We start from the raw sequence: 57,671 nt of genomic DNA, 5'->3' as shown, positions 1-57,671 counted from the left end.
TTCGGCGCTCGGCCGGCCGCTGTCGAGCAGCACGGCGCCGGGGGCGTTGCGGATGGCCGCGAAATAGTCGGCGGGATTGGCGCGGTAGGGCAGCGGATGTACGGAACAGGTCAACATGGGCGGGGCAGATCGGCCGTTGAGGCGGGGTGGGGATTGTAGTCCTCTGCGCTGCCAGATCAAAGTCAAAAGCCTCCCCCTCACCCCAGCCCTCTCCCCCAAGGGGGCGAGGGGTAAAGGGAGCCGATCTTCTTGCTTTTCAAGATCCGAATTCCGCTCGTTACTCCGCAAAAGGGAGCAGAACTACATGCTTTTCAAGATCCGAGTTCCGCTCGTTATTCCGCAAAAGGGAGCCGATCTTCACGCTTTTCAAAGCCTGAGTTCGACTCAAGACGTTCAGGTCGGCGTGTCTCGCCTAGACACCCCGGTCAGTCCCCTCTCCCTCTGGGAGAGGGTTAGGGTGAGGGGCTTTTGACTTTTAGCTTTGTCAGCCCTCGACCGCAGGAATATGCCCAAACATCTCCTGAGTAAACGCCACCCGCTCCTCAGCCGATTCCGTCACGCCACGCGCCTTCAGCTCTTCCAGTCGCGCCTCCACCGCATGGGTGCGCAAAGTCAGTCCGCAATCGTTGGCAATCTGGATATTCAGCCCCGGCCGCGCATTCAGCTCCAGAATCAGCGGGCCTTTTTCCTGATCGAGCACCATGTCCACGCCGATGTAACCCAGCCCGCACAGCTCATAGCAGCCGGCGGCGAGTTTCATGAAACCATCCCAGTAGGGCAGTTGCACGCCGTCCACCGCGTTGGTGGTGTCGGGGTGTTTGGTGATGATGTTGTTCAACCAGGTGCCACGCAGCGTAAGGCCGGTCGCCAGATCCACACCGACGCCGATGGCGCCCTGGTGCAGGTTGGCCTTGCCGCCGGACTGGCGGGTCGGCAGGCGCAACATCGCCATCACCGGGTAACCCATCAGCACGATGATGCGGATGTCCGGCACGCCTTCGTAGCTGATGCTTTTGAAGATCTGGTCCGGGGTCACGCGGTATTCGATCAGCGCGCGGTCGCGGTGACCGCCCAGCGAGTACAGGCCGGTGAGGATGCTCGAGATGTGGTGCTCCAGCTCTTCGTGGGCGAGGATCTTGCCCGACACCGTGCGGTAGCGACCTTCGAAACGGTCGGCGATGACGATGATGCCGTCGCCGCCGGCGCCCTGGGCCGGTTTGATCACGAAGTCGCTGCGCCCGCCGATGATCTCGTCGAGCTTGTCGATTTCCTTCTCGGTGGAGATCACCCCATACAGCTCCGGCACATGGATGCCGGCGGCGATGGCGCGTTCCTTGGTGAGGATCTTGTCATCGACGATCGGGTACAGGCTGCGCTTGTTGTACTTGAGCACGTAGTCCGCATTTCTGCGATTGATGCCCATGATGCCGCGCGCCTCGAGGGCCTTCCAGGTCTTCCAGAAACCGAACATCAGGCGTCAGCCTTCTTCAGGAAGGCCTTGAAACGCACCAGTTCGGTCAGGCGGTAGCCGCGATAGCGACCCATCGCCAGCATGAAGCCGACCAGAATCAGCAGGATCGCCGGGAACGTGAAGACGAAGTACACCAGCTCCGGGACGGTCATGATCAGGTGCGCCAGGGAGGCGGCGAACAGCGTACCGATCGCGACTTTCAGTGCATGGTTGGCGCCGCGTTCTTCCCAGGTGATCGACAGGCGTTCGATGGTCATGGTCAGAATCACCATCGGGAACAGCGCCACCGACAAGCCGCGTTCAAGCCCCAGCTTGTGGCTGAACAGACTGATCGCCGCGATCAACACCACCACAAAGGTCAGCACCACCGACAGGCGCGGCAGCATTTGCAACTTCAGATGTTCGAGATACGAGCGCAGCGACAGGCCCAGCGCGGTGATCACCGTGAACAGCAGAATACCGAAGCCCAGCTGCGTTTCGCGGAAGGCGAGGGCGATCAGCACCGGGGTGAACGTGCCCAGGGTCTGCAGGCCGATCAGGTTGCGCAGGATCAGGATCACCAGCACGCCGATCGGGATCATCACCATGATCATGAAGGTTTGCTGGGTCTGCAGGGGCAAGCCGTACAGCGAGTAATCGAGGAAGCTGGCGTCAGTGTTCTCGTCGGTCAGCTTGGCCAGACGGATCGCGTTCATCTCGCTGTTGTTGAGGCTGAAGGTCACGTTGGCTTTCTTGCCGCCGTCGACGGTGATCAGGTTTTCGTCACCGGTCCACCACAGCAGGCGATCGGTCGGCAGGCCTTGCTCGCCGGTTTCCGGGTTGAAGTACAGCCAGTCGTTGCCGTTGAAGCTGCGCAGCCACAGTTCGGGTGTTTGTGGCTGATCGGCGACGAGGCGGATGGTGTGGACTTTCTCTACCGGGACGTGGGCAATGGACAACAGCAATTCAACAATTTTGGCTTTGTGCGAGGTCGACGGATCGCCGGCCAGCAGCAACTTCACATTATCGTCGTTGACGTTGTTGACCCGCTTGATCGCCTCGCCAATAAAGGTTTCGACGTCGGCCGAGTGTTGGCGGATCGGCGCGAGCAGGGCTTCGGCGGCGATTTTTTCCGGGCCTTCAATGACCATGCTGTCGCGGAAGGTCGGGCCTTTGACCTTGGATTTTTCTGCGGTATAGCGCTTGGTCAACACCAGGCGGTAATACAGGGTCTGGTTGCCCTTGGCACGCCGGGCCGACCAGGTCACCTTGCGGTTGCCGTCGACGCGGTTTACCGCGACTCCGTAGTTATTGGAAATGAAGCTTTCGTTGAGGCTGACGTAATCGCGGCTCAACGGCGGCACGAACATCTGGATTTTCACCGGATCCTTGGTGCTGGCAACGAACTCGACCTTGGCGTCGATGTTCCACAGGTCGTCGGTGGCGTCTTCGGTCACCGGGATGCCGAGCACGAAAATCTGATAGGCCGTAACCGAAACGCCCAGCAGCACCAGCACGGCGATCAGGATTTTCAGGTGGAAGGTTAGAGAACGCATGGAAATTACTCGGCGGTATGAGCGGCGATGGTGCAGGCAGGTTTGCCGGCAGCGTATTTAAGACTGGGGTCGACCAGCGCGTCGAAGCGTTTCAACGCCTCGGAGCCGATCAAGAGCGGGTATTGGAACGCACTTCGGTCGGTGAGGTTCACTTCGATGCTGCGTAATGCTGAGCCCATGCAGATATCCAGCTCGATCACCGGACGGGCGGTGTACTGCTTGCCTTCTTCCGGGTCGTAGTCGCCGGCGCGGCGCTTGATCTTGCTGACCCGCGCGAGCGGCCGTTCGATGGGGTGCGAATGCGCGGCATCGATCGCCAGGTAGAAACGTACCCAGGATTCACCGTTGCGTTTGAAGCGTTTGATGTCACGGGCGCTCAGCGAGGCGGTTTTCGCCCCGGTGTCGAGCTTGGCCGCGACTTCGAGATTGATGCCGTCAAGCGAAGCGTATTCGTTGAGGCCGTACACGGTTTTTTCCCCCGCGGCGGCGAGGCCGGGCAGGCAAAACAGAGCAAAAAAGGTGGGGAAAGGCTTGAGTCTCATAAATCCTGGTGCGCAGCGTTCCGTTATCGGTTCAGGTGCCCGCACAACCGTGCGCAAGCCCCCGCGTGTGCCTGGCAGCTTTTTATGGCAAGCCGTAGAAAGACCCGCAAATGCGGGCGGCATTCTAGCACGGTGGTTTTATGGCGCCAGCGCTTGGGGCAGTGTGGAGCAAGATCAAAGGATCGCAGCCTTCGGCAGCTCCTACAAAGGGGTGGCCTGCATTCTGTAGGAGCTGCCGAAGGCTGCGATCTTTTTAGGTTATTAGACGATTGTCGACAATACCTATTTATCCTTTGACTGATCACGCGATATTGGCTAGTTTTTGCCGAATTGGATTTAAAGGTGTCGACAATCATGCTGGATCAACTCGATCCCCCGGTCATCAGCGGCGACGATTCCGAGACGCTCTCGGAAAACGTTTTCCGGCGCATCCAGGCCGCTATCGTCAAAGGCGAAATCGCCCCGGGCAGCAAGATTTCCGAGCCGGAGCTGGCGCGCACCTATGGCATCAGCCGGGGGCCGTTGCGTGAGGCGATCCACCGTCTGGAAGGCCAGCGCCTGCTGGTGCGTGTGCCGCACGTGGGCGCGCGGGTGGTCTCACTCAGCCATGCCGAATTGATCGAACTCTACGAAATCCGCGAATCCCTCGAAGGCATGGCCTGCCGCCTCGCTGCCGAGCGCATGAGCGTCGCGGAAATCGACGAGTTGCGCCGGGTCCTGGAAACCCACGAGCGCGATGCGGCGTTCCAGGCCGGCGTCGGTTATTACCAGCAGGAAGGCGATTTCGACTTTCATTACCGGATCATCCAGGGCAGCGGCAATCGCACGCTGACGCAGATGCTCTGCGGCGAGCTGTATCAACTGGTGCGCATGTACCGCATCCAGTTTTCCACCACGCCGAACCGCCCGCACCAGGCCTTCGCCGAACACCACCGCATTCTCGATGCCATCGCCGACCGTGACGGCGAGCTCGCGGAACTGTTGATGCGCCGCCACATCGGCGCCTCGAAACGCAACATCGCCCGTCACTACGAAGACGGCGCCCACAACCAGACAGCCACTGAACGAGGTGACTCATGAGTTCCAACCTGAACACGCCGGGCCAGCGCTTCCGCGATGCGGTCGCCAGCGAGCATCCTTTGCAAGTGGTCGGCGCGATCAACGCCAACCACGCGCTGCTGGCCAAACGCGCCGGTTTCAAGGCGATCTATCTGTCTGGTGGCGGTGTGGCCGCGGGATCTCTTGGCGTGCCGGACCTGGGCATCACCGGGCTGGATGATGTTCTGACCGACGTACGGCGGATCACCGATGTCTGCGACCTGCCGCTGCTGGTGGATGTTGACACCGGCTTCGGTTCATCGGCGTTCAACGTGGCTCGAACGGTCAAGTCGATGATCAAGTTCGGCGCGGCGGCGATTCACATCGAGGATCAGGTCGGCGCCAAGCGTTGCGGCCATCGCCCCAATAAGGAAATTGTCAGCCAGCAGGAAATGGTCGATCGCATCAAGGCTGCAGTCGATGCGCGCACCGACGACAGCTTCGTGATCATGGCGCGTACCGATGCGCTGGCGGTGGAAGGGCTGGAGTCGGCGCTCGATCGCGCGGCTGCGTGCATCGAGGCCGGCGCAGACATGATTTTCCCGGAAGCCATCACCGAGCTGGACATGTACAAGCTGTTCGCCAACCGCGTGAAAGCGCCGATCCTCGCCAACATCACCGAGTTCGGTGCGACCCCGCTGTACACCACCGAGCAACTGGCCGGCGCCGACGTTTCCCTGGTGCTGTACCCGCTGTCGGCGTTCCGCGCGATGAACAAGGCAGCGGAAAATGTCTACACGGCGATCCGCCGCGATGGCACGCAACAGAATGTCATCGACACCATGCAGACTCGCATGGAGCTCTACGATCGTATCGATTACCACACGTTCGAGCAGAAGCTCGATGCGTTGTTTGCTGCGAAAAAATGATTGAAAGATCAAAAGATCGCAGCCTCGTTTCACTCGACAGCTCCTACAGGAACGCGGTCGATGTAGGAGCTGCCGAAGGCTGCGATCTTTTGCGAACAACACCGTAATTGCAGATTCCCTAACAAATTCAAAAATTGGAGATAGCAATGGCCGAAGCAAAAGTACTCAGTGGCGCCGGGCTCCGTGGCCAGGTCGCCGGGCAAACCGCACTGTCCACCGTGGGCCAGGCCGGTGCCGGGTTGACCTACCGCGGCTACGACGTGCGTGAACTGGCCGCCGACGCGCAATTTGAAGAAGTCGCCTACCTGCTGCTGTACGGCGAACTGCCGACCAAAGCGCAACTGGCCGACTACCAGAGCAAGCTGAGCAAGCTGCGCGATCTGCCGCAGGCGCTGAAAGAAGTGCTTGAACGCATTCCCGCCGACGCGCATCCGATGGATGTGATGCGCACCGGTTGCTCGTTCCTCGGCAACATCGAGCCAGAGAAAGACTTCTCCGAGCAGCGCGACAAGACCGACCGCCTGCTTGCCGCGTTCCCGGCGATCATGTGCTACTGGTATCGCTTCAGCCACGACGGCAAACGCATCGATTGCGTCAGCGACGAGCCGACCATTGGCGGCCACTTCCTGCATTTGCTGCACGACAGGAAACCGAGCGAACTGCACGTCAAAGTCATGAACGTGTCGCTGATCCTCTACGCCGAGCACGAATTCAACGCCTCGACGTTCACCGCGCGCGTTTGCGCCTCGACCCTTTCCGATCTGTATTCCTGCGTAACAGCGGCCATCGGTTCGCTGCGCGGCCCGTTGCACGGCGGCGCCAATGAAGCGGCAATGGAAATGATCGAGCGCTTCTCATCGCCGGAAGAGGCGATCAAGGGCACCCTCGGCATGCTCGAGCGCAAGGACAAGATCATGGGCTTCGGCCACGCGATCTATAAAGACAGCGATCCGCGCAACGAGGTGATCAAGGGCTGGGCGAAAAAACTCGCCGACGAGGTCGGTGACAAGGTGTTGTTCGCGGTATCGGAAGCCATCGACAAGACCATGTGGGAGCAGAAGAAACTGTTCCCCAACGCCGATTTCTACCATGCCTCGGCGTATCACTTCATGGGCATCCCGACCAAGCTGTTCACACCGATCTTCGTCTGCTCGCGCCTGACCGGCTGGGCTGCGCACGTGTTCGAACAGCGTGCCAACAACCGCATCATCCGTCCAAGCGCCGAGTACACCGGCGTCGAACAGCGCAAGTTCGTGCCAATCGAACGTCGCTGAGTGGTGAGCTGACCCGATCCTTGAAACCACCGCAAATCCCTGTAGGAGTGACCCTGCTCGCGATGACGGACTGACATTCAATATTGATGTCGACTGATCTACCGCTATCGCGAGCAGGCTCACTCCTACAGGGTGACGGTGTGGATCTCAAGGTTGATGTCAGACCCCACCCTTTGAAACTACCGTGACCCGAGTCCTGACCCGATGAACACAGAATTCCGCAAAAACCTGCCCGGCACGCCGCTGGATTACTTCGACACCCGCGCGGCGGTCGAGGCGATTGCGCCCGGCAGCTATGACACCCTGCCGTACACCTCACGCGTGCTGGCGGAAAACCTCGTGCGGCGCTGCGACCCGAGCACGCTGGCCGATTCGCTGAAGCAACTGATCGAGCGCAAGCGTGATCTCGATTTCCCGTGGTTTCCGGCGCGGGTGGTCTGCCATGACATCCTCGGCCAGACCGCACTGGTCGATCTTGCCGGCCTGCGTGACGCCATCGCTCTGCAGGGTGGTGATCCGGCGCAGGTCAACCCGGTGGTGCCGACGCAATTGATCGTCGACCACTCGCTGGCCGTCGAGGCGGGCGGTTTCGATGCCCAGGCCTTCGAGAAGAACCGCGCCATCGAAGACCGTCGCAACGAAGACCGTTTCCACTTCATCAACTGGACCAAAAAGGCCTTCAAGAACGTTGATGTGATCCCGCCGGGCAACGGCATCATGCACCAGATCAACCTGGAGAAAATGTCGCCGGTGATTCAGGTGCGCGAAGGCGTGGCGTTCCCCGACACGTGCGTCGGTACTGACAGCCACACCCCGCACGTCGATGCGCTGGGTGTGATCGCCATCGGTGTCGGCGGCCTCGAAGCCGAGAGCGTGATGCTCGGCCGCGCTTCGTGGATGCGTTTGCCGGAAAGTGTCGGCGTCGAACTGACCGGCAAGCTGCAACCGGGCATCACCGCCACCGACATGGTCCTGGCCCTGACCGAGTACCTGCGCAAGCAGAAAGTCGTCGGCGCCTGGCTGGAATTCTTCGGCGAAGGCGCGGCGGCGCTGACCCTCGGCGACCGCGCGACCATCTCCAACATGGCCCCGGAATACGGCGCCACGGCGGCGATGTTCTACATCGACCAGCAGACCATCGATTACCTGAAACTGACCGGTCGTGAAGATCAGCAAGTGCAGCTGGTCGAGCAATACGCCAAATTGACCGGGCTGTGGGCCGACAGTCTGAAAGGCGCGCAATACGAGCGTGGCCTGACCTTCGATTTATCCTCGGTGGTGCGCAACATGGCCGGCCCGAGCAATCCGCACGCCCGTGTTGCGGTCTCGGATCTGGCTGCCAAAGGCATCTCCGGCCAGTGGGATGATGTGCCTGGGCAAATGCCCGACGGCGCGGTGATCATCGCCGCCATCACCAGTTGCACCAACACCAGCAACCCGCGCAACGTCATCGCCGCTGGGCTCTTGGCGCGCAACGCCAACAAGCTCGGGCTGACGCGCAAGCCGTGGGTCAAATCCTCGCTGGCGCCGGGTTCGAAAACCGTGGCGCTGTACCTCGATGAAGCGGGGCTGACCACTGAACTTGAACAGCTCGGTTTCGGCGTTGTCGCGTTTGCCTGCACCACCTGCAATGGCATGTCCGGCGCCCTCGATCCGCTGATCCAGCAAGAGATCATCGACCGCGATCTGTATGCGACCGCCGTGCTGTCCGGCAACCGCAATTTCGACGGGCGCATTCACCCGTACGCCAAACAGGCGTTTCTCGCCTCGCCGCCGCTGGTGGTTGCTTACGCGATTGCCGGGACCATCCGTTTCGATATCGAGAAGGATGTGCTGGGCGTGGTCGATGGTCGGCAAATTCGCCTCAAGGACATCTGGCCGAGCGACGAAGAAATCGATGCGGTGGTGAAGTCGGCGGTCAAGCCTGAGCAGTTCCGTCAGGTCTATATCCCGATGTTCGCCGTGCATGAAGACACCGGGCCGAAAGTCGCGCCGCTGTACGACTGGCGCGAAATGAGCACCTACATCCGCCGTCCGCCTTACTGGGAAGGCGCACTGGCCGGCGCCCGCCCTTTGAAAGGCATGCGCCCGCTGGCGGTGCTGCCGGACAACATCACCACCGATCACCTGTCGCCATCCAACGCGATCATGCTCGACAGCGCTGCCGGCGAATACCTGGCGAAAATGGGCTTGCCGGAAGAGGACTTCAACTCCTACGCCACCCACCGTGGCGACCACCTGACCGCCCAGCGTGCAACGTTCGCCAACCCGAAACTGTTCAACGAAATGGTCGTGGAAAACGGCAAGGTCAAGCAGGGTTCGCTGGCCCGCGTCGAGCCGGAAGGCCAAGTGATGCGCATGTGGGAAGCCATCGAAACCTACATGGAACGCAAGCAGCCACTGATCATCATTGCCGGCGCCGATTACGGTCAGGGTTCGTCCCGCGACTGGGCGGCGAAGGGCGTGCGGCTGGCGGGTGTCGAGGCGATTGCCGCTGAAGGGTTCGAGCGTATCCACCGCACCAACCTGGTGGGCATGGGCGTATTGCCGCTGGAATTCAAACCCGGCACCAACCGTCACACGCTTGGCATCGATGGCAGCGAAACCTATGACGTGATCGGCGAGCGCAAGCCGCGTGCGGATCTGACGCTGGTGATTCATCGCAAGAATGGCGAGCGTGTCGAAGTGCCGGTGACCTGCCGTCTCGATACCGCTGAAGAAGTGTCGATCTACGAGGCGGGCGGCGTGTTGCAGCGCTTCGCTCAGGACTTCCTCGAAGGATCGGCGGTAGCCGTTTAAACAGGTTCAGCGGCCAATGGGTGATCAGTCCCTTGGCCGCTTCAAAGGAGCAATCATGGCTCACGCACCACAGATCAAAATCCCTGCCACCTATATGCGCGGCGGCACCAGCAAAGGCGTGTTTTTCAGCCTCACTGATCTGCCCGAAGCCGCGCAGGTGCCCGGCCCGGCCCGCGATGCGTTGCTGCTGCGGGTGATCGGCAGCCCCGACCCGTACGACAAGCAGATCGACGGCATGGGCGGCGCGACGTCCAGTACCAGCAAAACCGTAATCCTGTCGAAGAGCACCCGCGCCGATCACGACGTCGATTACCTGTTTGGCCAAGTGTCCATCGACAAACCGTTCGTGGACTGGAGCGGCAACTGCGGCAACCTCTCGGCCGCAGTCGGCTCGTTCGCCATCAGCAATGGTCTGGTCGACGCCAGCCGCATTCCGCACAACGGCGTGGCGGTGGTGCGCGTGTGGCAGGCCAACATCGGCAAGACCATCATCGCCCACGTGCCGATCACCAACGGCGAAGTGCAGGAAACCGGTGATTTCGAACTTGACGGCGTGACCTTTCCGGCGGCCGAAGTGCAGGTCGAATTCATGGATCCGGCGGCAGAGGAAGAGGGCGGCGGTGGCTCGATGTTCCCCACCGGCAATCTCGTCGATGAGCTGGAAGTGCCGGGTGTCGGCACGTTCAAGGCGACCATGATCAATGCCGGGATCCCGACAATTTTCGTCAACGCCGAAGACATCGGCTACACCGGCACCGAGCTGCAAGGCGCGATCAACGGCGATCCGAAAGCGCTGCTGATGTTCGAGACGATTCGTGCCTATGGTGCGTTGCGCATGGGCCTGATTTCCAATCTGGAAGAGGCAGCGAAACGGCAGCACACGCCGAAAGTCGCGTTTGTCGCCAAGCCTGCGGATTACGTGGCGTCGAGCGGTAAAGCGATTGTCGCGGGTGATGTGGATCTGCTGGTACGCGCGTTGTCGATGGGCAAACTGCCCCACGCGATGATGGGCACGGCCGCGGTGGCGATCGGCACAGCGGCGGCGATTTCCGGCACGTTGGTCAATCTTGCTGCGGGTGGGATTGAACGCCCTGCCGTGCGTTTCGGCCATCCGTCGGGAACGCTGCGTGTGGGCGCTGAGGCGACGCTGGAAAACGGCGAGTGGGTGGTGAAGAAGGCCATCATGAGCCGCAGTGCACGGGTGCTCATGGAAGGTTACGTCCGCGTGCCTGCTGACTCGTTCTGACTCGACATTTTACCCTCACCCCAGCCCTCTCCCGGAGGGAGAGGGGGCCGACCGAGGTGTCTTGCGTGGTACATCGACCTGAAAGACCGAGGCGATTATGGATTCAGCAGGGAATCGGCGATCTGGGGCGAGGAAGAAGTATCTGCTGTGATTCGTCGACCACGCAGGTTGGCGATTATGGATTCAGCGATGGACTTTCAGGCCGGTGAACCTCCACAGCATCCCCCAATCGGTCCCCTCTCCTTCGGGAGAGGGCTAGGGTGAGGGGCTACCCTCTGACACAACACATAGAAACCAGACATCACCAACCATAAACCAGCCAAGCCCTTGAGGAAGACCCAACCACTCATTTCCCCGAACAGGAGAACCACCATGAGCGCCAACGTCGACCTGAACAATCGTCCCGACTACGACCGTGTCCTGCAGGACATCGCTGATTACGTCCTCACCTTCAAGCCCGAATCCGCCGAAGCGCTGAACACCGCGCGCAACTGCCTGATGGACACGCTGGGCTGCGGTCTGCTGGCCCTGCGTTTTCCCGAATGCACCAAGCATCTTGGACCCATTGTCGAAGGCACGATTGTGCCGTTCGGTGCGCGAGTGCCCGGCACCAGTTATCGTCTCGATCCGGTCAAAGCTGCGTGGGACATCGGCTGCATCGTCCGCTGGCTCGATTACAACGACACTTGGCTCGCCGCCGAATGGGGCCATCCGTCCGACAACCTCGGCGCCATCCTCGCCGTGGCCGATCACCTGTCGCAGCAACGCATCGCCAACGGTGAAGCACCACTGACCCTTCGCGATGTGCTGGAAGCGATGATCATGGCCCACGAGATTCAAGGCGTGATCGCCCTGGAAAACTCTTTCAACCGCGTAGGACTCGATCACGTCATGCTGGTGAAAGTCGCTTCAACTGCCGTCAGCGCCAGACTGATGGGAGCCAATCGCGAGCAGCTGTTGGCGGCGCTGTCCCATGCCTTCGCCGACGGTCAGGCGCTGCGCACCTATCGGCATGCGCCCAACGCCGGCTCGCGGAAATCCTGGGCGGCGGGGGATGCGGCGAGTCGCGGTGTAAGGCTGGCCGACATCGCCATGCGCGGCGAGATGGGCATTCCCGGGGTGCTGAGCGCGAAGCAATGGGGCTTTTATGACGTATCGTTCAGCCACACCAACAACGATCTGGCGCTCAAGTCCGAAGAGAAGCGCGCTTTCAGTTTTTCCCGGCCGTTTGGCAGTTACGTGATGGAAAACGTCCTGTTCAAGATCAGCTTCCCCGCCGAATTCCATGCGCAGACCGCCTGCGAGGCGGCGGTGACCTTGCATCCGCAGGTGCGCAATCGCCTGCACGAGATCGACCGCATCGTCATCACCACCCACGAATCGGCGATCCGCATCATTTCCAAGGTCGGCCCGCTGGCCAACGCTGCCGACCGCGACCATTGTCTGCAATACATGACCGCCGTGCCGCTGGCATTTGGCAACCTGGTGGCCGAGCACTACGAAGACGACTTCCACAAGGCGCACCCGATCATTGATGTGTTGCGCGAGAAAATGGTCATCGTCGAAGAACCACGGTTCACCCGCGAATACCTCGAAGCCGACAAACGCTCGATTGCCAATGCCGTGCAGGTGTTTTTCAAGGACGGCAGCAGCACCGAAAACGTGGTGGTGGAATACCCGATCGGCCATCGCCGCCGTCGCGCCGAAGGCATTCCGTTGCTGGAGGACAAGTTCAAGACCAACCTCGCCACGCGTTTCGCTGGCCAGCGCTGCGCTGAGATTTTTGCGCTGTGCGAGGATCAGGCGCGGCTTGAAGCCACGCCGGTGAATCGATTCATCGACCTGTTTGTGCTCTGACAGACCGCGTTATCGTTCTTCGCGAGCAGGCTCGCTCCCACAGTCGTTACGATGCAGGTCCATTGTGGGAGCGAGCCTGCTCGCGAAGGTGCCAGATCAGGGGACGCCGGACTACTTGAACCGCCGCTCAACCCCTTTCTCCACGAGAATCTTCGCCGAAATCTCTTCCACGGAAAAATGCGTGGAATTGATGTGCGGGATGTTCTCGCGGCGGAACAGGTTTTCCACTTCGCGCACTTCGAATTCGCACTGGGCGTAGCTCGAATAGCGGCTGTTGGGCTTGCGCTCGTTGCGAATCGCAGTGAGGCGGTCCGGGTCGATGGTCAGGCCGAACAGCTTGTGCTGATGGGCGCGCAGCGCCGTCGGCAGGGTCAGGCGCTCCATGTCGTCTTCGGTCAGCGGATAGTTGGCCGCGCGGATGCCGAACTGCATGGCCATGTACAGACACGTCGGGGTTTTGCCGCATCGCGACACGCCCACTAGTATCAGATCGGCTTTGTCGTAATAGTGGGTGCGCGCGCCGTCATCGTTGTCGAGGGCGAAGTTCACCGCCTCGATGCGCTCCATGTAATTGGAGTTGTGCCCGATGGAGTGGGACTTGCCCACGGTGTAGGAAGAGTGCTCGGTGAGCTCCTGTTCGAGCGGCGCGAGGAAGGTCGAGAAAATGTCGATCATGAAACCATTGGACGTTGCGAGAATCTCACGAATGTCCTGATTGACGATGGTGTCGAAGATGATCGGCCGAAAGCCGTCGGTTTCAGCGGCTTTGTTGATTTGTTGTACCATGGCCCGCGCTTTTTCCACGCTGTCGATGTAGGGCCGCGTGAACTTGCTGAAGGTAATGTTTTCGAACTGCGCCAAGAGGCTTTGACCCAGGGTTTCGGCGGTAATGCCGGTGCCATCGGAGATGAAGAAAGCAGATCGTTTCATTTGCACCTTGGGCCTTAGACTAATGAGCATTCTTGGATATGATAGGCGCGATTTGCCGGCCGCCATTGGCCCGCATTCTCACTTATTTTCCAGGTCCAGGCCATACAACCGGCCAAGGCTCCCCCGGGCCGCCGGTTTCTGAGCTTTTCCAACACAGTTAGTGGAGAGATCACCTTGGTAGAGTACGTAGTTTCCCTCGATAAGCTCGGCAAACACGATGTTGAGCATGTGGGGGGCAAGAACGCATCCCTGGGCGAGATGATCAGTAACCTGGCAGGCGCCGGTGTTTCGGTCCCCGGCGGCTTCGCCACGACGGCTCAGGCCTATCGTGACTTCCTCGAACTGAGCGGCCTGAACGAGCAGATCCACAAGGCCCTCGACGCGCTCGACGTCGACGACGTCAATGCCCTGGCCAAGACCGGCGCACAGATCCGCCAATGGATCATGGACGCCGAGTTCCCGGAAAAACTCAACACCGAGATCCGCACCGCGTTCGCCGCGCTGTCGGCCGGCAACCCTGACGTGGCCGTGGCCGTGCGTTCTTCCGCCACCGCAGAAGACCTGCCGGACGCTTCCTTCGCCGGTCAGCAGGAAACCTTCCTGAACATCCGTGGTGTGGAAAACGTTATCCGCGCCGCCAAAGAGGTGTTCGCTTCGCTGTTCAACGACCGTGCGATTTCCTACCGCGTGCACCAGGGCTTCGACCATAAACTGGTCGCCCTGTCCGCTGGCGTGCAGCGCATGGTACGTTCGGAAACCGGCACCGCCGGCGTAATGTTCACCCTCGATACCGAATCGGGTTTCCGTGACGTGGTGTTCATCACCGGCGCCTACGGCCTGGGCGAAACCGTCGTACAAGGCGCGGTCAACCCGGATGAATTCTATGTGCACAAAGGCACGCTGGAGGCCGGTCGTCCGGCCATCCTGCGGCGCAACCTGGGCAGCAAAGCCATCAAGATGATCTACGGCGACGAGGCCAAGGCCGGGCGTTCGGTCAAGACCGTCGACGTCGACAAGGCCGAACGCGCGCGTTTCTGCCTGACCGACGCCGAAGTCAGCGAGCTGGCCAAACAGGCGATGATCATCGAGAAGCACTACGGCTGTCCGATGGACATCGAGTGGGCCAAGGACGGTGACGACGGCAAGCTGTACATCGTCCAGGCGCGTCCGGAAACCGTGAAAAGCCGCACCCAGGCCAACGTCATGGAACGTTACCTGCTCAAGGAAACCGGCACTGTGCTGGTGGAAGGTCGCGCGATCGGCCAGCGCATCGGCGCCGGCAAAGTGCGGATCATCAAAGACGTTTCCGAAATGGACAAGGTCCAGCCGGGCGACGTGCTGGTCTCCGACATGACCGACCCGGACTGGGAACCGGTGATGAAGCGCGCCAGCGCCATCGTGACCAACCGTGGCGGGCGTACCTGCCACGCGGCGATCATCGCTCGCGAGCTGGGCATTCCGGCGGTGGTCGGTTGCGGCAACGCTACCCAACTGCTGAAGGATGGCCAGGGCGTCACCGTGTCCTGCGCCGAAGGCGATACCGGTTACATCTTCGAAGGCGAGTTGGGCTTCGACATCAAGAAGAACTCCGTCGATGCCATGCCGGAGCTGCCGTTCAAGATCATGATGAACGTCGGCAACCCGGATCGCGCTTTCGACTTCGCGCAGTTGCCGAACGCCGGCGTCGGTCTGGCGCGTCTGGAATTCATCATCAACCGCATGATCGGCGTGCACCCGAAAGCGCTGTTGAACTACGACGGCCTGCCGCAGGACATCAAGGACAGCGTCGACAAGCGCATCGCCGGTTACAGCGACCCGGTCGACTTCTACGTCGACAAACTGGTGGAAGGCATCAGCACCCTGGCTGCTGCGTTCACGCCGAAAAAAGTCATCGTGCGCTTGTCGGACTTCAAGTCCAACGAATACGCCAACCTGATCGGCGGCAAGCTCTACGAGCCGGAAGAAGAAAACCCGATGCTCGGCTTCCGTGGCGCTTCGCGTTACATCAGCGAATCGTTCCGCGACTGCTTCGAACTCGAATGCCGCGCGCTGAAGCGTGTGCGCAACGAGATGGGCCTGACCAACGTGGAAATCATGGTGCCGTTCGTCCGGACTCTCGGCGAAGCCAGCCAGGTGGTCGATCTGCTCGCCGAAAATGGCTTGAAGCGCGGCGAAAACGGTCTGCGCGTGATCATGATGTGCGAACTGCCATCCAACGCGATTCTGGCCGAGGAATTCCTCGAATTCTTCGACGGTTTCTCGATTGGCTCCAACGACCTGACCCAACTGACGCTGGGTCTGGATCGCGACTCGGGGATCATCGCTCACTTGTTCGACGAGCGTAATCCGGCGGTGAAGAAGCTGTTGGCCAACGCCATTCAGGCGTGCAACAAGGCCGGCAAGTACATCGGCATCTGCGGTCAGGGTCCTTCCGACCATCCGGATCTGGCCAAGTGGCTGATGGAACAGGGCATCGAAAGCGTGTCGCTGAACCCGGACACCGTGCTGGAAACCTGGTTCTTCCTCGCCGAAGGTCAGGCGCAGGCTTGATCAACATGTGAACGGGCCGCGTCCCCTGTAGGAGTGAGCCTGCTCGCGATAGCGTCATGACAGTCAGCAGTGATTCGAATGACACACCGCCATCGCGAGCAGGCTCACTCCTACAAGGGGCCGGGCCTTGAGATTGAAGTAGGGCGGGCTCCATTGGATGCCGCCCTTTTTTGTGCAAGAGCATTATGCAAAGCAGCAGCAACCTGTTTCCTGTCGCGCTGATCAGCGCCGAGCGGCGCGGCGATCTGAGCGAAGACATCTATCGATTGAAACCCGGCAATAGTCCGGACTGGTCCGTGGAGATCGCTGTCACCCGCCTGGGCATGGCCGATGACTCGGCGCCACGCGGCGTGCCGGTGATCCTGTTGCATGGCAGCTTTTCCAATCGGCGCTTCTGGTTTTCCCCCAAAGGCCTCGGGCTCGGCGCGTATCTGACGCGGCTGGGCTTCGACGTGTGGATCCCGGAAATGCGCGGTCACGGCCTGTCTCAGCGTAACGAAGACTACCGGCGCAACCGCGTTGCCGATTATGCCCGCTACGACCTGCCGGCAATTGCCGCGTTCGTTCGCGAGCAGAGCGGTCAGATCCCCCACTGGATCGGCCATTCTCTGGGTGGCATCACACTGGCGGCCGCACTCGGTGGGGAATACCTTGGCGAACCGGCAGTGGCCTCGGCGGCGTTTTTCGGCACGCAGGTCAGCCGCACCTGTTGGCCACTGAAGATTCCACCGGTGGAGTGGGGCGGGCGCTTTATTCTCAAGCGCTTCGCGCAATTGTCCGGCTCACGCCTCAAACGTGGCCCGGAAGATGAGCCGATCGGTCTGGCCATCGAAAGCATGCGCTGGTACGGCTTGTTCGGCCGCTTTGGCGACAAGGACAAGGATTGGTGGGCCGGGCTCGCCGAGGTTCAGGTGCCGGTGCTGGCCGTGACGGCAGCGGGGGATCATCAGGATCCGGCGTGGGCCTGCCGCAAGCTGTTCGAGCAGATCGGCTCCGAGCACAAGCAGTTCATCAACCTGGGCCGTGAGCAAGGCTTCTCGGATAATTTCGGCCACGTCGAAATGCTGGTAAGCAAAGCAGCGCAGGCTGAGGTGTGGCCGCTGGTGGCGCGCTGGCTGAGCGATCAGCAGACACCGTTGCCGGGGCAGGCAGCGAATCTGGCCGCTGCCGTCTGAGGGGCGTTCCGTTCGGCCTGGCTTGCGGCTAAGATATGACGCATTGTGCGGTTCTGGTCATATTTCGTGACTGTTTAGCGATTACGTTTCAGGGTTTGTTCAGGTTGCGTCAGCGACCATGGCATGGACTAAGGTAAACAGCGACCGCCGGAACTCGTCTCATCAGCATGCGGCATCCTTGATCGTCTTCCTTTTTACAGGAGTTTTTCGATGGAACATTACCTTACGCCTGATCTGTGCGACGCCTACCCGGAGCTGGTGCAGGTGCTGGAACCGATGTTCAGCAATTTCGGCGGCCGTGATTCCTTCGGCGGCGAAATCGTGACCATCAAGTGCTTCGAAGACAACTCGCTGGTCAAGGCGCAGGCAGAACTGAGCGGTAAAGGCAAAGTGCTGGTGGTTGATGGCGGCGGTTCGCTGCGCCGCGCCCTGTTGGGCGACATGATTGCCGCCAAGGCCGCGCAGAACGGTTGGGAAGGGCTGGTCATCTACGGTTGCATCCGTGATGTCGACGTCATTGCGCAGACCGATCTCGGCGTGCAGGCCCTGGCCAGCCACCCGATGAAAACCGACAAGCGCGGCATTGGCGACCTCAACGTCCCGGTGACTTTCGCCGGCGTGACGTTTCACCCGGGCCAGTACATTTATGCGGACAACAACGGCGTGATCGTTTCGCCGAGCCCGCTGAAAATGCCTGAATAAGATTTTCGACAAGGGATGCGGATGTTCGAGGAAGAAAACGCGCAGTGGGGGCTGGTGCATGCCCTGGTGCTGGACGGTAAGGGCGGTGCGCGTTCGATAGCCCGGACTGAACTCGACGATTTGCAACTGCAGGCCCATGAAAGCCTGTGGCTGCACTGGGATCGCAGCCATCCGCAGACCCGGACCTGGCTGCGCAAATCCAGCGGGCTCAATGAATTCACCTGTGATCTGCTGCTGGAAGAGAACACCCGGCCGCGGCTTTTGCCATTGCCGGACTCCGAGCTGCTGCTGTTTCTGCGCGGGGTCAACCTCAACCCCGGGGCCGAACCGGAAGACATGGTCTCGGTGCGGATTTTCGCTGCTGCCCAACGCGTGATTTCCCTGCGTTTGCGCCCGTTGCGCGCAACCGATGAGTTGCTGGCGCTGCTGGGTGAGGGCAAAGGTCCTAAGACGTCCTCCGAATTGATGCTGTATCTGGCGCAGTTCCTCACCAATAAAGTGCAGGATCTGGTCACGTGCCTGTCGGAAGTGGTCGATGAAGAGGAAGAAAAACTCGACGCCGACGAACGGTACACTCCCGAGCATGGCGCCATTTTGCACATCCGTCGCAGAGCGGCCGGGCTGAAGCGTTTTCTCGCGCCGCAGCGGGATATTTTCGGACAGCTGACGCGGATAAAACTGCCGTGGTTCGTCGAAGACGATGCCGACTACTGGAACGAATTGAACAACAGTCTGACCCGCTATCTCGAGGAGCTCGAACTGACCCGAGAGCGCGTGGGGCTTGTGCTGGAGGCCGAAGACCGGCGTTTGAGCGTGCACATGAATCGCACCATGTACCGCTTCGGCATCATTACCTGCATCTTTTTGCCGATGAGTTTCATCACCGGTCTGCTGGGTATCAATGTCGGCGGTATTCCGTTCGCCGAAAGCCCTTATGGTTTCCTGATTGCCTGCCTGACGGTGCTCGCCCTGGCGTTCGGCCAGTGGTGGTTGTTCCGCCGTTTGCGCTGGGTGTGAACATGGCGCATGTGACCCGAGCAAATCTGCCCGCGTCTTTCACAGACATCACGAGAGGTGCGTATGCACGATCCGTTTGAACAGTCTCTACGCGACATGCTCAACGCTTCGCCGTCCAGCCGCGACGACGATGCGTGCCTGGGCCGCGTACTCAAAACCGCCAACCGCCAGGTCGGCGCCGGTGATCTGTTCAGCCTGCTGGGCCGCTGGCTGCCCGCGCTGATGATCGCCCTGAACAATGGCTCGGCGCATGTCTCGCCGGTTTCCCGTCTTCGTAAAACCACTGCTCGCACTGCTGATAAGGCTGATTGAATATGGAACTTGATCTCTGGACTCAGAGCCTCGTCACTGCAATGACTGCGTTGTGGACCAAAGTCGCTAATTTCATTCCGAACCTGTTCGGCGCACTGGTCGTGCTGCTGCTGGGTTTCGTCGTGGCCAAACTGCTCGACACCTTGCTCTCGAAATTGCTCGCCAAACTGGGCCTCGATCGCCTGATGGGCGGCACCGGGTTGACCAAATTGATGTCGCGCGCCGGGCTGCAGGTGCCAATCTCGACATTGATCGGTAAAATCGTCTACTGGTTCGTTCTGCTGATTTTTCTGGTTTCCGCGGCAGAATCCCTTGGCCTTGAGCGAGTTTCAGCTACGCTGGACATGCTGGCGTTGTATCTGCCGAAGGTTTTCGGCGCCGCGCTGGTGTTGCTGGTCGGTGTCCTGCTGGCGCAATTGGCCAACGGACTGGTGCGCGGGGCGGCAGAAGGCGTAGGCCTGGACTACGCTTCCGGGCTGGGACGCATTGCGCAGGGGCTGGTGATCATCATCAGTATCTCGGTTGCGATCAGTCAGCTTGAGGTCAAGACTGACCTGCTGAACCATGTCATTGTCATCGTATTGATTACCGTTGGTCTGGCAGTTGCGCTGGCCATGGGATTGGGAAGCCGGGAAATCGCCGGTCAGATTCTTGCGGGAATCTATGTGCGTGAGCTGTACGAGGTTGGGCAACAAGTGCGTGTTGGCGAGGTCGAAGGCCAGATCGAAGAGATCGGCACGGTTAAAACCACATTGCTGACCGATGAGGGTGAGCTAGTCTCTCTCTCCAATCGGATCCTGCTGGAACAGCATGTGAGTAGCCGCTAAACCGGCAAACCCTGCTAATGTATGCCGCCGCAAAATGCCAGCCGAGGCTGGTTGTGGCGGACATTGACCTGACTGTCGGCACGACTTGTTTTGAATAAAGCCCAACCGCTATCCACGCGCTACGACCCCCGCGAGCTCTCTGATGAGGAGTTGGTCGCGCGCTCGCATACCGAGCTGTTTCACGTAACGCGCGCCTACGAAGAGTTGATGCGGCGTTACCAGCGAACATTATTTAACGTCTGCGCGAGATATCTTGGGAACGATCGCGACGCAGACGATGTCTGTCAGGAAGTGATGCTGAAGGTGCTGTACGGCCTGAAGAACTTCGAGGGGAAATCGAAGTTCAAAACCTGGCTTTACAGCATCACTTACAACGAATGCATCACGCAGTATCGGAAGGAACGGCGTAAGCGTCGCTTGATGGACGCTCTCAGTCTGGACCCTCTTGAAGAAGCGTCTGAAGAAAAGGCGCCGAAGCCGGAGGAGAAGGGTGGGCTTGATCGCTGGCTGGTGTATGTGAATCCGATTGACCGCGAAATTCTGGTGCTACGATTTGTCGCAGAGCTGGAGTTTCAGGAGATCGCAGACATCATGCACATGGGTTTGAGTGCGACAAAAATGCGTTACAAACGCGCTCTAGATAAATTGCGTGAGAAATTTGCAGGCATTGCTGAAACTTAGTTCAGCGCAAATATCTCTTACGTGTAGGCAAGTTCTGATAGACTTGCCGCCGAGTTGTCCCCCGGTTTGCGGGACTGCTTCACAATCACCAGATGGGGATTTAACGGATGAAACTGAAAAACACCTTGGGCTTGGCCATTGGTTCTCTGATTGCCGCCACTTCGTTCGGCGCTCTGGCACAAGGCCAAGGCGCAGTTGAAATCGAAGGCTTCGCTAAGAAAGAACAATTCGACAGCGCTCGTAACTTCAAGAACAACGGCAACCTGTTCGGCGGTTCGATCGGTTACTTCCTGACCGACGACGTTGAACTGCGTCTGGGCTACGACGAAGTGCACAACGTACGTGCCGACGATGGCAAGAACGTCAAAGGCGCTAACACCGCTCTGGACGCTCTGTACCACTTCAACAACCCAGGCGACATGATTCGTCCATACGTTTCGGCCGGTTTCTCTGACCAGAGCATCGACCAGAACGGTTCGAACGGTCGTAACCGTTCCACTTTCGCCAACGTTGGCGGCGGTGCCAAGCTGTACTTCACCGAGAACTTCTACGCCCGTGCCGGCGTTGAAGCTCAGTACAACATCGACCAGGGCGACACCGAGTGGGCTCCTAGCGTCGGTATCGGTGTGAACTTCGGTGGCGGCTCCAAACCAGCTGCTGCTCCAGTTCCAGCACCTGCTGAAGTCTGCTCCGACAGCGACAACGATGGCGTTTGCGACAACGTTGACAAGTGCCCGGACACCCCAGCCAACGTAACCGTTGACGCTGATGGCTGCCCAGCAGTTGCTGAAGTTGTTCGTGTTGAGCTGGACGTGAAATTCGACTTCGACAAGTCGGTAGTCAAGCCTAACAGCTACGGCGACATCAAAAACCTGGCTGACTTCATGAAGCAGTACCCATCCACCACCACTACTGTTGAAGGTCACACTGACTCCGTCGGTCCTGACGCTTACAACCAGAAACTGTCCGAGCGTCGTGCAAACGCCGTTAAGCAGGTTCTGACCAACCAGTACGGTGTTGAATCGTCCCGCGTTCAGTCTGTTGGCTACGGCGAATCCCGCCCAGTTGCTGACAACAAAACTGACGCTGGCCGCGCTGTAAACCGTCGCGTAGAAGCGCAGGTTGAAGCTCAAGCTAAGTAATTAGCTGCCGCTCATGGAAAAGCCCGGCTCAGGCCGGGCTTTTCTTTGTCTGCGATTTGGCCTCTAAGCTTAAAGCGCTTGCACGTCGTACGCCGTGCAGGAGCTGCCGAAGGCTGCGATCTTTTGCTCTTCAACAACTGCCGCAACAGCCGCCACTGCACCAATCACCAGAATCGCCGGGCTCTTCAACTCGAACGCTGAGGCATCCTCAGCCATTGCGCTCAGATCACTGCGACACTCCCGCTGATGCGCCAACGAGGCATTTTCGATCATCGCCACCGGCGTATCCGCCGCCATCCCTCCCGCCAACAGCTGGTCGCGAATCTCGCCCAGTTTGGCCACCCCCATATAGATCACCAGCGTCGTCCCTCCTTGCGCCAATGCCTGCCAGTTCAACTGGCTGTCATCCTGGGTGTGCGCAGTCACCAACGTCACCCCGCGCGCCACGCCCCGCAACGTCAGCGGAATATCACATTGCGTCGCCCCGGCCAGCCCAGCGGTGATGCCGTTGACCAGTTCCACTTCAACACCGCGCTCGCGCAACCACTGCGCTTCTTCACCACCCCGACCGAAAATGCACGGGTCGCCGCCCTTGAGCCGCACCACGCATTTACCCTGACGGGCATAACGCAACATCAACCGATGGATAAATGCCTGCGGTGTCGAGCGGCAGCCGCCGCGTTTGCCGACGGCAATGACCCGTGCATCGGGGCAGTGCTCCAGTACCGCGTCATTGACCAGATCATCGATCATCACCACATCGGCTTCGCGCAGCGCGCGCACTGCCTTGAGCGTCAGCAATTCCGGATCGCCAGGGCCAGCGCCCACCAGCCAGACTTTCGCATTCATGGTGTTGTCCTCATTGAATGACCGCGACCGGCCGCGCTTCGGCAGCCAGCAGACGCTTGATTTCCGGCACGCAGGAACCGCATTGCGTACCGCATCGGAGAGTTTTTTTCAGGCCTTGCAGATCCAGGCCCTGGCGGATGCCGGCGCAGACTGCGTTGAGGCTGACGTTTTCGCAATTGCACAGCGTCTTGTCAGTCGCGATGGCGCCGACAGCGCCCGGCGGTGCGCTCATTGGCGCGAGGAGCCAGCGCCGCAGTTGCTGGTCGGCGCGGCCCTCCAGCCAAAGGCTCTGCAGCCAGTGCTGCGCAAGGGTTTCGCCGGCCAGGCGAATGGCGGTGATACGGCCATTTTCGATGCGCACCCGCTTGCCTATAGCGCGACGCGGATCGTCGTAAGCCAGAACCGGGCCATCCAGCAGCGACAGGCACCGGTCGATCTCGCCCAGCAACAGTGGATCGGGCGCCTCGGCGTGTGCCGCGCGTATCAGCAACGCCGGCCGCTCCCGACCGACAAGGCTGAGGCTGACGTAGGAAAACGCCTCGCACAGCGGTCGTAGCGTCTCGAAATGCCGTTGAACATCACCCTCGATCAGAGCGAACAGTTGCCATGGCAGGTTGACTGCCTCCAGACGCACGCCGCTGTGCTTGAGCTCGGGTTGCTTGGACAGCGGATCGAATGCCGGCTGGGTCAGGTTGTTAACGCCGCCCTTGAGATAACGGTCACCCCAATGCATCGGCAAAAATGCCTGGCCCGGACGCACGCTGTCATCGCTGCCGACCGCGACAACCACGGCACCACGACGGCTTTTCAGATTGATCAGATCGCCGGGCTGCAAACGATGTCGGCGCATCTCGTCCGGGTGCAGGCTCAGCACGGCTTCGCTGACGTGACCGAACAACTGCGCCGCGGTGCCAGTGCGGCTCATGCCGTGCCACTGGTCGCGCAGGCGCCCGGTGATCAGGGTCAGCGGGAAGCGCGCATCGCGTTGTTCCCTGGCGGCGCGATACGGCTCGGCAATGAACTGCGCGCGGCCATTGGCAGTGGGAAAAATGCCGTCGCCGTACAAGCGTGGCGTGCCTTGGCGGGCGCCGGCGGGGAAGGGCCATTGCTGCGGGCCGATCTCGTCGATCAACGCATGACTGATGCCGGAAAGGTCCAGGTCGCGGCCCTGGGTCAGCCATTTGAATTCATCGAACAACTGCGAAGGCTGGTCGAAGGCGAACAGGCTCGGCTGCTGAGGACGCAGACGTTTCTCCAGACGCCGTGCGAAATCCACGGTAATTGCCCAGTCCGGCCGCGCTTCGCCCGGTGCGACAACCGCTTTGCGTACGTGGGAAATGCGCCGCTCGGAGTTGGTCACCGAGCCTTCCTTCTCGCCCCAACTGGCGGCGGGCAATAAAAGGTCGGCGAACGCGGCGGTCTCGGTGGTGCGAAAGGCTTCCTGCAATACCACAAAGGGACAGGCCTCAAGCGCTGCGCGAACTGCGCTCTGATCCGGCATCGATTGCGCCGGGTTGGTACAGGCAATCCACAGCGCCTTGATCTTGCCGCTGCGCAGGTTTTCGAACAGTTCGATGGCGCTCAGCCCCGGCGCCTCAGGCAAGCTTTCCACGCCCCAATATGCCGCCACCTCGGCGCGATGTTCGGGGTTGGCGGCGTCGCGATGGCCCGGTAGCAGGTTGGACAGACTGCCGGTTTCCCGCCCACCCATGGCGTTTGGCTGACCGGTGAGGGAGAAAGGTCCTGCACCGGGACGGCCGATTTGCCCGGTGGCCAGGTGCAGGTTGATCAGCGCGCTGTTTTTCGCGCTGCCGGCGCTGGACTGGTTCAGGCCCATGCACCACAGCGACAGGAAGCTCGGCGCGGTGCCGACCCATTCCGCGCATTGCTGCAACTGCTCGATGCTGATGCCGCACAGCTGCGAAACCATCTGCGGGGTGTAGTCGCGCACCAGCGTTTTAAGTTCGCCGAGGCCTTCGGTGTGCGCCTTGATGAAATCGCGATCGACCCAGTCTTCCCACAGCAGCAGATGCAAAATCCCATGAAACAAAGCGACATCGGTGCCCGGAAGAATCGCCAGATGCAGGTCAGCCAAATCGCATGTGTCGGTGCGACGCGGGTCAATGACGATGACTTTCATCTGCGGACGACGGGATTTGGCTTCTTCCAGTCGACGGAAAAGTACCGGATGGGCGTAGGCCATGTTACTGCCGACGATCATCACGCAGTCGCTCAGTTCCAGATCTTCGTAACTGCATGGCGGTGCGTCAGCGCCGAGGCTGCGTTTGTAGCCGACCACCGCCGAGGACATGCACAGCCGCGAATTGCTGTCGATATTGTTGGTGCCGACCCGCGCCCGCGCGAGTTTGTTGAAGGCGTAGTAGTCCTCGGTGAGCAACTGCCCGGAAATGTAGAACGCTACGCTGTCCGGGCCGTGTGCGGTGATGGTTTCGGCAAACACGTTGGCGGCGTGTTCCAGTGCGCTGTCCCAGTCAGTACGGCTGCGCGCCAGGCCTTTGCCCAGACGCAGTTCCGGGTACAAGGCGCGGGCGGCGAGGTCGCCGGTCAGGTGCAGCGTCGAGCCTTTGCTGCACAGTTTGCCGAAGTTGGCCGGGTGCGCCGGATCGCCGCTGACGCCGAGGATGCGCTCGCCGTCATGCTCGATCAGCACGCCGCAGCCGACCCCGCAGTAACAGCAGGTCGAGGCGGTCGTCTGGCGGTTCATCAGATGGCGTCCCGCAGGGCCAGTTGCACCCGACCATTCTCGACTCGCGCCGGATGGTGGTGGGCACAGCCGATATCCGGTGCCTGGGCTTCGCCGGTTTCGAGGTCGATCTGCCAGTTGTGCAGCGGGCACGCCACACGTTTGCCGTAGATCAGTCCTTGCGACAGCGGCCCGCCCTTGTGCGGGCAACGGTCATCAAGGGCGAAAACCTCATCGTCGCTTGTACGAAAAATCGCGATGTCACCTTTCGGCCCGGCAATGATCCGCGATCCGAGGGCGTTGATCTCTTCCAGCGCGCAGATATCGAGCCAGTTCATGCCGGCACCTCCAGGTTTTTCACAGGGATCACGTCGAATTCTTTCTTCAGTTGCGGCTGCGCCAGGCGTTCTTTCCATGGGTCCTGTTCGAACGACAGGGAGAATTGCAGGCGCTCGTTCAAGGCCTTGCGCCGCTCGGCGTCTTCGAGCACGTTTTTCTTGATGTGCTCCATGCCGACCCGTTGCAGGTAGTGCACGGTGCGCTCGAGGTAGAAGGCTTCTTCGCGGTAGAGCTGCAGGAACGCGCCGTTGTATTCGCGGACTTCTTCGGCGGTTTTCAGTTTGACGAAGAACTCGGCGACTTCGGTCTTGATTCCGCCGTTGCCACCGATGTACATCTCCCAGCCGGAGTCTACGCCGATAATTCCTACGTCCTTGATGCCCGCTTCCGAGCAGTTGCGTGGGCAACCGGACACAGCCAGCTTCACTTTGTGCGGCGACCACATGTTGAACAGATCGTGCTCGAGCTCGATGCCCAGTTGCGTCGAGTTCTGTGTACCGAAGCGGCAGAATTCGCTGCCGACGCAGGTTTTCACCGTGCGGATGGATTTGCCGTAGGCGTGGCCGGACGGCATGTCGAGGTCTTTCCAGACGCCGGGCAGGTCCTGCTTCTTGATCCCCAGCAAGTCAATGCGCTGACCGCCGGTGACCTTGACCATCGGCACGTTGTACTTATCGGCCACATCAGCGATGCGCCGCAGTTCCGACGGGTTGGTCACGCCGCCCCACATCCGTGGCACCACCGAATAGGTGCCGTCCTTCTGGATGTTGGCGTGGGCGCGTTCGTTGATCAGGCGCGATTGCGGATCGTCCTTGGCTTCGCCGGGCCAGGTGGAAATCAGGTAATAGTTGAGCGCCGGGCGGCAGGTCGCGCAGCCGTTCGGCGTGCGCCAGTTGAGGTAGCTCATGGTCTCGGCGATGGTCAGCAGATGTTCCTGGCGGATCGCCTGGCGAATCTGCCCGTGGTTGAGATCGCTGCAACCGCAGATGGCTTTTTCGCTTTTCGGTTTGACGTCCGCCGCGCCACCCACGGTATTGATCAGGATCTGCTCGACCAGCCCGGCGCAGGAACCGCAGGAGCTGGCGGCCTTGGTGTGTTTTTTCACTTCATCGACGCTGAACAGACCGTGTTCCTGAATCGCCTTGACGATGGTGCCCTTGCACACACCATTGCAGCCGCAGACTTCGGCGCTGTCCGCCATGACCATGGCTTTGTCCTGGCCCTGATGTCCTACGTCGCCTAAAGCGTTTTCGCCGAACATCAAGTGATCGCGGATCTCACCGATGGCGTGATTCTCACGAATCTGCCGGAAATACCAACCGCCATCTGCCGTATCGCCGTACAGACAAGCGCCGACCAGCACGTCATCCTTGATCACCAGTTTTTTGTACACGCCGCCGATCGGGTCCGAGAGGGTGATGGTCTCGGTGCCTTCGCCGCCCATGAAGTCGCCGGCGGAAAACAGGTCGATACCGGTGACTTTCAATTTGGTCGAAGTCACCGAACCTTGATAGCGAGCGAAGCCGAGTTGAGCGAGGTGGTTGGCGCAGACCTTGGCCTGTTCGAACAACGGCGCAACCAGGCCGTAGGCGATGCCGCGATGGCTGGCGCATTCGCCGATCGCGTAGATGCGCGGGTCGTAGGTTTGCAGGGTGTCGTTGACCAGAATCCCGCGATTGCACGGTATGCCGGCCTTTTCCGCCAGTTCCGTGTTGGGGCGGATGCCAGCGGCCATCACCACCAGATCCGCAGGGATGATGTCGCCGTTCTTGAACTGCACCGAGCCGACCCGGCCATTGCCGGCGTCGTGCAAGGCCTGGGTCTGTTCGCACAGGCGGAAATGCAGGCCACGGGATTCCAGCGCTGATTGCAGCAACTGGCCGCTGGTCTTGTCCAGTTGCCGCTCCAGCAGCCATTCGCCGAGGTGCACCACGGTGACGTGCATGCCGCGCAGCATCAGGCCGTTGGCCGCTTCGAGGCCGAGCAGACCGCCGCCGATGACCACGGCGTGTTTGTGGGTCCTGGCGGTGTCGATCATGGCCTGGGTATCGGCAATGTCGCGGTAGCCGATCACGCCCTGCAAAGTGTTGCCGGGGATTGGCAGAATGAACGGGGTCGAGCCGGTGGCGATCAGCAGGCGATCGTATTCGGCCTCGGTGCCGTCCTCGGCGATTACCCGGCGTTTGACCCGGTCGATCTCCACGACTTTGCGGTTGAGCAGCAACTTGATGTTGTTTTCCAGGTACCAGTCGAGGTCGTTGAGGACGATCTCTTCGAATGTCTGCTCACCGGCCAGCACCGGCGACAGCAGGATGCGGTTGTAGTTGGTGTGCGGTTCGGCGCCGAAGACGGTGATGTCGTAGAGTTCGTCGCTCAGCTTGAGCAGTTCTTCCAGGGTACGCACCCCGGCCATGCCGTTGCCGATCATCACCAGTTTGAGTTTTTTCATCAGGTTCTCCGGGAGCTGCGGCTGGCCTCTGGTGGGCCGTCGGGCCTTGCTCGACAAATTTCGCGCAAACAAAAAAAGGCGTCCCGCTAGTTGCCTAGCGAGGACGCCTTTGTCCTGGTCCCGTTCTCTCGGGAAGCGCAGCCTTCGTCGTTGAAGGTTGGGCTTTATGTGTGGTGATTGGGGTAATGCAGTGGTTGTGCCAACTTGGGGATGCGCGGATTTATTGGGCTTTTCCTACAGCTCACGTACGTTTTCTGCACCGAATCGAGGCGTATTGCTCGTTCGTGGCGCGTTATCTATGGAGGGTTTGCGGTGTCAGGTCTGGCGCCATCGCGAGCAGGCTCACTCCTACAGGGGAACGCATTCCAAATTGTAGGAGTGAGCCTGCTCGCGATCGCCGCAACACGGTCTCAGCCATGAAACAACAAAACCAGCAGCACGATATTCCCCAGCAACGCCACCAAGGCCATGCTCCGCCAGACCTTCAATGGCTCCCGCTCCAGTAAAGGCCGGGGTCGCACGCTCAGGCTGCGGCGCTCACCCTGTTCCAGCACCAGCAACCACTCTTCAGCGGTTTCAAAGCGTTGCTGCGGATCGGCTGCGACGCCGCGTTCCAGACTCTGCGCCAGCCATTCCGGCAAGTCCGGTCGATAGCGACTGGCACTGACCGGCACGCCAAACCGGGGCCGCTGGAAAGCTTCGATCTCGCCGTAGGGAAAATGCCCGGTGAGCAGGTAATAAAGGGTGACGCCAACTGAATACAGATCCTGCGGCGCACTGGGCCGCTCACCGCGAAACGCTTCCGGAGCAATGAAGCTTGGCGTTCCCGGCAATGTCGCCGGCGCGTCTTCCGACAAGCCCGGGCAATAAGCCAGCCCGAAATCCAGCAAGCGCAGCTCGCCATCATCACCCAGCAGGAGATTTTCCGGTTTGATATCGCGGTGCAGAATTTGCCGCCGATGCAACAGCCCCACCGCGCGCAGCAGGCGCTCGGCGATGTCCTGCCATTGCGCCAATGGCAGCGGGCCGCCGTGTTGAAACGCTACGGCCAACGTCGTCCCGGCATATTCGCGCATCACGTAGTACAAATGCTGACGCTGGGTGCAGGCATGGATTTGCGGAAAATGCCGGCCGGCCACGCGCTTGAGGAACCATTCCTCGGACAGCAGCGCTTGCCCGGCCTGTGGATCGTCGGCCAGGCGCGTCGGCAAGGTCTTCAACAGCCACGGCTGGCCATGACCATCGAGCACGCGATACAGCAGCGATTGCTGGCTCTGGCCGACGATGCTCTGCACCTGCCAGCCTTCGAAAGCTTGTCCGGGTTTCAGCGCTGGCGGCAGCGGCCATTGCTGCAGTTGCACCAGCGCATCGCCGATGTTCGATTCGCCCAGCGCATCGACGCGCACCAGCAGGGCACTGGCGTTGTCCTGACTGCCGGCCAGATGCGCGGCGTTGACCAGAGTGTGCGCCGCGCTGTGCAGATCCGGCTGATCACGCAGAACCGCCGCGATTGCGGTGTCGCCCAAGGTCGGCCAGACGCCGTCGCTAAGCAGCACGAAGCTTTCGCCCTCACGCAGTTCGCCGTCGAGGAAGTCCAGCACCAGATGCTGATCGAGCCCGAGCGCACGTTTGAGCACATGCTGCATGCCCGGTTGCTCCCAGACGTGATCCTCGCTGATGCGCTGCAACCGCTCGGCATGCCAGCGATAGACCCGGCAATCGCCGACATGCGCGAGGGTGAAGCGCCGACCGCGCATCACCAGCGCGCTGACCGTGGTCAGCAGCGGTTGCCCGCCGCCATTGGCCTGCAGCCAGCGGTTTTGCGCGAGCAGCAATCGATCCAGCGCCTGGGCCACGCTCCAGGTTTCCGGCGTGGCGTAGTAGTCCAGTGCCAGCGCCTGCAAGGTCGAACGCGCGGCGAGGCCGCCGTCGGCGCATTGACTGACGCCGTCGGCGATGGCGAACAGAAAACCCTTGCTCAGCGCCAAGGCTGGCGCCGGTGTCACCGCACGCAGGGCGTCCTGATTCTCCGCGCGCGGGCCGATGGCGCTGGCTTCGGCGAAACTCAGTTGCAGGGCCATTGAAGCCTCAGACTCGCGCCGCCGTTACTGCCGCCGAACCCCAAGTGGTTCTCCAGCGACGCTTGACGCCGTGCAGGCCAAACCACGCCAACACACCGAGGCTGGCGAACAACCACAGCACCAGTTGATAGCTGCCGGTGCTTTGCTTGATCGCGCCCATGCCCGCCGCCAGGGCGAAGCCGCCAATACCGCCGGCCATACCGATCAGCCCGGTCATCACGCCGATCTCCAGACGAAAACGCTGCGGCACCAGTTGGAAAACCGCACCGTTGCCTGCGCCCAAACCGAGCATGGTGCAGACGAAAAGCGCCAGCGCCGCGTAGGAACTTGGCAGGTTGAAGCCGACGGCGGCGATGCAGATGGCGGCAACGGTGTACATCGCCAGCAAGGTGCGGATGCCACCGAAGCGATCGGCCAGCGCACCACCCAACGGTCGCATCAGGCTGCCGCCGAACACGCAGGCCGCGGTGTAGTAGCCGGCGGTCACCGGGCTCAGACCGTATTGATCGTTGAAGTAACCGGGCAGGGCGCTGGCCAGGCCGATGAAGCCGCCGAAGGTGACGCTGTAGAAAAACATGAACCACCAGCTGTCGCGATCACCGAGGGCCTTGAAGTAGTCGGCCATGGCTTTCGCTTTCGGCCGTTGCGGAGCGTTTTTCGCCAGCCAGGCAAACAGCACCAGAGTCAGGACCAGCGGGATCAGGGCAAATCCGAAAACGTTGCTCCAGCCGAACGCTGCAGCAATTACCGGCGCGAGCAGTGCGGCGAACACAGTGCCGGAGTTGCCCGCGCCGGCGATGCCCATGGCTTTGCCCTGATGTTCTGGCGGGTACCATTGCGACGCCAGCGGCAGGGCCACGGCAAACGACGCGCCGGCCATGCCGAGGAACAGGCCGAGGATCAGCGCCTGTTCATAACTGTGGATACCCAGTTTCCACGCGCCGAACAGTGCGCAGATGACGATGACCTGACCGATCAGCCCGGCGGTCTTCGGCGACAGGCGATCGGCGAGCATGCCCATGGCAAAGCGCAACACCGCCCCCGCCAGAATCGGCGTGGCGACGACGAGGCCGCGTTGCTGGGTGGGCAGGTGCAGGGCGGCGGCAATTTGCACGGCCAGCGGGCCGAGCAGGTACCAGACCATGAAGCTCAGGTCGAAATACAGGAAGGCCGCGAACAGGGTCGGGGTATGGCCGGATTTCCAGAAGCTTGAATTCATCGCGCACCTCGGCTGAAAAGAGTCTCGAAAGGAGTCATGCACAGCAGGTGGAGCGCCTCACGGCCGCCCCCCCGGCCCCGTTCACTGGGGCCAAAACGCAAAACCGCCGCTCCCTGATTCGCCGGGGGCGAAGGGGGTGAGCGACGTCTTTGTCGTAGGTGGGGCAACCGCCGTTGGTTACCTGTGCGGATTACATAGCGAGATTTGTGCCAAAAGCTGAAAAGCAAAAGCCCCTCACCCTAGCCCTCTCCCGGAGGGAGAGGGGACTGACCATGTTGTTCCAACGAATACAGCGACTTGAACGACCGAGGCGATTATGGATTCACAAAAGAAATTGCAGGTCGGCGTATTTCCCGAGCATCCCCCAATCGGTTCCCTCTCCCTCCGGGAGAGGGCTAGGGTGAGGGGCTCTTCAGCGGTGAGAACGCCTCAGCCCAGCAACTCACTCATGGCAATAATCTGCTCCGCCACCTGAATCAGTTTCTGCTGGCGGCTCATGGCCTGGCGGCGCATCAGGGTGTAGGCCTCTTCTTCGTTGCAGTCCTTCATTTTCATCAACAAACCCTTGGCCAGTTCGATGCGCTTGCGCTCGGCCAGTTGCTGGTCACGGGCCTGCAATTGCGCGCGCAAGGCCTGGTCACTTTCGAAGCGTGCCATCGCCACATCAAGAATCGGCTGCAGACGCTGGGCGTGGATGCCTTCGACGATGTAGGCGCTGACCCCGGACTTGATCGCCTGACGCATCACGCCCGGGTCATGTTCGTCGGTAAACATCACGATCGGTCGTGGCTGGTCGCGGCTGACCAGCACCACTTGCTCCATGACATCACGGCTCGGTGACTCGGTATCGATCAGGATCACGTCCGGGCGCACCGTTTCGACGCGCGCCGGCAAGTCGATGGTCAGCCCTGACTCGTCGATCACCTCGAAGCCGGCCTCGGTCAGCGCCGCTTTCAGGCGGCCGACTTTTTTCGCGGTGTCGTTGATCAGCAGAATGCGCAACATGTTGGCGTCTCCTGTCAGCGCTGGGCGAGAAGGGGGGCGGCGTCGTTCAGGGCATGCAGTTTGAAACTGCGTGCATAGCCCACCGGATCGCTGCCGTCCCAGACCTTGCCGTCGAGCAACTGGCTGCTGCGCAGGTCTGCATGGGCAGCTGCCACACCGACAGCGCTGGCAGCCTCGCGGTACAGATCCAGACGCTGAACCTTCCGGGCGACGGCCAGATAATCCGGATCCTCGCGCAGCAGACCCCAGCGGCGGAACTGGGTCATGAACCACATGCCGTCGGAGAGATAGGGCAGATTGACCTCGCCTGCGCCATGAAAGCGCAGCGCGTGCGGGTCCTGCCAGCGATTGCCGAGGCCGTCGGCGTAGTCACCCATGAAGCGCGGCTCGATGCACGCGGCCGGGGTGTCGAGGTATTCGGCGGCACTGAGCAATTGCGCGGTGCTGCGGCGATTCTCCGGGCTTTGTTCGATAAAGCGGCTGGCCTCAAGAATGGCCATGACCAGCGCCCGCGCTGTGTTCGGGTATTGCTCGACGAATTCACGCGTGCAGCCGAGGACTTTTTCCGGGTGGTCGGGCCAGATGCTCTGGCTGGTGGCCAAAGTGAAACCCAGATCCTGCTGCACCGCGCTGGCTGCCCACGGTTCGCCGACGCAAAAACCGTCGATGCGCCCGGCTTGCAGGTGCGCGACCATTTGCGGTGGCGGCACCACCACGCTGTCGACATCCTGCAACGGGTGAATGCCCTGGCTCGCCAGCCAGTAATAAAGCCACATCGCGTGGGTGCCGGTGGGGAAGGTCTGGGCGAAGGTCAGTTTTGCGCGGCTTTGGTGCACATGCCGATCCAGCGCTTCAGGACTGTTCACGCCAGCCTGCTGTAGACCATGCGAGAGGTTGAGGCTCTGGCCATTCTGGTTCAGGCCCATCAGCACTGCCATGTCGGTCGGGGCGATCCCGCCGATGCCCAGGTGCACCGCATAAATCAGCCCGTACAGGCTGTGGGCGGCATCCAGTTCGCCGCTGACCAGTTGGTCGCGCAGGTTGGCCCACGACGCCTGCCGCTTGAGGTTCAGCGTCAGCCCGTAGGGCTGGGCGAAGCCCTGGGTGGCGGCGACCACCACCGAGGCGCAGTCGCTCAGTGCCATGAAGCCGAGATTGATCGCGCTCTTTTCCGGCGCATCGCTGCCATTGACCCAGGCCAGATGCCCCATGGACGTTTCGTTCATACGCTACCTCAAAAAAAACGTCGTCCCGGATTCTGCGCAGGCAAAACCCGAGGACGACGCCATTGTCCTGGTCTGCGCGCCGTCATTGGTCGGCAGACTGATGAACAGGGCGGTGCAAGGCATATGCCAGTCACCTGATTCGTGCAGGCGCCTCGCGCCGGGGGACAATGCCCGGCTATAATCGCCGCCTCTTTTCGCCGCCCGAGTCATTGCCGCCCATGTACACCCTGGCCCGTCAGCTGTTGTTCAAACTTTCCCCGGAAACCTCCCACGATCTGTCGCTGGATCTGATCGGCGCGGGCGGACGTTTGGGTCTCAACGGCTTGCTGAGCAAGGCACCGGCGAAGATGCCGGTGACCGTCATGGGGCTCGAGTTCCCGAACCCGGTGGGGCTGGCGGCAGGTCTGGACAAGAATGGCGCGGCCATCGATGGCTTTGCGCAACTGGGTTTCGGTTTCGTCGAAATCGGCACCGTGACCCCGCGTCCGCAGCCGGGTAATCCGAAACCGCGGATCTTCCGCCTGCCGGAAGCCGAGGCGATCATCAACCGCATGGGTTTCAACAACCTCGGTGTGGACAACCTGCTGGCGCGGGTCGCTGCGGCGAAATACCAGGGCGTGCTGGGGATCAACATCGGCAAGAACTTCGACACCCCGGTCGAACGTGCGGTCGACGACTACCTGATCTGCCTGGACAAGGTCTACGCCCACGCCAGCTACGTCACCGTCAACGTCAGCTCGCCGAACACTCCGGGCCTGCGCAGCCTGCAGTTCGGTGACTCGCTCAAGCAATTACTTGCGGATCTGGCCACGCGCCGTGCCGAACTGGCGTTGCGTCACGGCAAGCATGTGCCGCTGGCGATCAAGATTGCGCCGGACATGACCGACGAAGAAACCGCGCAGGTGGCCCAGGCGCTGCTCGAAACCGGGATGGACGCGGTGATTGCCACCAACACCACCCTGAGCCGTGTCGGCGTCGAAGGCATGGAACATGGCGACGAGGCGGGCGGTCTGTCGGGGGCGCCGGTGCGTGAGAAGAGCACCCACACCGTGAAAGTGCTGGCGGGCGAGTTGGCCGGGCGTTTGCCGATCATTGCCGCGGGCGGGATTACCGAAGGCAAGCACGCGGCGGAGAAAATCACTGCCGGCGCGAGCCTGGTGCAGATCTATTCGGGCTTCATCTATAAAGGCCCGGCGCTGATTCGTGAATCGGTGGATGCGATCGCCGCATTGCGCAGATAACACCGGTCCCCGTAGGAGCTGCCGAAGGCTGCGATCTTTTGATCTTGATCTTGATCTTGATTTGAAAAGACAAGATCAAAAGATCGCAGCCTTCGGCAGCTCCTACAGGTTCTGTGTGCGGCACAAAATCTTCAGGCAATAAAAAGGGCTCCTCGAAGGAGCCCCTGGGCCGTAGCCCGCCGTCCGGGAGGGACGTGCGTGGTTAATTCAGTGCAGATTCAGATTGTCGTGTCGGAATAAATGCCCTGTGTCAGCCGACGGCGTGAAGTTCGTTGAGTCTGTGGATTCCCGCAGTGCCGGTCATACCGTCCCAGTTGTCGCCGCGTCCTTCTCGCCAGCCGTTGATCCAGGCTTGACGTACCGACGGTAGAGTAAATGGGCAAAGCTCACGGGATTTGCCACCAACGCCATATTGATATCCGCGCAAAAATGCTCTTTCCAACGGATCACGCTTAAGTCTTCTCATAGGGTGTTTCCCTCACTTGTTGACTGTAGTGTCGCGTCGACCTCAATTGAGGTCTGGCAGAAAAAACCTGCCATCGTTCGGCTCGCTGCCGGCGTGGCGAGCCAAGGTGTTGACGCCGTTGCGACGTCAACCTGTGCTCAGTTCTAACCAATGAGTCACATCGAGGGAATGATCGTTTTGTCATAAGCACGTAACGGAAAGGATGCTATGGCAATAAGTAACCGCGTATTTATTCAACGATCATTGCGCAAACCCCGGTATGATCGGCGCCCCGCTGACCCGGCGGGTTAATCTTCAAGTGAGAATGACCCACGTTTGCGCTTGGGTACTATTCGACGAAGGGTCGCTTTCAGTCTTTTTGTTTCACCAACTTTTTTATCTGTCCCGGCATCTAAGCTCTTTTAACCCGAGCAGCGGGGATGGAACGGCACACCTTCGTGCCACGCGGGCGCTCTTTCAGAAAAGCGCCTGATTGAAAACCGGGTCGGCAATGCGTTGCCGGCCCACTAGCCAAAGGCTCTGGAATTACCATGTCCGATCGTTTCGAACTCTTCCTCACTTGCCCCAAAGGCCTTGAAGGCCTGCTCATCGAGGAAGCCGTCGGGCTTGGCCTTGAAGAAGCGCGCGAGCACACCTCCGCCGTGCGTGGCATGGCAACCATGGAAACCGCCTACCGCCTGTGCCTCTGGTCGCGCCTGGCCAACCGTGTGTTGCTGGTGCTCAAGCGTTTCCCGATGAAGGACGCCGAAGACCTCTACCACGGCGTACTCGACATCGACTGGCAGGATCACATGCTCAGCGACGGCACCCTGGCCGTCGAATTCAGCGGCCACGGCTCGGGCATCGACAACACCCACTTCGGCGCGCTGAAAGTCAAAGACGCCATCGTCGACAAACTGCGCACCCCGCAGGGCGACCGTCCGTCGATCGACAAACTCAACCCGGACTTGCGCATTCACCTGCGCCTGGATCGCGGCGAAGCGATTCTCTCCCTCGACCTCTCCGGCCACAGCCTGCACCAGCGCGGCTATCGCTTGCAGCAGGGCGCGGCACCGCTGAAGGAAAACCTCGCCGCCGCCATCCTGATTCGCTCCGGCTGGCCACGTATTGCCGCCGAGGGCGGTGCGCTGGCTGACCCGATGTGCGGTGTCGGTACGTTTCTCGTTGAAGCCGGGATGATCGCCGCCGACATGGCGCCGAACCTGCGCCGCGAGCAGTGGGGCTTTACCGCGTGGCTCGGCCACGTGCCGGCGCTGTGGAAAAAACTTCACGAAGAAGCCGTCGAGCGCGCCGCTGCCGGTCTGGCCAAGCCACCGTTGTGGATTCGTGGCTACGAAGCTGATCCGCGGCTGATTCAGCCGGGTCGCAACAACGTTGAGCGCGCCGGCCTCAGCGAGTGGATCAAGATCTACCAAGGCGAAGTGGCGACCTTCGAGCCGCGTCCGGACCAGAACCAGAAAGGTCTGGTGATCTGCAACCCGCCGTACGGCGAGCGTCTGGGTGATGAAGCCAGTCTGCTGTATCTCTACCAGAACCTCGGCGAGCGTCTGCGTCAGGCCTGCCTCAACTGGGAAGCGGCGGTGTTCACCGGCGCGCCGGATCTGGGCAAGCGCATGGGCATTCGCAGCCACAAACAGTATTCGTTCTGGAACGGCGCGCTGCCGTGCAAGCTGTTGCTGATCAAGGTCCTGCCGGATCAGTTCGTCACTGGCGAGCGGCGCACCCCGGAACAGCGTCAGGCCGAGCGCGAGCAAGCGGCCTACGACCAGACCCCGGACGAGCCGCAGGAACGCAAGTTCAACAAGAACGGCAACCCGATCAAGCCGACGCCAGCCCCGGCGCCGGTGATCGAGCAACCGCGCCTGAGCGAAGGCGGGCAGATGTTTGCCAACCGTCTGCAAAAGAATCTCAAGGCGATGGGCAAGTGGGTCAAGCGCGAAGGCATCGATTGCTACCGCGTTTACGATGCCGATATGCCGGAGTACGCGATGGCCATCGACCTGTACCACGACTGGGTGCACGTTCAGGAATACGCCGCGCCGAAATCCATCGACCCGGAAAAAGCCTCGGCGCGTATGTTCGATGCGCTGGCGGCCATTCCGCAGGCGTTGAACGTCGACAAGAATCGCGTAGTGGTCAAGCGCCGCGAGCGGCAGAGCGGCACCAAGCAGTACGAGCGTCAGGCCGCCCAGGGCAAGTTCGTCGAGGTCAATGAAGGCGGCGTGAAGTTGCTGGTCAATCTCACCGACTACCTCGACACCGGCCTGTTCCTCGATCACCGTCCGATGCGCATGCGCATTCAGAAAGAGGCCGCCGGCAAGCGCTTTCTCAATCTGTTCTGCTACACCGCGACCGCCAGCGTGCACGCGGCCAAGGGCGGTGCGCGCAGCACCACCAGCGTCGATCTGTCGAAAACCTATCTGGACTGGGCGCGTCGCAACCTGTCGCTGAACGGTTTTTCGGACAAGAACCGCCTGGAGCAGGGCGATGTAATGGCCTGGCTGGAAAGCAGCCGCGACGAATACGACCTGATCTTCATCGACCCGCCAACGTTCTCCAACTCCAAGCGCATGGAGGGCATCTTCGACGTCCAGCGCGATCAGGTGCAGCTGATCGACCTGGCGATGGCGCGTCTGGCGCCGGGTGGCGTGCTGTATTTCTCCAACAACTTCCGCAAGTTCCAGCTGGAAGAGAACCTCGCCGAGCGCTATGCGGTGGAGGAAATCAGCGCGCAGACCATTGATCCGGATTTCGCCCGCAATACCAAGATCCATCGCGCCTGGAAAATCACGGCTCGTTGACGTTTTGTCCCATTGGATCCACAGAGCCTTGATTTTTAAAGGCTCCGTGGATCCTGCGGTGCTGGCTAAATTAGTGGCTAATAGCTATAACTCACACACCGCCAATGGGGTTTTTCCCGGGAATCTGGCGTAGTGAGTTGTGCTTATGCCGTTGCACCCCGTGCGCCCGAAAATTCTCGGTTTTATCAGCGAAGACGTCTCAGCCTGGCTGGTCGCTTTGCTGGTATTGCTTGCCGGCGGGATTCTCACCGGGTTGCTTGCCTGGGGCACCCACAATCAGTTCCAGCAACAATCGCGTCAGCGCTTTCAACTGCTGGCCAACGAACGCTACAGCCGCATCGCCGAACGCTTTCAGGACCAGGAGCAACGTCTCGACGGCCTGCGCCGGTTCTTCACCAACTCCGAATCGGTGTCCCGCGCCGAATTCGACGGTTACTCCCGACCTTTATTACTGCGCACCCAAGCCTATACCTACGCACCGAAAATCAGCGGCGCTGAGCGGGAGGCGTTCGAACAGCGTGTGCGTGACGAAGGCCTGAGCAATTTCACCATCCGCGAGCTGGACGCCAAGGGTGATCTGCAGCTGGCAGCACCACGCGACGCATACGTGCCGGTGCTGTACACACAGACTCAGAGTCGACTGGCGCCGCCGCTGGGCTACGACTTGCTCGCCCAACCCTTGCGCCGTGAAACCCTTGAACGCGCCGACCGTCTCGGCAACCTGGTCGTGTCGCAACCGATGCATCTGGTCGGGATCGAGCCGGCCTATGCGCGTGGGGTGTTGTTGCTGGCGCCGGTCAATCGATCAGGCGAGTCACAGCCATTCGGCTATGTGATGGCGGTGATCAGCATGCGCCAGTTGCTTGCCGACGGTCTGCCCGATGCCCTGCACGATTACCTGTCGGTGCGCATTCTGGATATGTCGACCCCTGATCAACATGAGGAACTGTTCGAATCGACCAACGAGGCGGTGCCCGGCGATCTGGCGGCGACGCGTTTGCTGCGCATGGCCGATCACGACTATCAGGTCGATATCCTGCCAAGCTACGCGTTCATGCAGGCCAACCATTCTTCGGTGGGCAGTGTGATCATTCTGGGCGGCTTGCTCAGCGCGCTGCTCAGTGCCTTGCTATACGTGCTGGTCAGCCAGCGTCAGCGCGCGGTGCGTCTGGTCGAGGTGCGCACCCAGGAATTGCATGAGCGCGAGCAGGAACTGCGCGGCACCCATGGGCAGTTGCGCGGCGTGCTGAATGCCGCCACCCAGGTCGCGATCATCGCCACCGATCTGCGCGGAGTGATCAACACCTTCAACCCCGGCGCTGAACAGATGCTCGGCTACAGCAGCGCCGAAGTGGTCGGGCGCATGACCCTGGAGAACCTGCATTTGCCCCGAGAGCTGGCGGCGCGTTCGGCGGAGCTGAGCGCGCGCTACGGCAAAAGCATTCCGACCTGCCACGCGATGCTGGTCGAGGGCGGCGAAGTCGGCGGTCATGAAGCACGCGAATGGACGCTGGTGCGCAGCGATGGCAGTCATCTGCCGGTCAACATGCTCGCCACCCCGGTGCTCGACGAGCAGGGCTTGTGGGTCGGCCATCTGGCAATCTGTATCGACATCACCGAGCGCAAGCGCGTGCACGAAGTGCTGGCAGCACGCGACACGTTGCTGAAGAAGCTCAGCGCCCATGTTCCCGGTGGCATCTACCAATTCAAGATGGAATTCGATGGGCGCTTCAGTGTGATCTACGCCAGCGATGGCATCCGCGAGATCTATGAACTGGAGCCGGATGTCCTGCTGCTCGACTCCGAGGCGATTTTCAGCCGCATCCACCCGCAGGACGCGATTCGCGTGCGCTCATCGATCCGCGAATCGGCGGAGAATCTCAGCCCGTGGCGCGAGGAATACCGCGTGCAACTGCCTGAGCGCGGCCTGCGCTGGGTGCGCGGCGAGGCGACACCGGAGGAGCTACCGGGTGGCGGGGTGCTGTGGCACGGCTACATCTCGGACATTTCCGACCTCAAGCGCGTGGAAGAAGAACTGCGTGCGTTGTCGATCACCGATTCGCTGACCGGCATTCACAACCGCCGCTATTTCCAGGAGCGCCTGACCACGGAAATGGCCCGGGTCGAGCGGGGCGGCGGCGAGTTGTCGGTGATCATGCTCGACATCGACCACTTCAAACGCATCAACGATCATTACGGCCACGCCGTCGGCGATCGGGTGCTGCAAGCGGTGTGCGAGCGCATTGGCCATCGCCTGCGCCGCACCGATGTGTTCTGCCGCTTGGGCGGCGAAGAGTTCATGGTGCTGTGCCCGGACATCGACGGCGAGCACGCGTACATGCTGGCGATGGAATTGTGGGAAGGCCTGCGCAGTACGCCGGTGGACGTGGTTGGCGTGGTCACCGCCAGTTTCGGCATCGCCAGCTGGCGCCCGGGGGAGGGCGCGGATGCGTTGCTGCTGCGTGCGGACTCAGGGGTTTATGCGGCCAAGCAGAATGGCCGGGATCGGGTTGAGCGGGAAATGACCTGAGCCGTCACATCGATCCCTTGTAGGAGTGAGCCTGCTCGCGATAGCGTCCGTCCAGACACATGTCAGCGTCTGATACACCGCTATCGCGAGCAGGCTCACTCCTACAGGGGTTTCAGCGTCGGTCAGAGCACCGAAGCGGTCTGCGGCAGTTTCGGCTGTTTGTACAGATCCAGCAGCACCTGATCGAGCACCGACGAGGCACCGAACGGGGCCTTGTCGTTGAGGATCGCCACCACCGCCCAGGTATTGCCGTTGACGTCACGGCTGAAACCGGCGATTGCGCGCACGGTGTTCAGAGTACCGGTCTTGACGTGGGCTTCGCCGCGCATCGCCGTGGTTTTCAGACGTTTGCGCATGGTGCCGTCGGTACCGGCAATCGGCAGCGAGCTGATGTATTCGGCGGCGTACGGGCTGTGCCAGGCGGCCTGCAGCATATTGGCCATCTCACGCGCACTGACTCGCTCGGCCCGCGACAGACCAGAGCCGTTCTCCATCACCAGATGCGGGGCGGTGATGCCTTTCTTCGCCAGCCATTGACGGACCACGCGCTGCGCCGCCCGCGCGTCATCACCGTCGGCGTCGTTGCGGAAACGCTGGCCAAGGCTGAGGAACAGCTGCTGAGCCATGGTGTTGTTACTGTATTTGTTGATGTCGCGGATGATCTCGGCCAGATCCGGCGAGTAAGCGCGGGCGAGCAACTTGGCGCTGCTCGGCGTCGGCGCCAGACGATCCTTGCCCTGGATGCTGCCACCCAGCTCCTTCCAGATCGCGCGCACGGCGCCGGCGGTGTAGGTGGCGTGGTCGAGCAGCGACAGGTAGGTCTGCGAACTGCAGCCTTCGCCCAACTGGCCGCCGACTGTCACGGTCACGCTGCCATCGGCCTGCGGCACCGGGTTGTAGCGCACGCCGCCGGTGCATTGCTTGGAGGGCAGCGCCTTGACGGTGTTTTCGATACGAATGCTGGCAATCGGCGGTTCCACCGAAATCAACACGCGGCCACCGTCATTGCGTGCAACGAAGCGTAGGGCTTTCAGGTTGACCAGCAACGAGTCGGGCTTGACCAGGAACGGCTTGTTGTCGTCGTTGCCGTCATCGTTGAATTCCGGCAATTGCGGCTGCACGAAGAAGTTGCGGTCGAGGATCAGGTCGCCGGTGATCTGTGTGACGCCGTTGGCGCGCAGGTCGCGCATCAGCAGCCAGAGTTTCTCCATGTTCAGCTTCGGGTCACCGCCACCCTTGAGGTAGAGATTGCCGTTGAGAATGCCGCCGCTGAGATCGCCGTCGGTGTAGAACTCGGTTTTCCACTGATGGTTGGGGCCGAGCATTTCCAGCGCCGCGTAGGTGGTGACCAGTTTCATCGTCGAGGCCGGGTTGACCGACACATCGGCGTTGAACACGGTCGGCGTGCCCGGACCGTCGAGCGGCACCATCACCAGCGACAGCGCAGTGGGCTGCAGCTTGCTGGCCTTGAGGGCTTTTTCGACGTTCGGGGTAAGGGAAGTGTTGATGGTGGCAGCGGAAACGGGCAGGGCCAAAGGCAGAAGAAGGCCAGCGAGAAACAGTGGACGCAACGATTTGATCATATGCAATAAAACCCTGCTGAAGAGGGGGAAAAAGACGAGGACATGGATGAAAAGGCCCTCAGTGGTCATGAAAGTGTCGGCATTATGCCCCAAGCTGTAACAGCTTGTGCCGTGTCAGGGCCGGCCAAGGGGTTATTTTTTTACAGGCGGTCGGCCGCAGCGGCCAGAGAGTCGGGCAATCGCCGGCTTAAACTGGTAAAGTGCCGGCCGTTATTACTTAAGAGGATTGTTCCAATGGCGACTAACCGTTCCCAGCGTCTGCGCAAAAAACTGTGCGTTGATGAATTTCAAGAGCTGGGTTTCGAACTGAACCTGGACTTCAAAGAAGACTTGTCCGAAGAAGCCATTGACGCTTTCCTCGAAGCATTCATCAAAGAAGCCATGGAAGCCAACGGTCTGGGTTATGTTGGCGGCGACGACTTCGGTCTGGTATGCCTGCAGAAGCGTGGCTCGGTCAACGAAGAGCAGCGCGCTGCCGTTGAAGCCTGGCTGAAAAACCGCTCCGAGCTGACCAAGTACGAAGTCAGCCCGCTGCTGGACGTGTGGTATCCGGAAAAGCCGATCAACGCGGCGAAGTGATACTGAAAAAACGGCGACCTTCGGGTCGCCGTTTTTTTTCGTCTGGGGTTTGGGTGTTCGACTTGGATTCAGTGGTGGATTCACCCCTCACCCCAGCCCTCTCCCGAGGGAGAGGGAGCCGATTTGTGGGCTTTTCAAGATATGAGTTCGACTCGGTACCTCATGTGGCGCACCTCTTCCAGACACCACGGTCAGTTCCCTCTCCCTCCGGGAGAGGGCTAGGGTGAGGGGCTTTTGATCTTAAGCTTTACGCCAATTCAAAATCACCAGCGTCACCACCCCCGCAACAATCCCCCAGAACGCCGAGCCAATGGAAAACAGCGTCAGCCCCGACGCGGTGACCATAAAGGTGATCAGTGCAGCTTCCCGTTCCTTCGCCTCGCTCATGGCGATGCTCAAACCATTGATGATCGAGCCGAACAGCGCCAGTGCGGCAATCGACAGCACCAGTTCTTTCGGCAATGCGGCAAACAGGGCCGCCAATGTGGCGCCGAACACCCCGGCAATCCCGTAGAACACCCCGCACCACACCGCGGCGGTGTAGCGTTTGTTGCGGTCTTCGTGGGCATGCGGGCCAGTGCAGATCGCCGCGCTGATCGCCGCGAGGTTGATGCCGTGGGAGCCGAACGGCGCCAGTAACAACGAGGCGATGCCGGTGGTGGTGATCAGTGGCGAGGCCGGGACGTTATAGCCGTCGGCACGCAGCACCGCGATGCCGGGCATGTTCTGCGAGGTCATCGCCACCACGAACAGCGGAATGCCGATGCTGATGGTCGCCGCCAGAGAGAAATGCGGCGTAGTCCAGACTGGCGTCGCCACTTCCAGATGAAAGCCGCTGAAATCCAGCAGCCCCATGAAGCCCGACAGCGCGGTGCCGATCAGCAGCGCAGCGAGCACGGCATAACGCGGCGACAGGCGTTTGACCAGCAGATAGGTGAAGAACATCCCCAGCACCAGCCCGGTGCGGTGTTGCGCGGCGACAAAGATTTCGCTGCCGATCTTGAACAGAATCCCGGCGAGCAATGCCGCCGCCAGGGAAGCCGGGATCTTTTTCACCAGCCGTTCGAAGCTGCCGGTCAGGCCGCAAATCGTCACCAGTACCGCGCAGGTAATGTAGGCGCCGATCGCCTCGCCGTAGCTGACACCGCCCAGGCTGGTGATCAGCAACGCCGCGCCGGGGGTCGACCAGGCGATGGTGATCGGTGTGCGATAGCGCAGCGACAGGCCGATCGAGCACACCGCCATGCCGATCGAGATCGCCCAGATCCACGAGGAGATCTGCCCGCTGCTCAGCCCGGCCGCTTGCCCGGCCTGGAACATCAGCACCAGCGAACTGGTGTAGCCGGTCATCATCGCGATGAAACCGGCGACGATGGCGGAAGGCGAAGTATCGGCCAGCGGGCGCAGGCGGGCGTGGGTGGCGTCGGTCATGACGGCGGTGTTCCTTATACCAATGGAGAGGTCCCCTTCGACGCAATCCCCCTGTAGGAGTGAGCCTGCTCGCGATGGCGGTGTGTCAGTCGAATTATCTCTGAATGACACACCGCCATCGCGAGCAGGCTCACTCCTACAGGGGATAGTGCGTAGAAGGCGGATTCTGCGATCAAGCCTAAACTCAAACGTAACCTGCCGTTGCAATACAGCCGAAGTCGCAAACAGCCGTACAGTCGTGTTGCCACCATTCATTGTGTACAATCGCGCTGTTTTTTACGCGATACTTGCCAGCGACCTACTGTGCCGTATTACAGTCACGGTCTATTCGCCGCAGTTTTCCCGACTCGAGTGCCCATGAACGAACAGTTGCAACCCCTCAAGAAACAACCGCGAGCAGGCAAAGCCGGCCGCAGCGGGACCCAGGACGATATTGTCTACGCGCATATCTTCGAGGCCATCCTCGAACAGCGTCTGGCGCCCGGCACGAAATTGAGCGAAGAAGCGCTGGGGGAAATCTTCGGGGTCAGCCGCACCATCATTCGCCGCGCGCTGTCGCGTCTGGCCCATGAAGGCGTGGTGCTGTTGCGGCCGAACCGTGGCGCGGTGGTCGCCAGCCCGAGCGTTGAAGAGGCGCGTCAGGTTTTCCTCGCCCGGCGTCTGGTCGAACGCGCCATTACCGAATTGGCCGTGCAACACGCCACCGCCGAGCAGATCGCCGAACTGCGGCAGATGGTCAATGACGAACGCGACAGTTTCTCCCGTGGCGATCGCGGCGCCGGTATTCGTCTGTCAGGCGAATTCCACCTGAAACTGGCGGAAGCGGCGATGAACGCACCGTTGATCAGCTTCCAGCGCAGCCTGGTTTCGCAGACTTCGCTGATCATTGCCCAGTATGAAAGCGGCAACCGTTCGCACTGCTCGTACGACGAACACACTCAACTGATCGACGCGATCGAGAAGCGCGACGGCGAGTTGGCGGTGAACCTGATGATGCATCACATGGATCACATCGACAGCAAGCTCAACCTCGACGAGGAAGGTGCGTCGGATGACCTGCATGCGGTGTTCTCGCATTTGTTGCAGACCAAGAAGCCGGGGCGCTCGAGCGCCAAGCTCTGATCTGAAACCGAGTCGCGGCTTTCGCGAGCAGGCTCGCTCCCGCAGGGGAATGCATTTCAAGGTGGGAGCGAGCCTGCTCGCGAAGACAATCTGACCGCCAACAAAAATCCCCCGGGGCGTACATCACCGGGGGATTTTTTATGCTTTGAAAAAACTCAGCGCTGATGCACCAACGCCCCCGCCGCATACGTCTGCGCAACCGTGCGGTCATCCCCCAGCGTCATCAGCACGAACAACGTCTCGGCAATGTTCTTGGACTGCTTCAAGCGATAGCTGAGCAGCGGCGTGGCGTTGTAATCCAGCACCAGGAAGTCGGCATCCGAGCCCGGCCGCAGATTGCCGATCCTGTCTTCCAGACGCAGCGCCCGCGCGCCACCCAGGGTCGCCAGATACAGCGACTTGAACGGACTCAATCGCGCGCCCTGCAGTTGCATCACCTTGTAGGCTTCGTTGAGGGTTTGCAGCAGCGAGAAACTGGTGCCGCCGCCGACGTCGGTGCCGAGGCCGACATTGAGCTTGTGCTTTTCGGCCATCGGCAGGTTGAACAGGCCGCTGCCGAGGAACAGGTTCGAGGTCGGGCAGAACGAGATCGCCGAGCCGGTTTCCGCCAGTCGCGCGCATTCGTCGTCACACAGGTGCACGCCATGAGCGAACACCGAGCGCTCGCCGAGCAGTTGGTAGTGATCGTAGACGTCGAGGTAGCCCTTGCGCTCCGGGAACAGCTCCTTGACCCATTCGATTTCCTTGAGGTTTTCGCTGATGTGGGTCTGCATGTACAGATCCGGATACTCCGTCAGCAGTTGCCCGGCGAGGGTCAGTTGTTCCGGGGTGCTGGTGGGGGCGAAGCGCGGCGTCACTGCGTAATGCAAACGACCCTTGCCATGCCAGCGCTCGATCAGCGCCTTGCTCTCGACGTAGCTGGATTCGGCGGTGTCGACCAGATAGTCCGGGGCATTGCGGTCCATCATGACCTTGCCGGCGATCATGCGCAGGTCAAGCTTCTCGGCGGCCTCGAAAAACGAATTCACCGATTGCGGATGCACGCTGCCGAACACCAGCGCCGTGGTGGTTCCGTTGCGCAGCAGTTCCTTGATGAAGATGTCGGCGACTTCGTCGGCGTGGGCCTTGTCGCCAAACTGGCTTTCGCAGGGAAAGGTGTAGGTATTCAGCCAATCGAGCAATTGCTCGCCGTAGGCGCCGACCATGCCGGTTTGCGGCAGATGGATGTGCGTATCGATGAAGCCCGGTGTAATCAGCGCATCCTGATAATGGTTGATCTCGATATCCGCCGGCAGGGTTGGCAGCAGTTCGCTGGCGTGGCCGACGGCGCTGATCTTGCCGTCATCGACCACCAGCAGGCCATCCTCGAAATATTCATAGGAGGCTTCAATGCCGACCTCGGCAGGGTCGGCAATGCTGTGCAGGATGGCGGCGCGGTAGGCTTTGCGAGTCAGAGGCATGAGGGTTCTCTAATCAGTTTGAGGCTTTGAGTTTGGCCGCCTGACTGCGGCGCGAGGCGGGCAGCAGTCGGGCAATCGGTTCGGCGGGGACACTGTGCTGGCCGAAACTGGCGTTGTAGGTGGCGATGATTTCGCCGGCGATGGAGATGGCGATTTCCACAGGCAATTTGCCTTTGACTTCGCCGATGCCCATCGGGCAACGCATGCGCTGCACGACGCTCGGGTCGAAACCACGATCACGCAGGCGGTGTTCGAATTTGGCGCGCTTGGTTTTCGAACCGATCAGGCCGAACCAGGTGAAATCGTTGCGCTTGAGAATCGCCGCGGTCAGCTCCAGATCGAGCTGATGGTTGTGGGTCATGACGATGCAATAGCTGCCGGCAGGCAGGTCATCGATTTCATCCACCGGCTCTTCGCTGACGATTTTACGCACGCCGTGGGGGATGTGTTCGGGGAACTCGGCCTCGCGCGAGTCAATCCAGCGCACCCGGCAGGGCAGGCTGGCGAGCAGCGGCACGAGGGCGCGGCCGACGTGGCCGGCGCCGAACACGGCAATCTGCGCCTGCACCTGGCCCATCGGTTCGAACAGCAACACGGTGGCGCCGCCGCAGCACTGGCCGAGGTTGGCGCCAAGGCTGAAGCGCTCCAGATGCGTGTCCTGCTTGCCGCTGGCGAGCATCTCGCGGGCGATCTGCATGGCTTTGAATTCCAGATGCCCGCCACCGATGGTGTCGAACAGGCGGTCGGCGCTGACGACCATTTTCGAGCCGGCGTTGCGTGGCGTCGAGCCGAGTTCTTCGATGATCGTCACCAGTACACAGGGCTCGCCCTGGTTCTGCAGGTCGGCGAGGGCGTCGATCCAGTTGTACATGTTCACCTCGACATCTTCGTTGTCTATGCCGGCCTCTTCGCGAGCAGGCTCGCTCCCACAATGGCAATGCATATCCCTGTGGGAGCGCGCCTGCTCGCGAATGGCCGCGCCTCGGTCCTAGAGCGGAGCCAGCTCGGTCTCGGCTTCTACAGCCTTTACCGCCTTCAACTGGCGCATCTGCTCACACCCCCACAACACTCGCTCCGGCGTGGCCGGTGCGTCGATTTTCGGCTGATGCTGATAATCACCGAGGCTCGCCACCGCATCCTTGATCGCGCACCACGCGGCGATGCCGAGCATGAACGGCGGTTCACCGACAGCCTTGGAATGGAACACCGTGTCTTCCGGGTTCTTGCGGTTTTCCACCAGTTTCACCCGCAGATCGAGCGGCATGTCCGCCACGGCCGGGATCTTGTAGCTGGCCGGGCCGTTGGTCATCAGCTTGCCCTTGTTGTTCCAGACCAGCTCTTCCATGGTCAGCCAGCCCATGCCTTGAATGAAGCCACCCTCGACCTGACCGATATCGATCGACGGGTTCAGCGAGGCGCCGACGTCATGCAGGATGTCGGTGCGCAGCATCTTGTATTCGCCGGTCAGGGTGTCGACGATCACTTCGCAGCAGGCTGCGCCGAAAGCGAAGTAGTAGAAGGGACGGCCACGGGCCTGACTGCGGTCGTAATAGATTTTCGGGGTCTTGTAGAACCCGGTGCTCGACAGCGAGACCTGATTGAAATACGCCTGCTGGATCAGCGCTTCGAACGTCAGGATCTGCTCGCGCACACGCACGTGGCCGTTGCGGAATTCGACGTCTTCTTCGCTGACCTTGTAGTGCCGCGCGGCGAACTCGATCAAGCGTTGCTTGATGGTCTGCGCTGCGTTCTGCGCAGCTTTGCCGTTCAGGTCGGCGCCGCTGGAGGCAGCGGTCGGCGAAGTGTTCGGCACCTTGTCGGTGTTGGTCGCGGTGATCTGCACACGGTCGATTTCCACCTGGAACACTTCCGCCACGACCTGGGCGACTTTGGTGTTCAGGCCTTGGCCCATTTCCGTGCCGCCATGATTCAGGTGGATGCTGCCGTCGGTGTAAATGTGGATCAGCGCACCGGCCTGATTGAGGAAACTCGCCGTGAAGGAAATCCCGAATTTCACCGGAGTCAGCGCCAGGCCTTTCTTCAGGATCGGGCTGTTGGCGTTGTAGCGACGGATCGCTTCGCGCCGCTCGGCGTACTGGCTGCTTTCTTCCAGTTCGGCGGTCATCTCTTCGAGCATGTTGTGCTCGACGGTCTGGTAGTAGTGGGTGACATTGCGCTCGGTCTTGCCGTAATAGTTGGCCTTGCGCACCGTCAGCGGGTCGAGCTTCAAGTGACGGGCAATCGCGTCCATCACTTCCTCGATGGCGACCATGCCCTGCGGGCCACCGAAACCGCGATAAGCAGTGTTCGACGCGGTGTTGGTCTTGCAACGGTGACCGTTGATGGTGGCATCGCCGAGGTAGTACGAGTTGTCCGAGTGGAACATCGCCCGGTCAACGATCGACGCGGACAGATCCGGCGAGCAGCCGCAGTTGCCGGCCAGCTCCATATTGATCCCGTGCAGACGGCCGCTGCTGTCGAAACCAACGTCGTACTCGACATAGAACGGGTGGCGCTTGCCGGTCATCAGCATGTCTTCGACCCGCGGCAGACGCATCTTGGTCGGCTGGCCGGTGAGGTGCGCCACCACTGCGCACAGGCAGGCCGGGCTCGCGGCCTGGGTTTCCTTGCCGCCGAAACCACCGCCCATGCGGCGCATGTCGACGACAATTTTGTTCATCGACACGTCGAGCACTTCGGCGACCAGTTTCTGTACTTCGGTCGGGTTCTGCGTCGAGCAATAGACGATCATGCCGCCGTCCTCGGTGGGCATGACTGAGGAGATTTGCGTCTCCAGGTAGAAGTGTTCCTGGCCGCCGATGTGCAACGTGCCTTGAATGCGATGCTCTGCGGTGGCCAGCGCCGAGGCCGAATCGCCGCGCTGGTGGGTGTGGCTGTCGAGCACGAAGTGACGTTTGCGCAGGGCTTCGACGACATCCAGCACTGGCTCGAGATCTTCGTATTCGATGATCGCCGCCATCGCTGCTTTGCGTGCGGTTTCCAGGTCTTTCGCCGCGACCGCCAGCACCGGTTGGCCGACGAACTGCACGTCATCGATCGCCAGCAACGGATCGCCCGGCATCAGCGGGCCGATGTCTTTCAGGCCCGGCACGTCTTCGTGGGTGATGACAATGCGCACGCCTTCGAAGGCGTAGCACGGCTGCGTGTCGATGCTGAGGATTTTCGCGTGGGCGCGGTCCGACAGGCGCGCATACAGGTGCAACTGGTTGGGGAATTCCAGGCGATCATCGATGTACTGCGCTTCACCGGACACATGCTTGGCGGCGCTGTCGTGCTTGACGCTGCGGCCGACACCGGTGGTCAGGTCTTGGGCGAACAGTTCGGCCAGCTCAGCCTGGGTCTTCTCTACGGCGTGATGGTTAGACATAAGCGGTCACCCGAGTCTCGATGTGCGGTGTTTGCAGTTCGATGAAGTATTTGCGCAGCAGATTCTGCGCGCTGAGCAGGCGATATTCCTTGCTGGCGCGGAAGTCCGAGAGCGGTGTGAAATCTTCGGCCAGCGCGGCGCAGGCACGCTCGATCACCGCGTTGGTGAAGGGCGCGCCTTGCAGCACGGCTTCGCAATGCGCGGCGCGTTTGGGGATCGCCGCCATGCCGCCGAAGGCCACGCGGGCGTCGGCGATCACCCCGTTTTCCACGCGCAGGTTGAACGCGGCGCAGACGGCGGAGATATCGTCGTCGAGACGCTTCGACACTTTATAGGCGCGGAACAACTGCTCGGCGCTGGCGCGCGGGACGATGATTTTTTCGATGAATTCGCTTTCCTGGCGCGCGGTGACGCGGTAGTCGATGAAGTAATCTTCCAGGTTCAAGGTGCGGCGGGTTTCGCCTTTGCACAGCACGATCTGCGCGCCGAGAGCAATCAGCAGCGGTGGCGAGTCACCAATCGGCGAGGCGTTGCCGATGTTGCCGCCGAGGGTGCCCTGGTTACGGATCTGCAACGAGGCGAAGCGGTGCAGCAGTTCGCCAAAGTCCGGATACTCGGCGTTCAACGCTTCGTAGCAGTCGGAGAGGGCAGTGGCGGCGCCGATTTCGATGCGGTCGGCGAAGGTCTCGATGCGCTTCATTTCGGCGACGTTGCCGACGTAGATCATCACCGGCAGGGTGCGGTGGAACTGGGTGACTTCCAGCGCCAGATCGGTGCCGCCAGCGAGCAGGCGTGCTTGTGGATAAGCGTCGTAGAGATCGGCCAGATCAGCGACGGTCAGCGGCACCAGGCAACGCTTGTCGCCGCTGTTGAGTTCTCCGATATCGGTCGGCGCGATGGACTTGAGGCGGGCGATGGTTTCGGCTTCACGGGCGTCGAACTGATCCGCTGGTTTGGCGCAGCAGGATTGTTCGGCGGCGGCGAGGATTGGCCGGTAGCCGGTGCAGCGGCAGAGGTTGCCGGCCAGCGCTTCGTGGGCCTTGGCCTGATCCGGGGCATCGCTGTTCTTTTGCAGGGCGAAAAGCGACATGACGAAACCGGGGGTGCAGAAGCCGCACTGTGAACCGTGGCACTCGACCATGGCTTTCTGCACGCTGTGCAGTTCGCCTTTGTGCTTGAGGTCTTCGACGCTGATCAGTTGCTTGCCGTGCAAGGACGAGACGAAAGTCAGGCACGAATTGAGGCTGCGATAGCGGATGTGTTCACGCCCCGTGTCATCGGTCTGCAACTCGCCAACCACCACGGTGCAGGCGCCGCAGTCGCCGCTGGCGCAACCTTCTTTGGTGCCGGGCTTGCCCACGTGTTCGCGCAGGTAGTTGAGCACAGTCAGATTCGGGTCCAGGGCGTGCTCGCTACGGAGTTCCTGGTTAAGTAAAAACTGGATCACGGAAGGCCTCGCAGACTCATTATTGTTGTTAACCGACGTGGACCGAATTTAGCAGGTCTGACTTTTCGGTCAATGGTTTTCTGACTTAAAGGTCAGGAAAATCCGTTTCGTCGATCAACAGCGTGTCTATTCAGTATTGACCTTCATCGGTCACCGCGCTTTTTTGCGGGATTCGTGCCAAAAACCGCTGAGTGGGCACTCCGCCATGACCGTGCATTTGCGCTACACTGCGCCGCTTGTGCAGATCGATAGAGTTTGAAGGACAACCATGACGTTCAAGGCGCCGGACAGCCTCGCCGAGCAAATCGCTCACCACCTCGCCGAACGCATCATTCGTGGCGAAATGAAGCCGGGAGAGCGCATCCAGGAACAGAAGGTCACGCTGGCGCTCAACGTCAGCCGCGGTTCGGTCCGCGAAGCCTTGCTGATCCTTGAGCGTCGTCACCTGATCGCGATCCTGCCGCGTCGTGGCGCCCACGTTACCGAGCTGACGCCGCACAAGGTGCAGAGCCTGTGCACGCTGATGAGCGAGCTGTACATCCTGCTCGGCAATTCCGTGGCCAACGGCTGGCAAGTGCAGTCGGACATGGCGCCGTTCGTACAGATCCAGCAGCGCCTGACCGCCAATTACGAGCGCGGCGATATCCGCAGCTTCGTCGATGACAGCTTCGCGGTGATGCGCGCCGCCTATCCGTTTGCCAACAATCCGTATCTGCAGGAAACCGTCGAGAACCTCCAGCCGGCAATGAGCCGCGCCTACTTTCTCGCCCTCGAACAGCGCAAAGCGGAAATGAGCGAGTTCCTCGAGCTGTTCGAACGCTTGCTCGCTGCCGTGCTCGCCCGTGATTTGCCGCAGATCCGCATCGTGCTCACGGCGTACGCCCAGCGCAGCTGCGATCTGGTGGTGTCTGCGCTGACGGTCGCCTGAGCGTGCGGCTAAAGTGCATCAAACTGGCGGGGTTCAAGTCCTTCGTCGACCCGACCACGGTGAACTTCCCCAGTAACATGGCGGCGGTCGTCGGGCCGAACGGTTGCGGCAAGTCGAACATCATCGACGCCGTGCGCTGGGTGATGGGCGAAAGTTCGGCGAAGAACCTCCGTGGCGAGTCGATGACCGACGTCATCTTCAACGGCTCGACCAGCCGTAAACCGGTGAGTCAGGCGAGCATCGAGCTGGTGTTCGATAACTCCGACGGCACGCTGCTCGGCGAATACGCCGCCTACGCGGAAATTTCCATCCGCCGCAAAGTCACCCGCGACAGCCAGACCACTTATTACCTCAACGGCACCAAATGCCGTCGGCGCGACATCACCGATATCTTCCTCGGCACCGGCCTCGGCCCGCGCAGCTACTCGATCATCGAACAGGGGATGATCTCCAAGCTGATCGAGTCCAAGCCTGAAGACCTGCGTAACTTCATCGAAGAAGCCGCCGGCATCTCGAAATATAAAGAGCGCCGCCGCGAGACCGAGACCCGCATCCGCCGCACCCACGAGAACCTCGCACGCCTGACCGACCTGCGCGAAGAGCTGGAGCGCCAGCTCGAACGTCTGCACCGTCAGGCCGAGGCGGCGAAAAAGTACCAGGAACTCAAGGCCGAAGAGCGTCAGCTCAAGGCGCAACTGTCGGCCCTGCGCTGGCAGGATCTCAACGAGCAGGTCGGCCAGCGCGAGTCGATCATTGGCAACCAGGAAGTCAGCTTCGAAGCGTTGGTCGCCGAGCAGCGTAACGCCGACGCGGCCATCGAACGCCTGCGCGACGGCCACCACGACCTGTCCGAGCGCTTCAATCTGGTGCAGGGCCGCTTCTATTCGGTCGGCGGCGACATCGCCCGGGTCGAGCAGAGCATTCAGCACGGCCAGCAGCGTTTGCGCCAGTTGCAGGACGATCTGAAAGAAGCCGAGCGCGCGCGTCTGGAAACCGAATCGCACCTGGGCCACGACCGCACCTTGCTGCTGACTCTCGGTGAAGAGCTGGACATGCTCACCCCCGAGCAGGAAGTCACCAGCGCCGCCGCCGAAGAAGCCGCCGCTGCGCTTGAAGAAGCCGAAACCACCATGCACGGCTGGCAGGAGCAGTGGGACGCCTTCAACCTGACGGCTGCCGAACCGCGCCGTCAGGCCGAAGTGCAACAGTCGCGGATCCAGCAGCTGGAAAGCAGCATGGAGCGCCTGGCCGACCGACAGAAACGCCTCGGCGAAGAACGTGCGTTGCTTTCAGCCGATCCGGAAGATGCGGCGATCATGGCGCTCAACGAGCAGCTCGCCGAGTCCGAAGCGACCCTGGAAGATTTGCAGACCAGCGAAGAAGCGCAGGTCGAAAAGCTCGAACAACTGCGTCAGGAATTGCAGCAGGCGTTGACCGCCCAGCAGCAGGCGCAGGGCGATCTGCAGCGGCTCAACGGGCGTTTGGCATCGCTGGAAGCCTTGCAGCAGGCCGCGCTCGACCCGGGCACCGGCACCGCCGAATGGTTGAAGGAACACAACCTCGCCGAGCGTCCGCGTCTGGCCGAAGGCCTGAAGGTCGAGGCGGGTTGGGAGCTGGCGGTGGAAACCGTGCTTGGCGCCGATCTGCAAGCGGTGCTGGTCGACGACTTCAGCGGTTTTGATTTGTCCGGTTTCACCCAAGGCGATTTGCGTCTGCTCAGCCCGGCCAGCGATGGCGTGCGAGTGGCGGGCAGCCTGTTGGATAAAGTCGAGGCGCAGATCGATCTGTCGCCGTGGCTTGGTCAGGTCAAACCGGTCGACAGCCTTGAGCAAGCGCTGGCGTTGCGCGGTCAGTTGAGTGCCGGGCAAAGCCTGATCAGTCGCGATGGCTATTGGGTGGGTCGACATTTTTTACGCGTTCGTCGCGCGAGCGAAGCGGAAAGCGGCATGCTCGCCCGCGGCCAGGAAATCGAAGACCTGCAACTGGAGCGCGAAGAGCGCGAAGCCACGGTCGAGGCCATGGAAACCCGTCTGCAAACCTTGCGTGCGCAACAGCGCCAGCAGGAAAACGGCCGCGAACATTTGCGTCGTTTGCTGCAAGACGAAGCGCGCCAGCAAGGCGAATTGAAAGCGCAGCTGTCCGCCGGCAAAGCCAAGGCCGAACAGCTGACATTGCGTCGCACCCGTCTTGATGAAGAACTGGTCGAACTCGCCGAACAGCGCGAGCTTGAGCACGAACAGGTCGGCGAGGCGCGCATGCAATTGCAGGAAGCACTGGATGCCATGGCGCTCGACACCGAGCAGCGCGAGTTACTGCTGGCCCAGCGCGACAGCCTGCGCGAGCGCCTTGATCGCGTGCGTCAGGAAGCGCGGCAGCACAAGGATCACGCCCATCAACTGGCCGTGCGTCTCGGCTCGTTGCGCGCCCAGCATGACTCCACGCGTCAGGCGCTGGAGCGTCTGGAAATGCAGGCCGAGCGCCTGACTGAGAAGCGCGAACAGTTGAGTCTGAATCTGGAGGAGGGCGAGGCGCCGCTGGAAGAGCTCCGCCTCAAACTCGAAGAGTTGCTCGACAAGCGCATGACCGTCGACGAAGAACTCAAGACTGCGCAGATCGCCCTGGAAGACGCCGATCGCGAACTGCGCGATGCGGAAAAACGCCGGACCCAGGCAGAACAGCAATCGCAGCTGATTCGCGGCCAGCTCGAACAGCAGCGCATGGAGTGGCAAGGCCTGACCGTGCGCCGCAAGGCCTTGCAGGACCAATTGCTTGAAGATGGCTACGATCTCAACGGCGTGCTCGCGACATTGACGGCGCAAGCCAGTGAACGCGAAGCCGAAGAAGAACTCGAACGCATCAACGCGCGGATTCAGCGCCTGGGCGCGATCAACCTCGCGGCCATCGATGAATACACGCAACAATCGGAGCGTAAACGTTATCTGGATGCGCAGGACGCCGATCTGGTCGAGGCGCTGGAGACCCTGGAAAACGTCATTCGCAAGATCGACAAGGAAACCCGCAATCGTTTCAAAGATACCTTTGATCAGATCAATGGCGGTTTACAGGCACTTTTTCCAAAAGTTTTCGGCGGTGGACGGGCGTATTTGGAACTGACGGGCGAAGATCTACTCGATACAGGGGTGACGATCATGGCGCAGCCGCCCGGGAAGAAGAACAGCACCATCCATTTGCTCTCCGGTGGCGAAAAAGCCCTGACTGCACTGGCCCTGGTTTTTGCCATCTTCAAGTTGAATCCGGCGCCGTTCTGCATGCTCGACGAGGTTGACGCGCCACTGGATGACGCTAACGTTGGACGCTACGCACGGCTGGTCAAAGAGATGTCGCAGACCGTGCAGTTCATCTACATCACCCACAACAAGATCGCCATGGAAATGGCCGAGCAGTTGATGGGCGTGACCATGCATGAACCGGGTTGTTCGCGGCTGGTGGCGGTGGATGTCGAGGAGGCGATGGCGATGGTGGACGCCTAGCGGCGGTGCTGCAAGTGACAAGCTCCAGGCTGCAGGTGGACGGCTTGTGGCTTGGCGCTTAAAGCTTGTAGCTGCGAAGCCTTTGATCGTGCTAGTTTAATGTCAATTTTTCGTATACGTGGGCAAAACGCCTGTCAGAACATAGAGTTGGCGCCACGTTTTAAAGCGGTTTACGCAGTGTAAACCCCTTATTTTTCAGCATTTTTTATAGAGGCACGGGATTACATGGAAATCGGTCTGCGCGAGTGGCTGATCGTCATCGGCATCATTGTGATAGCCGGTATTCTTTTCGATGGCTGGCGCCGTATGCGCGGCGGCAAGGGAAAGCTGAAATTCCGTCTCGACCGGAGCCTGTCCAATCTGCCGGACGAGGACACCAGCGCCGAGCTGTTGGGCCCGGCCCGCGTGCTGGACACGCACAAGGAGCCGCAACTGGACGAGCACGATCTGCCGTCGGTGAGCATGCCCAACCGTGAAGCCCGCGAGCCGCGTGAATCCGGTTCCAAACGTGGCAAGCGCGGCAGCAATGGCCCGGCGCAGGGCGATCTGAACCTCGACCTTGATCTGGACGGCGGTCCGAGCTTCAGCAGTCGTGATGACGATTTCGCCGAAGACAGCAAGCCTGCACCGGCTGTGGCGGAAAAAGATCAGCCGCAAGCCGAAGAGGTCCTGGTGATCAGCGTGATCTGCCGCGACCCGGCTGGCTTCAAGGGCCCGGCGCTGCTGCAGAACATTCTCGAAAGCGGTCTGCGTTTTGGCGAGATGGATATTTTCCACCGCCACGAAAGCATGGCTGGCAACGGTGAAGTGCTGTTCTCCATGGCCAACGCGGTCAAGCCGGGCATTTTCGATCTGGACGACATCGACCATTTCAGCACTCCGGCGGTGAGCTTCTTCCTCGGTCTGCCAGGCCCGCGTCATCCGAAACAGGCTTTCGACGTGATGGTCGCGGCAGCACGCAAGCTGTCCCAGGAGCTGAACGGCGAACTGAAAGATGACCAGCGCAGCGTGCTGACCGCGCAGACGATCGAGCACTACCGTCAGCGCATCGTCGAGTTCGAACGCCGCGCATTGACCCAGAAGCGCTAAGGCCAGAGCGCAGTTGTGGCGAGGGAGCCTATTCCGCCCCCTTCGCTGTGCGCGCCCCCCCACACCCCTGCCCCACCCCCCCCCCCGCCGGGCCTGCCCCCCCCCCCCCCACCCCCCCCTACGCCCCCCTCTCCGATCATCCGACCGCGCCCCCCCCGACGCTCCCTACGTGTTCCAGCTGCACCACCCGGCCCGCCCCCCTCCCCCACCCTCCTG

42 protein-coding genes (1 of these 42 running past the window's edge) are annotated in these 57,671 nt (G+C 61.0%); 22 read left to right on the top strand and 20 right to left on the bottom strand.

The window, feature by feature from the left end; all coding sequences use genetic code 11:
• The 4 genes from pabB to rloA form a co-directional block, all read right to left on the bottom strand.
• A protein-coding gene (gene pabB, locus AEQ63_RS08810; RefSeq protein WP_064362874.1) for an aminodeoxychorismate synthase component I crosses the window boundary here: on the bottom strand, window positions 1-117 show its start. The gene continues 1,227 nt to the left of window position 1, outside the view; the window shows 117 of its 1,344 coding nt (coding positions 1-117); its start codon is at window positions 115-117; its stop codon lies beyond the left edge, outside the window.
• 367 nt (window positions 118-484) lie between these two features.
• Window positions 485-1,471, bottom strand: coding sequence for an alpha-L-glutamate ligase-like protein (locus tag AEQ63_RS08805; RefSeq protein ID WP_042608458.1), 987 nt, complete (start codon window positions 1,469-1,471; stop codon window positions 485-487).
• On the bottom strand, window positions 1,471-3,006 hold the full coding sequence (gene rloB, locus AEQ63_RS08800) for an osmotic stress tolerance membrane protein RloB (protein WP_064362871.1): 1,536 nt from the start codon (window positions 3,004-3,006) through the stop codon (window positions 1,471-1,473). The genes AEQ63_RS08805 and rloB overlap by 1 nt, the downstream gene beginning before the upstream one ends.
• A 5-nt stretch (window positions 3,007-3,011) precedes the next feature.
• On the bottom strand, window positions 3,012-3,548 hold the full coding sequence (gene rloA, locus AEQ63_RS08795) for a retropepsin-like aspartic peptidase RloA (RefSeq protein WP_039762988.1): 537 nt from the start codon (window positions 3,546-3,548) through the stop codon (window positions 3,012-3,014).
• A 357-nt stretch (window positions 3,549-3,905) separates the two neighbouring features.
• Between rloA and AEQ63_RS08790 the strand changes: the two genes are divergently transcribed.
• From AEQ63_RS08790 to prpD, 6 genes are all read left to right on the top strand, one after another.
• Window positions 3,906-4,628, top strand: a complete 723-nt coding sequence (locus tag AEQ63_RS08790; RefSeq protein ID WP_172667900.1) for a GntR family transcriptional regulator — start codon at window positions 3,906-3,908, stop codon at window positions 4,626-4,628.
• Window positions 4,625-5,515: a methylisocitrate lyase gene (gene prpB / locus AEQ63_RS08785; protein WP_042608455.1), complete on the top strand. Its 891-nt coding sequence runs from the start codon at window positions 4,625-4,627 to the stop codon at window positions 5,513-5,515. The genes AEQ63_RS08790 and prpB overlap by 4 nt, the downstream gene beginning before the upstream one ends.
• A gap of 146 nt (window positions 5,516-5,661) precedes the next feature.
• Window positions 5,662-6,789 carry a bifunctional 2-methylcitrate synthase/citrate synthase gene (gene prpC, locus AEQ63_RS08780; protein WP_064362869.1) on the top strand — a complete coding sequence of 376 codons (1,128 nt, stop codon included), beginning with the start codon at window positions 5,662-5,664 and terminating at the stop codon, window positions 6,787-6,789.
• Between the two features lie 204 nt (window positions 6,790-6,993).
• Window positions 6,994-9,588 (top strand): Fe/S-dependent 2-methylisocitrate dehydratase AcnD, encoded by a 2,595-nt coding sequence (gene acnD / locus AEQ63_RS08775; protein ID WP_064362867.1) that lies wholly within the window; start codon window positions 6,994-6,996, stop codon window positions 9,586-9,588.
• A 55-nt stretch (window positions 9,589-9,643) separates the two neighbouring features.
• The gene (prpF, locus tag AEQ63_RS08770) at window positions 9,644-10,834 is read left to right on the top strand and encodes a 2-methylaconitate cis-trans isomerase PrpF (protein ID WP_064362864.1); all 1,191 of its coding nucleotides are present in this window, start codon (window positions 9,644-9,646) and stop codon (window positions 10,832-10,834) included.
• Between the two features lie 372 nt (window positions 10,835-11,206).
• Window positions 11,207-12,691: a 2-methylcitrate dehydratase gene (prpD, locus tag AEQ63_RS08765; protein ID WP_064362862.1), complete on the top strand. Its 1,485-nt coding sequence runs from the start codon at window positions 11,207-11,209 to the stop codon at window positions 12,689-12,691.
• A 111-nt stretch (window positions 12,692-12,802) separates the two neighbouring features.
• On the opposite strand, the gene ppsR is transcribed toward prpD, so the two are convergent.
• Window positions 12,803-13,621: a posphoenolpyruvate synthetase regulatory kinase/phosphorylase PpsR gene (ppsR, locus tag AEQ63_RS08760; protein WP_016773826.1), complete on the bottom strand. Its 819-nt coding sequence runs from the start codon at window positions 13,619-13,621 to the stop codon at window positions 12,803-12,805.
• 174 nt (window positions 13,622-13,795) lie between these two features.
• On the opposite strand from ppsR, the gene ppsA reads away from it, so the two are divergent.
• From ppsA to AEQ63_RS08720, 8 genes are all read left to right on the top strand, one after another.
• Window positions 13,796-16,171 carry a phosphoenolpyruvate synthase gene (gene ppsA, locus AEQ63_RS08755; RefSeq protein ID WP_042608450.1) on the top strand — a complete coding sequence of 792 codons (2,376 nt, stop codon included), beginning with the start codon at window positions 13,796-13,798 and terminating at the stop codon, window positions 16,169-16,171.
• 185 nt (window positions 16,172-16,356) lie between these two features.
• Window positions 16,357-17,346 carry an alpha/beta fold hydrolase gene (locus tag AEQ63_RS08750; protein WP_064362861.1) on the top strand — a complete coding sequence of 330 codons (990 nt, stop codon included), beginning with the start codon at window positions 16,357-16,359 and terminating at the stop codon, window positions 17,344-17,346.
• A gap of 210 nt (window positions 17,347-17,556) precedes the next feature.
• On the top strand, window positions 17,557-18,048 hold the full coding sequence (gene rraA / locus AEQ63_RS08745) for a ribonuclease E activity regulator RraA (protein ID WP_064362859.1): 492 nt from the start codon (window positions 17,557-17,559) through the stop codon (window positions 18,046-18,048).
• A gap of 21 nt (window positions 18,049-18,069) precedes the next feature.
• On the top strand, window positions 18,070-19,065 hold the full coding sequence (locus AEQ63_RS08740) for a zinc transporter ZntB (protein WP_064362858.1): 996 nt from the start codon (window positions 18,070-18,072) through the stop codon (window positions 19,063-19,065).
• Window positions 19,066-19,128: 63 nt separating this feature from the next.
• Window positions 19,129-19,377 (top strand): hypothetical protein, encoded by a 249-nt coding sequence (locus AEQ63_RS08735; protein WP_003223293.1) that lies wholly within the window; start codon window positions 19,129-19,131, stop codon window positions 19,375-19,377.
• 2 nt (window positions 19,378-19,379) lie between these two features.
• A complete protein-coding gene (locus AEQ63_RS08730) occupies window positions 19,380-20,204 on the top strand; it encodes a mechanosensitive ion channel family protein (protein ID WP_016773831.1) in 825 nt (274 codons plus the stop codon).
• A 90-nt stretch (window positions 20,205-20,294) separates the two neighbouring features.
• A complete protein-coding gene (gene sigX / locus AEQ63_RS08725) occupies window positions 20,295-20,885 on the top strand; it encodes an RNA polymerase sigma factor SigX (protein WP_016773832.1) in 591 nt (196 codons plus the stop codon).
• A 107-nt stretch (window positions 20,886-20,992) separates the two neighbouring features.
• Entirely contained in the window at window positions 20,993-22,027 is a 1,035-nt protein-coding gene (locus AEQ63_RS08720; RefSeq protein ID WP_016773833.1) for an OmpA family protein, read from the top strand.
• 69 nt (window positions 22,028-22,096) lie between these two features.
• Here the strand turns inward: AEQ63_RS08720 and cobA are convergent, their stop codons facing one another.
• From cobA to AEQ63_RS08680, 8 genes are all read right to left on the bottom strand, one after another.
• Window positions 22,097-22,876 carry a uroporphyrinogen-III C-methyltransferase gene (gene cobA, locus AEQ63_RS08715; protein WP_064362855.1) on the bottom strand — a complete coding sequence of 260 codons (780 nt, stop codon included), beginning with the start codon at window positions 22,874-22,876 and terminating at the stop codon, window positions 22,097-22,099.
• Window positions 22,877-22,886: 10 nt separating this feature from the next.
• Complete coding sequence (locus tag AEQ63_RS08710; RefSeq protein WP_064362853.1) at window positions 22,887-25,601, bottom strand: nitrate reductase; 2,715 nt, start codon at window positions 25,599-25,601, stop codon at window positions 22,887-22,889.
• Complete coding sequence (gene nirD, locus AEQ63_RS08705; RefSeq protein ID WP_016773836.1) at window positions 25,601-25,918, bottom strand: nitrite reductase small subunit NirD; 318 nt, start codon at window positions 25,916-25,918, stop codon at window positions 25,601-25,603. The genes AEQ63_RS08710 and nirD overlap by 1 nt, the downstream gene beginning before the upstream one ends.
• Entirely contained in the window at window positions 25,915-28,368 is a 2,454-nt protein-coding gene (gene nirB, locus AEQ63_RS08700) for a nitrite reductase large subunit NirB (protein ID WP_016773837.1), read from the bottom strand. Before nirB ends, nirD begins: the two co-directional genes overlap by 4 nt.
• A 410-nt stretch (window positions 28,369-28,778) precedes the next feature.
• On the bottom strand, window positions 28,779-30,449 hold the full coding sequence (locus AEQ63_RS08695) for a bifunctional protein-serine/threonine kinase/phosphatase (RefSeq protein ID WP_064362850.1): 1,671 nt from the start codon (window positions 30,447-30,449) through the stop codon (window positions 28,779-28,781).
• Window positions 30,450-30,456: 7 nt separating this feature from the next.
• Window positions 30,457-31,668, bottom strand: a complete 1,212-nt coding sequence (locus tag AEQ63_RS08690; RefSeq protein ID WP_064362848.1) for a nitrate/nitrite transporter — start codon at window positions 31,666-31,668, stop codon at window positions 30,457-30,459.
• 429 nt (window positions 31,669-32,097) lie between these two features.
• Window positions 32,098-32,673 carry an ANTAR domain-containing response regulator gene (locus AEQ63_RS08685; protein WP_007916390.1) on the bottom strand — a complete coding sequence of 192 codons (576 nt, stop codon included), beginning with the start codon at window positions 32,671-32,673 and terminating at the stop codon, window positions 32,098-32,100.
• A 14-nt stretch (window positions 32,674-32,687) separates the two neighbouring features.
• The gene (locus tag AEQ63_RS08680; RefSeq protein WP_064362846.1) at window positions 32,688-33,899 is read right to left on the bottom strand and encodes a CmpA/NrtA family ABC transporter substrate-binding protein; all 1,212 of its coding nucleotides are present in this window, start codon (window positions 33,897-33,899) and stop codon (window positions 32,688-32,690) included.
• Between the two features lie 218 nt (window positions 33,900-34,117).
• Here AEQ63_RS08680 and AEQ63_RS08675 point away from each other — a divergent pair, with 218 nt between their 5' ends.
• Window positions 34,118-35,140 carry a quinone-dependent dihydroorotate dehydrogenase gene (locus AEQ63_RS08675; RefSeq protein ID WP_064362843.1) on the top strand — a complete coding sequence of 341 codons (1,023 nt, stop codon included), beginning with the start codon at window positions 34,118-34,120 and terminating at the stop codon, window positions 35,138-35,140.
• Window positions 35,141-35,390: 250 nt separating this feature from the next.
• Here the strand turns inward: AEQ63_RS08675 and rmf are convergent, their stop codons facing one another.
• Window positions 35,391-35,606, bottom strand: a complete 216-nt coding sequence (rmf, locus tag AEQ63_RS27125) for a ribosome modulation factor (RefSeq protein WP_003223300.1) — start codon at window positions 35,604-35,606, stop codon at window positions 35,391-35,393.
• Between the two features lie 530 nt (window positions 35,607-36,136).
• Between rmf and rlmKL the strand changes: the two genes are divergently transcribed.
• Together rlmKL and AEQ63_RS08665 are read left to right on the top strand one after the other, a co-directional pair.
• Window positions 36,137-38,407 carry a bifunctional 23S rRNA (guanine(2069)-N(7))-methyltransferase RlmK/23S rRNA (guanine(2445)-N(2))-methyltransferase RlmL gene (gene rlmKL, locus AEQ63_RS08670; RefSeq protein WP_024012311.1) on the top strand — a complete coding sequence of 757 codons (2,271 nt, stop codon included), beginning with the start codon at window positions 36,137-36,139 and terminating at the stop codon, window positions 38,405-38,407.
• A 145-nt stretch (window positions 38,408-38,552) separates the two neighbouring features.
• Window positions 38,553-40,937, top strand: a complete 2,385-nt coding sequence (locus AEQ63_RS08665) for a sensor domain-containing diguanylate cyclase (protein WP_064362840.1) — start codon at window positions 38,553-38,555, stop codon at window positions 40,935-40,937.
• A 122-nt stretch (window positions 40,938-41,059) separates the two neighbouring features.
• Here the strand turns inward: AEQ63_RS08665 and dacB are convergent, their stop codons facing one another.
• On the bottom strand, window positions 41,060-42,520 hold the full coding sequence (dacB, locus tag AEQ63_RS08660) for a D-alanyl-D-alanine carboxypeptidase/D-alanyl-D-alanine endopeptidase (RefSeq protein WP_039763007.1): 1,461 nt from the start codon (window positions 42,518-42,520) through the stop codon (window positions 41,060-41,062).
• 234 nt (window positions 42,521-42,754) lie between these two features.
• Here dacB and AEQ63_RS08655 point away from each other — a divergent pair, with 234 nt between their 5' ends.
• Window positions 42,755-43,099: a YggL family protein gene (locus tag AEQ63_RS08655; RefSeq protein WP_016773843.1), complete on the top strand. Its 345-nt coding sequence runs from the start codon at window positions 42,755-42,757 to the stop codon at window positions 43,097-43,099.
• A gap of 240 nt (window positions 43,100-43,339) precedes the next feature.
• Here AEQ63_RS08655 and AEQ63_RS08650 read toward each other — a convergent pair whose 3' ends face one another.
• Window positions 43,340-44,530: a benzoate/H(+) symporter BenE family transporter gene (locus tag AEQ63_RS08650; protein WP_042608437.1), complete on the bottom strand. Its 1,191-nt coding sequence runs from the start codon at window positions 44,528-44,530 to the stop codon at window positions 43,340-43,342.
• Between the two features lie 357 nt (window positions 44,531-44,887).
• Here AEQ63_RS08650 and AEQ63_RS08645 point away from each other — a divergent pair, with 357 nt between their 5' ends.
• The gene (locus AEQ63_RS08645; RefSeq protein WP_039763010.1) at window positions 44,888-45,652 is read left to right on the top strand and encodes a GntR family transcriptional regulator; all 765 of its coding nucleotides are present in this window, start codon (window positions 44,888-44,890) and stop codon (window positions 45,650-45,652) included.
• A gap of 155 nt (window positions 45,653-45,807) precedes the next feature.
• Here AEQ63_RS08645 and guaD read toward each other — a convergent pair whose 3' ends face one another.
• From guaD to xdhA, 4 genes are all read right to left on the bottom strand, one after another.
• A complete protein-coding gene (gene guaD / locus AEQ63_RS08640; protein ID WP_064362839.1) occupies window positions 45,808-47,112 on the bottom strand; it encodes a guanine deaminase in 1,305 nt (434 codons plus the stop codon).
• 13 nt (window positions 47,113-47,125) lie between these two features.
• Window positions 47,126-47,983, bottom strand: a complete 858-nt coding sequence (gene xdhC / locus AEQ63_RS08635) for a xanthine dehydrogenase accessory protein XdhC (protein WP_064362837.1) — start codon at window positions 47,981-47,983, stop codon at window positions 47,126-47,128.
• 117 nt (window positions 47,984-48,100) lie between these two features.
• A complete protein-coding gene (gene xdhB, locus AEQ63_RS08630; protein WP_064362835.1) occupies window positions 48,101-50,500 on the bottom strand; it encodes a xanthine dehydrogenase molybdopterin binding subunit in 2,400 nt (799 codons plus the stop codon).
• Window positions 50,493-51,947 (bottom strand): xanthine dehydrogenase small subunit, encoded by a 1,455-nt coding sequence (xdhA, locus tag AEQ63_RS08625; RefSeq protein ID WP_064362834.1) that lies wholly within the window; start codon window positions 51,945-51,947, stop codon window positions 50,493-50,495. The genes xdhB and xdhA overlap by 8 nt, the downstream gene beginning before the upstream one ends.
• A 268-nt stretch (window positions 51,948-52,215) precedes the next feature.
• Here xdhA and AEQ63_RS08620 point away from each other — a divergent pair, with 268 nt between their 5' ends.
• The 3 genes from AEQ63_RS08620 to zipA all read left to right on the top strand — a co-directional run bounded on the left by AEQ63_RS08620 (window position 52,216) and on the right by zipA (window position 57,455).
• Window positions 52,216-52,875 (top strand): GntR family transcriptional regulator, encoded by a 660-nt coding sequence (locus AEQ63_RS08620; RefSeq protein WP_039763015.1) that lies wholly within the window; start codon window positions 52,216-52,218, stop codon window positions 52,873-52,875.
• Window positions 52,876-52,877: 2 nt separating this feature from the next.
• Entirely contained in the window at window positions 52,878-56,366 is a 3,489-nt protein-coding gene (gene smc, locus AEQ63_RS08615; protein WP_064362832.1) for a chromosome segregation protein SMC, read from the top strand.
• Window positions 56,367-56,591: 225 nt separating this feature from the next.
• The gene (gene zipA, locus AEQ63_RS08610) at window positions 56,592-57,455 is read left to right on the top strand and encodes a cell division protein ZipA (protein WP_041479106.1); all 864 of its coding nucleotides are present in this window, start codon (window positions 56,592-56,594) and stop codon (window positions 57,453-57,455) included.
• Window positions 57,456-57,671 lie beyond the last annotated feature (216 nt).

Source organism: Pseudomonas sp. RIT-PI-o (genome assembly GCF_001297215.1).
In the GTDB taxonomy this organism is placed as follows: Bacteria; Pseudomonadota; Gammaproteobacteria; order Pseudomonadales; family Pseudomonadaceae; genus Aquipseudomonas; species Aquipseudomonas moraviensis_A.
The sequence above is the reverse complement of the archived record's forward strand: the minus strand, read 5'-3'. Positions and strand labels throughout refer to the sequence as shown.

Bases quoted from the DNA above. Each gene is read 5' to 3' on its own strand.
- AEQ63_RS08805 (WP_042608458.1), bottom strand. From the start codon at position 1,471: ATGTTCGGTTTCTGGAAGACCTGGAAGGCCCTCGAGGCGCGCGGCATC.
- rloB (WP_064362871.1), bottom strand. From the start codon at position 3,006: ATGCGTTCTCTAACCTTCCACCTGAAAATCCTGATCGCCGTGCTGGTG.
- rloA (WP_039762988.1), bottom strand. From the start codon at position 3,548: ATGAGACTCAAGCCTTTCCCCACCTTTTTTGCTCTGTTTTGCCTGCCC.
- prpB (WP_042608455.1), top strand. From the start codon at position 4,625: ATGAGTTCCAACCTGAACACGCCGGGCCAGCGCTTCCGCGATGCGGTC.
- prpC (WP_064362869.1), top strand. From the start codon at position 5,662: ATGGCCGAAGCAAAAGTACTCAGTGGCGCCGGGCTCCGTGGCCAGGTC.
- acnD (WP_064362867.1), top strand. From the start codon at position 6,994: ATGAACACAGAATTCCGCAAAAACCTGCCCGGCACGCCGCTGGATTAC.
- prpF (WP_064362864.1), top strand. From the start codon at position 9,644: ATGGCTCACGCACCACAGATCAAAATCCCTGCCACCTATATGCGCGGC.
- prpD (WP_064362862.1), top strand. From the start codon at position 11,207: ATGAGCGCCAACGTCGACCTGAACAATCGTCCCGACTACGACCGTGTC.
- ppsR (WP_016773826.1), bottom strand. From the start codon at position 13,621: ATGAAACGATCTGCTTTCTTCATCTCCGATGGCACCGGCATTACCGCC.
- AEQ63_RS08750 (WP_064362861.1), top strand. From the start codon at position 16,357: ATGCAAAGCAGCAGCAACCTGTTTCCTGTCGCGCTGATCAGCGCCGAG.
- rraA (WP_064362859.1), top strand. From the start codon at position 17,557: ATGGAACATTACCTTACGCCTGATCTGTGCGACGCCTACCCGGAGCTG.
- AEQ63_RS08740 (WP_064362858.1), top strand. From the start codon at position 18,070: ATGTTCGAGGAAGAAAACGCGCAGTGGGGGCTGGTGCATGCCCTGGTG.
- AEQ63_RS08735 (WP_003223293.1), top strand. From the start codon at position 19,129: ATGCACGATCCGTTTGAACAGTCTCTACGCGACATGCTCAACGCTTCG.
- AEQ63_RS08730 (WP_016773831.1), top strand. From the start codon at position 19,380: ATGGAACTTGATCTCTGGACTCAGAGCCTCGTCACTGCAATGACTGCG.
- AEQ63_RS08720 (WP_016773833.1), top strand. From the start codon at position 20,993: ATGAAACTGAAAAACACCTTGGGCTTGGCCATTGGTTCTCTGATTGCC.
- cobA (WP_064362855.1), bottom strand. From the start codon at position 22,876: ATGAATGCGAAAGTCTGGCTGGTGGGCGCTGGCCCTGGCGATCCGGAA.
- AEQ63_RS08710 (WP_064362853.1), bottom strand. From the start codon at position 25,601: ATGAACCGCCAGACGACCGCCTCGACCTGCTGTTACTGCGGGGTCGGC.
- nirD (WP_016773836.1), bottom strand. From the start codon at position 25,918: ATGAACTGGCTCGATATCTGCGCGCTGGAAGAGATCAACGCCCTCGGA.
- nirB (WP_016773837.1), bottom strand. From the start codon at position 28,368: ATGAAAAAACTCAAACTGGTGATGATCGGCAACGGCATGGCCGGGGTG.
- AEQ63_RS08695 (WP_064362850.1), bottom strand. From the start codon at position 30,449: ATGGCCCTGCAACTGAGTTTCGCCGAAGCCAGCGCCATCGGCCCGCGC.
- AEQ63_RS08690 (WP_064362848.1), bottom strand. From the start codon at position 31,668: ATGAATTCAAGCTTCTGGAAATCCGGCCATACCCCGACCCTGTTCGCG.
- AEQ63_RS08685 (WP_007916390.1), bottom strand. From the start codon at position 32,673: ATGTTGCGCATTCTGCTGATCAACGACACCGCGAAAAAAGTCGGCCGC.
- AEQ63_RS08680 (WP_064362846.1), bottom strand. From the start codon at position 33,899: ATGAACGAAACGTCCATGGGGCATCTGGCCTGGGTCAATGGCAGCGAT.
- AEQ63_RS08675 (WP_064362843.1), top strand. From the start codon at position 34,118: ATGTACACCCTGGCCCGTCAGCTGTTGTTCAAACTTTCCCCGGAAACC.
- rmf (WP_003223300.1), bottom strand. From the start codon at position 35,606: ATGAGAAGACTTAAGCGTGATCCGTTGGAAAGAGCATTTTTGCGCGGA.
- rlmKL (WP_024012311.1), top strand. From the start codon at position 36,137: ATGTCCGATCGTTTCGAACTCTTCCTCACTTGCCCCAAAGGCCTTGAA.
- AEQ63_RS08665 (WP_064362840.1), top strand. From the start codon at position 38,553: ATGCCGTTGCACCCCGTGCGCCCGAAAATTCTCGGTTTTATCAGCGAA.
- dacB (WP_039763007.1), bottom strand. From the start codon at position 42,520: ATGATCAAATCGTTGCGTCCACTGTTTCTCGCTGGCCTTCTTCTGCCT.
- AEQ63_RS08655 (WP_016773843.1), top strand. From the start codon at position 42,755: ATGGCGACTAACCGTTCCCAGCGTCTGCGCAAAAAACTGTGCGTTGAT.
- AEQ63_RS08650 (WP_042608437.1), bottom strand. From the start codon at position 44,530: ATGACCGACGCCACCCACGCCCGCCTGCGCCCGCTGGCCGATACTTCG.
- AEQ63_RS08645 (WP_039763010.1), top strand. From the start codon at position 44,888: ATGAACGAACAGTTGCAACCCCTCAAGAAACAACCGCGAGCAGGCAAA.
- guaD (WP_064362839.1), bottom strand. From the start codon at position 47,112: ATGCCTCTGACTCGCAAAGCCTACCGCGCCGCCATCCTGCACAGCATT.
- xdhC (WP_064362837.1), bottom strand. From the start codon at position 47,983: ATGTACAACTGGATCGACGCCCTCGCCGACCTGCAGAACCAGGGCGAG.
- xdhB (WP_064362835.1), bottom strand. From the start codon at position 50,500: ATGTCTAACCATCACGCCGTAGAGAAGACCCAGGCTGAGCTGGCCGAA.
- AEQ63_RS08620 (WP_039763015.1), top strand. From the start codon at position 52,216: ATGACGTTCAAGGCGCCGGACAGCCTCGCCGAGCAAATCGCTCACCAC.
- zipA (WP_041479106.1), top strand. From the start codon at position 56,592: ATGGAAATCGGTCTGCGCGAGTGGCTGATCGTCATCGGCATCATTGTG.